Here is a 57,671-nt window from a genome sequence, read left to right as displayed (position 1 = left end):
TGGCCCTTCTTAAATTAATGCTTTCTAAATCAAATTTTCTTTTAATGGATGAGCCTACTAATCATTTGGATATTGATTCTAAAGAAATATTAGAAGAAGCTTTACAAAACTATAATGGTACACTATTTGTCATCTCCCATGATAGGTATTTTTTAAATACAGTAACAAATAAAATTTTTGAACTTTCTAGTAAAGGTATAGAAGAGTTTCTAGGTAATTATGATTATTATATAGAAAAGAAAAATCAAGTTAAAAAAAATGAAGAAGAAAATACTAAAACAAGAACTCAGATAAAACTCGAAAAGAAGAAAATCAAAAAGAAAAAAGAGAAAGAAAGAAATATGAAAAAAAAGATTTTAGATTTGGAAAAACAAATTCTTTTAAGTGAAGAAAAAATAGGAGAAATAGATGAAAAACTAGCTAATCCTAATATATATAATGATATTGAAAAAGTAAAAAAATTAACTTTGGAAAGAGAAAAAAATCAAGACTTCGTAGAAAAACTTTATGATAAACTAATAAATTTAGAGGAGAAAAGCTAAAATATTATCTTACCCAATAAATCCACAAGTTATTCACAATATCCACAGTTCTATCCACAGCTTTCCCCCTCTATTTTTCTTGATTTTTTTGTTTTTTCCACAATGTCCACATATTTCTCTGTTATATTAATCTACAATGTGAATATTTTGTTGATTATTTATAATTTAGCTCTAAATTTGGCTCTACTGTCATCCCTAGATCAGATTCTTGTCCATCAATATAATTAAAATATCCACAGGAGCCAATCATAGCTGCATTGTCTGTACAAAGAATTGGAGAAGGATATCTTATATTAATACCTTCTTCTTTTCCTCTTGATTTGAATAAATTTCTCAATCCACTATTAGCCGCTACTCCACCTGCCAAAACTATGGTTTTACTATTCTTTTCTTTTGCTAACCTTATACTTTTTTCAACAAGTACTTCTATAACTGCCTGTTGAAAACTAGCTGCTACATCTTCCACTACTATTTCTCCTTTTTTTTGTTCCATATGATTTAAATAATTTAATACTGCAGTCTTAAGTCCACTAAAACTAAAATCATAGCTATTATCTCCTAAAAATGGTCTAGGGAAATCTATAGCTTCTTTATTTCCCTCCTTTGAAAGTTTATCTATTACTGGTCCACCAGGATATGAAAGTCCTAAAGATCTAGCCACCTTATCAAAGGCTTCACCTGCTGCATCATCTCTAGTCCTTCCTATTAATTCATAATCTGTATAGGAATGGGCCTGTACTAGATAGGTATGTCCTCCTGACACTACTAAACAAGTAAAAGGAGGCTTTAAATCTTTATGTTCAATATAATTTGCACAAATATGTCCTTTTATATGGTTTACTCCTATAAGAGGAATACCTAATCCATAGGCTATGGATTTAGCACTAGATATACCTACTAATAACGCTCCTACAAGACCTGGTCCTTGTGTAACGGATACTATATCTAAGTCTTTAAAGCTTATATTTGCCTCTTTTATTGCTTTTTCTATAATTATATTTATATTTTCAATATGTTTTCTTGAAGCTACTTCTGGAACTACTCCTCCAAATTTTCTGTGTATTTCTATTTGAGAAGAAATTATATTTGAAAGAACTTCTCTCCCATTTTTTAAAACTGCACAGGAAGTTTCATCACAGGAAGTTTCTATTGCTAAGTTTATAATATTTTTTTCCATTTTCTAACCTCCAATTGCCCTTATATACTTTTCCACATGATTATAGCATCCTCATTGTCATCTGAATAGTATCCTGGGCGAATTCCACATTCTTTAAACCCATATTTTTTATACAATGATTTTGCAACTTCATTAGATTTTCTAACCTCTAAGGTCATTGCCCTAATATCCCTATCTATACATCTATATATAAGGCCTTCTACAATTTTGTTTCCTATTCCAAGTCCTCTATATTTTTCATGTACTGCTATATTTGTAATATGACCTTCATCTATGATAAACCATATACCACCGTAGGCTACTACTCTTTTTTCTACTTCTGCTACTATATATCTAGCAAGATTGTTTTTAGTTATTTCTAATGTAAAAGCTTCTTTGGACCAAGGAGTACTAAAAGAAGTCTTTTCTATTTCTAGCACATCCTCAATATCTTTTTCAATCATATCTCTTATTAATGGAATCATAAAATCACTACCTTTTTTTATTCAATTGCCTTTGAGCTTGAGATTCTCTTAAGTATTCTGGTGCTAATTTAAAATAGTTCTTCACAAAGTTCTCTTTATCTTCTTTCCATTTTAGAAGAGCTAGTTCTCCTACACTTGACGCCTTTGCCATATTTAATGATATTGGAGAATACAAGACTTTATCCTTTAATTTTTCATCTATTATTTCTTTAAAAATAAGAGTACCATCTCCATTAAATAATACTTTATTATAATTAGAATCTACTATATCTAAAAGTTCATTTATTTCTAAAATGGTAGGTTCCATTTCATTTAAAAGTTTTCCATTCTCCCATCTATATATACCTGTATAAACTCTTTCTCGCCTAGCATCCATTATAGGTACGACAATACCATCAAAAGGTACATTAAATGCTAATGCTTCCAATGTAGATATACCTATAGCTGGCTTATCTAACACATGAGCTAGACTTTTAACGGTAGCTAACCCAATTCTAAGTCCTGTGAAAGAACCTGGTCCTACTGAACCTGCAAAAATATCTATATCTTCTGGTTTCAACTTTAAATTATCCATTAATACTTTAATCATAGGTATAAGTCTTTCTGAATGTGTCATATCTTGATTTAGAGTGTACTCTCCTAAAAGTTTTTCATCATCTAATACTGCACAGGTAGCTACTACACTTGATGTATCTATTGCCAAAACTTTCAATTTTTCTTCAACTCCTCTACTATTGATTCACTTCTTTTTCCACTACTATAAATAGAAACTATTCTTTCATCATCTTTTTTGCCTCTATTCAATTCTATAGTTAATATATCTTCTGGAAGAAATTTCTCAATTTTGTTTCCCCACTCTATGATTGTAACTCCCTTAGAATAAAAATATTCCTCAAATCCTAAATCTATTACATCTTCTATTCCTTCTAATCTATAAACATCAAAATGATATATTGGAACTCTTCCCTTATATTCATTAATAAGAGCAAAGGTAGGACTAGTTACATAATCTTTTACATCTAATCCTTTTGCAATGGATTTAGTAAGGGTAGTTTTCCCAGCACCTAAATCTCCTGTAAGACAAACTATATCCCCACCTTCAAGAATACTACCTAATCTATACCCAAACCTTTCAGTATCTTCTAAATTTTTCAATACTATTTCCATGAAATCAACCTTCCCATAAATAATAAACTACCTTATATTATAGCATTTACAAAAGATTTAAGCTATATTATTGAATAAGTGAAATCTAGAACAATATTTTTCATAAGTTTAGTACTTTCTTTTAACATAGTAGAGATGCAGGGTTTTGGTTTATTGGTTCTCCTTCCAAAAAAGCTTTGAGGAAAATAGGACTCAAAATTTGAGAAAAATCTACCGCAAATCATGGTTATTTGCTAAATTGATTTTTAATCAATTTCACGATTTTTCTCAAATTTTTCCTCTCTATTTTCTATTCAAAGACTTTTTAAGTCAGTCGAATCCAATAAACCAAAACCCTAAATCCATAATTTTTTCTAATAGTACAATGTTAAAGCAAATAGAGATACAAGATGAGCGACTTAAAAAAGTTTTGCTATGAAATAATCTGAGTAAAATAGAAAATGCGTTAAGAATTTTTCATTGTTTGAGCAAAGCGAGTTTGAAAATATTTAGCATTTTCTATTTTACGAAGATACTATTTCATCAAAACTTTTTTCGGAGAGAACCTTGTATCTCTATTTGCTAGAATCTCCACCATGTTAAAAGAAAGTACTAAATTTAAAATTATAAAAATAAAATAAGACTGCCCTTTATGGACAGTCCTAATATTTACATTTATCTATGGAGTATTGGTGATACTCTTTTGTATAGAAGGAATGTAATTAATGTAACTATTAATCCCTTTAATAGATTAAAAGGTACTATTGCATAAAGTATAAGTGATTTAAAATCTACTACATGTCTATTTACTGCACTTCCCATAGCCACAATCTTATCCAATGGCATTCCAAAAAGTTTAGCATAGAAAGGTATCATAACATAATAGTTAGCAATTGCCATAGCAACAGTCATTGCTACAGTTCCTACAGCCATTCCTACAATTGCATTTTTAACATTTTTATCTTTGTGATAAATATATCCTGCTGTATAAACGAATATACTTCCTACAACAAAATTTGCAAATTCTCCTACTGCCATTGTAGTTGTTCCATCTATAGCTAAATTTAAAATATTTTTAATAAGCTGAATCAACACTCCTGCTACAGGCCCTAAGGCAAAAGTTCCCATAAGTGCTGGTACTTCACTTAAATCCATTTTTAAAAATGGTGGTGCAAACCATAGTGGAAATTCTAATAGCATCAATACAAATGCAATAGCCGATAAAACTCCTACCTTAGTCAACATATTAGCTGACATTTTACCTCTTTCTTTTTTTAATTCCATAATAAAATCCCTCCAAGTTAAGTATTTCTTCAGGGACTCAGAAAGGATTCAAAAAACCCCGAAGGATAACCTTCGGGGCATATATACTCTCACGAAAAATTAAGTATAAATCTTCTCCCATCCAGACTCTAACTGTCGGCATTGGAATTTCACCAAATCAACCAAGAACTCTTGGCTCGCGGGCTATAACCGCCGGTGAGGACTTTCACCTCGCCCTGAAGATCAATTTATTCTTAATTATATTATATATATAAATAAAGTTTATGTCAACTATTTCGGAGATTTCATTTTCGCAATTAATTTAACAATCTTATACTATTTCCCCTTAAAATTGCCATTTCCTTCGTTATTTCCATAATTTAAATCATCTCTTATCATAATAACTACATCCGGTTTATACTCTTCTATATATTTATAAAGACTCTTATCTTCATAGTATCTTAAATCCAATATTCTAGTTTCGTTAAAATGATAATATAATAAAGGTTCTACTGCATTAGTAAATGAATCTCCAAATATCAAAGCATTTGGTAGATTTGATCTATTTGTTCTTATCACTGTTTCAGCTAAATCTCCTCCCATAAATACACCATAAGATGGTCTTTCTTTAGGATCTTCTTCTATATGATAAAATTCAGGAGATTCTACCCCATTATCTATTTTTTCATAATCTATCTTTTCTTTTTGGTATCCTACTTCTATTTTTTCATTCGTTGGATATAAATAGTATAGCTGTCTATTTCTACTTCCTAAAATAGGGTTTTCTAAAGTTATTATATCCATATCATTTTCACCTAGTGCCTCTTGAATATCTAATCCAAAATCATTTTTTATTTTATTTATTATTTTCTCATATGTTTTAAATGCACCTCTAAAAGAATAATGATGATCTGTTTTTAGATAAAAATCATCCTTATTTTCTTTTTTAAACTCTTCATCCATATTTATAAAATCTATATTCTTTTCTCTTAGCAATGAAAACATTGTTTTTTCGCTATTAAAAAGAAATTCATAATTATTATAAAAATAATTTGGGTATCTTTCTTTATAATAAGATGACTGCTCTGGTATTCCGATAAAACAAAACTTTCCTCCATACGCATCTACATAGCTACTAAGTTCTTCTATATTATTTGCTATTTCTTTTATATTTGCCTTATGGCTTTCAGGATCATAAATTCTATTATGTTCATAAAATGGTAATAACGTCCCATCTTTACTTATTACTATATCGTTAATTTTATTCTTCCTTAATATATTCATATTTAAATAAGTATATAATTTTAACCACCTATTTCTGCCCACTATATGATCAGATAAATACTCTTCCCAATCATTAAAATACTCTCCATTAAATAAAGTCTCCCTATTAAAAATAGGGGCAGTTGCTAAAGTTCTATTTTCAAAAGAAGATATATCCGTATGAGGATGTATTTTTGTTAATATTGGAATAAAAAATATAATTATTATAAACAGAATCGCTAAATTATAATCACTTACTTTTTTCACTTTCTTAGTTTTTTCTTTCATAAACTTCAGCTCCTAAAATCTAAAATATATAAATGGATTAAATGTAGAATTAATTAGATAAGATATAGATAATATGAATATTCCTATTAATATAATTGGTTTTATATAGTTTTTTATCATAACATTAGCAGAACCTATGGATATCTCTTCAATCTTTCCTTTTATTAATGGATATAATGGAAGTGTAGCTATTATAGATAATATTAGTACAAACTTATACTCTTTTAAATAATACATTGCCTGAAAATTTATAAATGTATGCTTTGTGAATCCAAACATAATTTTTAAATACTCTAATGCCTGAGTCAATGTTTCTGCTCTAAAAAATAACCATCCTATGATAATAAAGAATATAGTATAAATATGCTGAATAGGTCTCCATATTTTTTCTAAATACTTTCCCAAAAATAATTTTTCTATAGTTAAAATACACCCATAATACAATCCCCATATTATAAAATTCCATGAAGCTCCATGCCACAACCCTGTTAGAAACCAAACTATGAATATATTTCTAAAGTATTTTCCTTTACTTACTCTATTCCCACCTAGTGGAATATAAACATAATCTCTAAACCATGTTCCTAAAGATATATGCCAACGTCTCCAAAACTCTGTTATAGATTTTGATATATAAGGATAATTAAAGTTTTCTAAAAACTTAAATCCAAACATTCGACCTAATCCTATTGCCATATCAGAATACCCTGAAAAATCAAAGTATATTTGTAGTGTATATGAAAGAATCCCTAACCAAACTAATAAAACTGAAAGATCTGATGTAGAAGCACTAAAAACTTCATCTGCTATTAGTCCAACTGTATTTGCTATAAGTACTTTTTTACTTAATCCTAATATAAATCTTTCCACGCCATATGTAAAATCATCTAAGCTTTCTTCTCTTTCATTAATTTGCTCTGCTACAGTTTCATATCTTACTATTGGCCCTGCTATAAGTTGTGGAAAAAATGATATATATAGTGCTACATTTAGTGGATTCTTTTGAACTTTACCATTTTGCCTATATATATCTATTACATAACTTAAACCTTGAAATGTAAAAAATGAAATTCCTATAGGCATTACTATATCTCTAATGGATATAGATGTTTTAAATACTGTATTTATATTTCTTATTAGAAAGTTAAAATACTTATAATAACCTATAATCAAAATATTTATTATAATTGCCAAGCTTAATATTAATGTTACTTTTCTCCTATCTTCCCTATATTTATCTACAAAAAGTCCTAATATATAATTAACTACAATTGAAAAAAGCATTACTAATAGATATTTAGGTTCTCCATATGCATAGAAAAATAAACTAAATATTAATAGTACTGTGTTCTTTAATTTTTTCCCTGGTATGTAATAACAAAAAATAACTGCTGGTAAGAACAAAAACAAAAATACAACGCTACTAAATAACATAATTTTTTTCCTTTCTCAAATAATATTATATTTATTTTCATAACCTGTCTAATTTATGATAAGATATGCAAAAAATTTAGTTATAAATACAAATATAAATATAATAACAATCAATAAATATATTGTTTTTTTAGATTTTGTTTTCCTATTTACCATTTCCTTACTTCATAATTTTATACTATTATCTATATTGTACCACTTTTCAGATAAAAACAGTTTGTTTTTGAATAATTATTCACAAAATTTAATTTTTTATACATAAACAGGTAGATTATTATAATAATCTACCTGTTTAATATATTTTTCTTCCAAAATTCTCTATATAGTCTATCTTCTATATACCACTTTTCCATCAATAATAGTTGCAAAAGTTTTGCAATCTATATCTTTAAGTGGATTTCCATCAAATATAACTATATCTGCGTCTTTTCCTACTTCTAAACTTCCTACTCTATCTGAAATTCCTACTATCTCTGCTGGATTAATAGTGATGGCTTTTAAAGCTTCCATTTCATCTAATCCAGATTTAGCTGCTAAACCTGCACAAAGGGATAGATATTGTAGTGGAATAACTGGAGAATCTGTTATAATAGCAATTTTAACTCCTGCTTCATTAAGTATTCTTGGAGTGTCAAAAGTTTGATTTCTAAGTTCTATTTTAGATCTATCTGTTAAAGATGGTCCAACTAAAGCAGGTTTTCCTTCTTCTGCTAATATATCTGCAATTAAATGACCTTCTGTACAGTGGTCTAAAGTTATATCTAGAGCAAATTCCTTTGCAATTCTTATAGCTGTTAAAATATCATCAGCTCTATGAGCATGAGCTTTAAGTGGTATCTCCTTTTTAAGTACTTTAATCATAGCTTCCATTTTCATATCATATTCTGGCATTTTAGAAGGATCTTCTACGCCTTCTTCTTTCTTATTGAGATATTCCTTAGCTTCAAATAATGTTTCTCTCAATTTAGCTGCAGTAGCCATCCTAGTTATAGGTGATTGTTTTTGGTCCTCATGAACTCTCTTTGGATTTTCTCCAAAAGCAATTTTCATAGCTACTGGTTCTTTTACAATCATATCATCGACTCTTTTTCCATAGGTCTTAACAGCAACAAATTGACCTCCGACTACATTAGCACTTCCAGGACCTGTAACTGCAGTAGTAACTCCTCCTTCATAAGCTTCCTTGAAAGTAATGTCCATAGGGTTTATTCCATCAATAGCTCTTAAATGGGGAGTTACTGGCTCTACCCATTCATTCCCATCATCACCTTCAAAACCCATTCCATCTTCCCACATGCCTAGATGACAGTGAGCATCTATAAACCCAGGAGTTATCATTCTACCTTCTGCATCTATTACTTTAGCATCTAATGGTGCAACAATATCCTTACCTATTTCTACTATTTTTCCATCATCAACTAATATACTCCCACCTTCAATTGTTTCTCCAGCCATAGTATAGATATAACCATTTTTAATAAGTATCATAAATTTTCCCCCTTAAATCATTTAATTTCTTAATTCATATTATAACTTTTATTTTTATTATCATCAATAATATCCAAAGCTTTTCCAATAGCCTCTGCTAAATCTTCTACTGTACAAGGTTTGTTCAATATACAGTCTATGGTATCATAATCATCTAAAATATCCTCTGACCATCCTGTCAAAAGTATAAAAGGTTTATTTGGATATCTAGATTTTATCCTTTTCGATACTTCAACTCCATTTTTACCTGGCATAGAATAATCACAAATTACAAGATCATATTCTTTTTCTGAAAGTCTTTCCAATACATTATCTGCCCTAGTTTCTACATCTGCATTCATATTTAACAAAGACAAAAGCTCTTTTATAGATTTAGCCACCATATATTTATCATCTACAATTAAAATATTTGCAACTGTATTATAATTTTCTTCCTCTTCTGCTGCATATAACTCTTCTTTTGTATTGCTGGGAAATACTATGGTAAATTTGCTCCCTTTATCTACTTCACTTTCAACTTTTATTTCTGCACGATGTTCATTTAGAACTTTTCTAACAATGTTCAGCCCTAATCCTGTTCCTTTCTCTCCTTTTGTAGTAAAAAAAGGGTCAAATATCTTTTCTAAAATTTCCTCTTCAATTCCAATTCCTGTGTCTTCTACCTCTACAAAAGAATTTCTGCCTTCATCGTAGGTTTTTATAGTAACAACACCTTTAGTTTCTAGAGAATCTACAGCATTTAATAAAATATTCAATATTACCTGCCTTATTTCAAATTCATTACAATATATAGATTTAGTTGAATTCAACTCTTCTACTAACTTGATAGAACTTGCATTTTTTTCATTTAAATTTACAACTCCATGGTCAATCATTTCCATACTTCCTCTAACTAAATCATTTAAATCATGTATATCTCTTTGTGAATCATAACTTCCCTTTATATAATCTTGTATTTTATTCATCATAGCTTTTCCATCAAGAGCTGTTTTATATATAGTATTTAAATGTTTTTTTACTTCTTTATTAGTTTCCTTTATTAAGCACATCTGTGAGAATCCTACAATAGTAGTCAATACATTGTTAAAGTCATGAGCCATACTTTCAGATAGCTCTCCTAAAGTCTTTAATTTCTCAATTCTTTTCAATTCTCTTTCATATTCTTCCTGTTGTCTCTGTTTCATAGATAAATTTATAAGGGATGTTTTAATAAGCTCTAAATAAGTATAAACATTCCCTCCACTAGAATCTTCTAAAATGAATAAATCATGGAGAGTAATAAGACTCAAGAAATCTTTTTCATGAAAATCATCTATTATATATTTTATTACTATCATTATATCTTTCTGCCTACAAATTTTTTTCATTCTCCTATGAAGAGTACATAAATCTTTTCCTTTTATATTTTTAGTATAGAAAACATCTCTTGTGGTATAAACTATTATTTTTTCAAATCCCTTTTTCTTATAAGAATCTATTTCACTTTCATAAAAATCTAATAACTTGTCCAATAAAAGTACTTCATCATTTAAAAATTTTTCTTCTGCACATACAAATGTTAATTGACCATTTTCATATTTTTTCTCTATATCTATTTCAAAGTATTTTTTCATATCTTTCAAATCAGGCTCATTTTTCTTTTCGTTATAAATATATATAAGTGCACCATCATCATTTAACACATTGCCAACAAGTTTCTTTAGAGGTGTTACATATTTTTTACCAAAATTCGAACTAATAATTCCACAAAATAACTTTTCCTTATATTCTAATTCCCTAGTTTCTTCCATAGAATTACCTCCCAATAAGGTCCCAATACAGCCGCCTTTAATAAATTTTATGCATCTTTCATACTTAAAGAAATCTTTTCCTTAGATATATCAAGATCTAAAACTCTCACTTTAACTATATCTCCAACTTTAACAACCTCCATAGGATGTTTTACAAATTTATCACTTAATTTTGAAATGTGTACTAATCCATCCTGTTTTACACCTATATCTACAAAAACTCCAAAGTCTACTACATTTCGTACTGTTCCAGTTAGAATCATATCTGGTTTTAAATCCTCTATATTTAAGACATCTGTTCTAAATATAGGTTTTGGCATCTCTTCTCTTGGATCTCTTCCTGGCTTCTTTATTTCTTCAATAATATCTCTTAGTGTAGGTATACCTACTTCAAGTTCACTAGATAAATCTTCTAAATTTTTGTCATCTAATATTTTTTTATCTAATATTTTTTTTGCTATTTCATAAGATTCTGGATGTACGGCTGTATTGTCCAATGGATTTTCGCCATCTGGAATTCTTAAAAATCCAGCACATTGTATAAAGGTCTTTCCACCTAAGCCTTTAATCTGTAAAAGTTCATTTCTATTTTTAAATCTACCTTTTTCATCTCTATAATTTACTATATTTTCAGCTACTCTATTAGATATTCCTGATACATATTTAAGCAGTGAAACACTAGCTGTATTTAAATCTACTCCTACTGTATTTACAGAAGATTCTACTACTCCACTTAAGGCTTCATTCAACCTAGTTTGATTTAAATCATGCTGATATTGACCCACCCCTATATGTTTAGGCTCTATCTTTACAAGCTCGGCTAATGGATCTTGAAGTCTTCTAGCTATAGATATAGCACCTCTTAATGAAACGTCCATATCTGGAAATTCTTCATTTGCTATTTTAGAAGCTGAATAAACTGAAGCACCTGCCTCACTTACTATTATGTAAGACATATCCTTTTGTTCCAACTCTCTTAACATTTCTGCCACTACTTGTTCTGTTTCTCTAGAGGCAGTACCATTTCCTATAGCTATTATATCTATATCATATTTATTTATAAGCCTTTTAAGTTCCTTCTTTGTCTTTCCTACTTGATTTTGAGGTTCTGTAGGATAAACTACTGTTGTTTCTAAATATCTTCCTGTTTCATTTACTACAGCTACTTTACACCCTGTTCTAAAACCTGGATCTATTCCCATGACTACTCTATCTTTAATAGGAGGTTGCATAAGTAGTGGTTCTAAATTTTTTGAAAAAACTTTTATACCCTCCTCCTCCGCTCTTTCTGTTAAGATAGACCTTATTTCTCGTTCTATTGATGGAAAAATAAGCCTTTTATATCCATCCTCAATACTCATATGCAGATAATTTGTTGTAATTTTTTTATCATTTTTTATTATTTTTCTTTTTAATATATTTAATATTTTTTCATCAGGAACTGATACTTTTACTTTTAAAACTTTCTCTTTTTCTCCCCTATTTATAGCAAGAATCCTATGATTAGGAATAGTTTTTACTTTTTCATTGTATGAATAATACATTTCATATACAGTTGATTCTTTCTCATCTGCTGCTTCTACATTTAGAATTCCCTCTTCTAAAAATATCTTTCTTATTATCTTTCTAAATTCAGCATTATCAGATACACTCTCTGCCACAATATCCATAGCACCATTATAAGCTTCTTCTATATCCTTTACTCCCTTTTCTACATTTATAAAAGGGGCTGCTATTTCTTCCAAACTTCCCTCTTCAATTTCTTCACTAATAAGTATTTGAGCTAAAGGTTCTAAACCCTTTTCCTTTGCTTTTGTAGCCCTTGTCCTTCTTTTTTTCTTGAAAGGTCTGTATAAATCTTCAACTCTTTGAAGAGTATTAGCTGCAAGAATTTCCTCTTTTAAATCTGCTGTAAGTTTTCCCTGTTCGTCAATAAGTCGTATAACTTCATTTTGTCTTTCTTCTAAATTTCTTAAGTAATTTAACCTATCATTTAATTCTCTTAGTATTACATCATTTAATTCTCCTGTTTTTTCTTTCCTATACCTGGCGATAAAAGGAATAGTATTTCCTTCGTCAATAAGTCTGATAGTATTCTTGATTTGGAAATCTTTCAGTTTAAATTCCTCCATCAAAATACTATAGATGTCCATCTAATCACTTCCTATCTAGATTATTATTCATTATAAGTCTACCATTATATATTATTCTATAAATATTACATAATTCCTTTATATACATCTTTTAAAAAACCCTTCTTATTGAAGGGTTTTTTGTTTCAAATATTCATTTATGAACACATCTATATCTCCATCCATTATACTATTTATATCTCCTATTTCTAAATTAGTCCTATGATCCTTAACCATATTATAAGGATGAAATATATAGGATCTAATTTGAGAGCCCCAAGCAATTTGAGTATATTTACCTTGTAAATCTTCAATTTTCTCTTTATGTTCTTCTTCTTTTAACTGTATAAGTTTAGCCATTAGCATCTTCATAGCTGTTAATCTATTACTATGCTGTGATCTTTCATTTTGACATTGGACCACAATGCCTGTAGGAATATGAGTAATTCTTACAGCAGAATCGGTAGTATTTACATATTGTCCTCCTGCACCGCTGGACCTATAGGTATCAACTTTTAAATCACTAGAGTTTATTTCTATATCTGCATCATCACCTAATTCTGGATAAACATCTACGCTAGCAAAGGATGTATGTCTCCTACCAGAAGAATCAAAGGGCGATATTCTTACAAGCCTATGAACTCCCTTTTCAGATTTTAAAAATCCATAAGCATTTAGTCCTTTTATAAGGAGAGTTGCGCTTTTTATACCTCCTGCAGTATCTGGAAGCATATCTAAAGTATCTATTCCAAACCCTTTGCTTTCTGCCCAACGCCTATACATTCTAAGAAGCATTTCTGCCCAATCTTGAGCTTCCAGCCCTCCTGCACCTGAATGGATAGATAAGATAGCATTATTTCCATCATATTCTCCATTTAAAAGAGTGGTAAGTTTTAAATCTTTAGCCTTTTTTGCAACCCTCTTAAAATTCTTTTTAATTTCTTTATTTAATGAAAATTCCTCTTCTTCAAGGGCAAGTTCAATAAGAACTTCTAAATCTTCTAGTTCAGCTTTTAAGCCTTCATATTCACTTATTCTATCTTTTAGAGCTTTTGATTCCTGAAGAATTTTCTGTGCACTTTCTATATCTTGCCAAAATCCTTCTTTAGCTGCCTCTTTATCTAATTTTTTGATTCTTTCTTTCATTTTGTCTATGTCAAAGAGAAACACCAAGTTCTTTTAGCTCAACTTTCATTGATGAGACTTTTTCTTTATATTCATGAATTCCCTCCATAAAACCACTCCTATCTATGCATTTCTGCCACAACATTTTTTATATTTCTTTCCACTACCACAAGGACATGGATCATTTCTGCCAATTTTCTTTCCCTTTACTATAGGTTTTTGTCCTCCTCTATTTTCTTTATTAGTTGAGACTGCTTTTGCCACTCTTTTTCTTTCCATTTTGTCTGGAGTTTCTACATTGTATAAATACTTAACAGTATCTTCTTGGATGCTCCTATTCATCTCTTCAAACATGTCAAACCCTTCTATCTGATATGCCCTTACTGGATCTTCCTGACCATAAGCTCTAAGACCGATACCTTGTTTTAATTGATCCATAGCATCTATATGATCCATCCATTTATTGTCTACTACTTGTAAGAGGACTATTCTTTCTATTTCTCTAAATCTTTCTTCTCCTATTTCTTTCTCTTTTTCTTCATAATATTTTTCAGACAAACTATATAATTTATCTCTGATTTCTTCCTTATCTAGATTCTTAATGTTTTCTTTATTTAAGTATCCACTAGGTAAGAATATACTCTCTAAATAATTTTCAAATCCTTCTAAATTCCATTCCTCTACAAACTCACTACCTTGTGAATACATATCAATACCTCTGTCTATCATACCCTTAGTCATAGACATAATATAGCTTTTTAGATTTTCACCTTCTAATACTCTTCTTCTTTCTTTATATATTACTTCCCTTTGCTTATTCATTACATCATCATATTGAAGAACATGTTTTCTAATAGCAAAATTATTTCCTTCAACTTTACTCTGAGCACTTTCAATAGACTTAGTCAAAAGTTTATGTTCCAATACTTCATCATCTGGCAGACTGCCTACTATCCCTTCAAACCTATTGCTTCCAAACAGCCTCATCAAATCATCTTCAAGGGAAATATAAAATCTAGACGAACCTGGATCTCCTTGACGGCCTGATCTTCCTCTAAGCTGGTTGTCAATCCTTCTCGACTCATGTCTTTCAGTACCAATGATATGAAGTCCTCCCACTGATACAACTTCATTATGTTCTTTATCTGTTTCAACTTTAAACTTTTCATAAAGCTTTTCATATGTTTTTCTTGCTTCCAATATTTCTTCATCATTCGTATCTATAAAACTATCTACAGATGATATAATTTCATCACTATAACCTTTCTTTTTCATTTCTGCTTTTGCAAGATACTCAGGATTTCCTCCCAATACTATATCTGTACCACGTCCAGCCATATTTGTAGCTATAGTTACCGCTCCAATTCTACCAGCTTGTGCAACAATTTCTGCTTCTCTTTCATGATGTTTTGCATTTAATACTTCATGGGAAATTTTTTCTTTTCTAAGCATCTTACTTAATATTTCTGATTTTTCTATGGATATAGTACCTACAAGTATAGGCTGACCTGTGCTATGTCTTTCCTTTATTTCCTCAATTGCTGCATTGAATTTAGCCTCTTCTGTTTTATATATACAATCATGATAGTCTTCCCTTACAACAGGCTTATTAGTTGGAATTTCAACTACATCTATATTATATATTTCTCTAAATTCACTTTCCTCTGTCTTAGCTGTTCCTGTCATACCTGAAAGCTTTTCATACATTCTAAAATAATTTTGAAATGTAATAGTAGCTAAAGTTTTAGACTCACTTCTTACATTTAATCCCTCTTTAGCCTCAATAGCTTGATGTAGTCCATCACTATATCTTCTTCCATGCATAAGTCTCCCTGTAAACTCATCTACAATCAATACTTCTCCATCTTTAACTACATAATCTATATCTTTTTTCATTAAATATTTTGCCTTTAATCCTTGATTTATATGATGGGCTATTTCCATATTGTCAGGATTAGCTAAATTTTCTAACCCAAAAAACTTTTCTGCCTTCTTAGTTCCCTTTTCAGTTAAAGTTACAGTTCTAGCTTTTTCATCTACTACGAAATCTACAACTTCTTCCTTTATTTCTCTATCAAAGGGATCCGTATTTTTTTCATTTGGATCTAATATTCTCCCTTCCAGACTCTTTACAAAATTATCTGCTGTATAATATAGTTTTGTTGATTTATCACCTGAACCTGAAATAATAAGTGGAGTTCTAGCTTCATCTATAAGAATACTGTCAACCTCATCTACTATTGCAAAGTTTAATTTTCTTTGAACCATTTCGTCTTTGTAGATAACCATATTATCTCTTAAATAATCAAATCCAAATTCATTATTAGTTCCATAAGTTATATCACAATTATAAGCTTCTTTTCTTTCTTCACTATCCATATCATGAGTTATACAGCCAACACTAAGATTTAAAAACTCATATATTTTTCCCATCCATTCTTTATCTCTTTTAGCTAGATAATCATTAACTGTAACAATATGAACGCCCTCTCCAGTAAGAGCATTTAAATATGCTGGAAGAGTTGCAACAAGGGTTTTTCCTTCTCCTGTTTTCATCTCTGCTATTCTACCTTGATGGAGTATTATACCACCTTCAAGTTGTACTCTAAAATGTTTCATATCTAATACTCTACTAGATGCTTCTCTAACTACTGCAAAAGCTTCTGGCAAAATATCATCTAATGTTTCTCCTTTTTTTAGTCTTTCTTTAAATTCAAAAGTCTTTTTTTTCAGATCCTCATCCGAAAGTTTTTCTATACTGTCTTCTAAATCTTCTATTTCATCTACTAGAGTATCTATCTTTTTCAATTCTCTCTCACTATAAGAGCCAAATATTTTTTCAAACAAGGCTTTCATTTTCTTAACCACCTTTCAAAAACAAAACATATCTTTCCATCAATTTTATCACTAATTATTTTAGGATACAAGATATGCCATTATCTACCCATGAAGTCAAATTGAACCATACTCCCAGTCTTCTTATCCTCAAGCATCATTATTTCCTGTATCAATGTAAATAATCCCAAACATATTATAAAATCTCCAAAGCTAAATACATGTGGAAAAGGATATGGTTTAGAAACTAACATTATATCTCCTAGTACAGCTAATTTAGTTTTTTCTACTAATGGAGTATATAATGGTAGTTTTCCTTGCTCTAAAAGAAAACCAAAATCTTCTAATCCTAATAATTCTAATCCTTCAAGAATAATAGGTCTTTTCCATCCATTAAGAATCATAACTAAGAAATTCATAATAGAACCTGATAAAACAATCCATAGGGATCTATATCTTAAATTAATTAGTATTCCTACAAATAACAAAATATAGGATATAATAGATAATTCTCTAGTAAATTTAAATACACTTTCAAAGCTACTTAGCTCTTCAACAAAATTCATAGTTATTAAAAAGTATTGTATAATTAAAGCCAATATGAGAATCCACATTCTCCTAAAATTAACCCCTTTAAACCTTGATATTTTACCGCCTCTTATAAAGCCTATTATTAAAGACAATATAATAACTTCAATAAACAATGAAATCCCTCCTATACTAAAAAATTGCAGGATTTTTATCCTGCAATTTTATACTCTATATTTAATATTATACTATTAAAACTCTGGTTCAATCAACCCATAATTTCCGTCTTTTCTTTTATACACTACATTTACCTCGTCAGTTTCCCCATTCATAAACATAAAAAAATTATGTCTAAGTAGTTCCATTTGGAGTATTGCCTCCTCTATACTCATAGGTTTCATAGCAAATCTTTTCATTTTAACTATTTTTGGTCCTTCTTCCCTATTCTCTTGGGGTATTGGTTTAATATTTTCAAATCTTATAGTTTTGTTATCTTGATACCTTTTTTGAAGCTTTGTTTTATGCTTCCTAATCTGTCTCTCTAAAACATCTACTGCTTCATCAATAGAAGTATACATATCATCACTATACTCCTCTGCTCTAAGTATGGTTCCAGGAAGATCCACTGTAACTTCGATTATTTGTCTGTTTTTCTCTACACTTAAAGTTACATTCGTCTCCACATCTTCTTGAAAATACTTATCTAGCTTTCCTAATTTCTTAAAGGTAATATCCTTTAGGGCATCTGTTATATCCATATTCTTACCAGTGATTTTTATTTTCATAAACCCCAACTCCTTTCACAAGTAAAATTTTACTTGTATATCTTATTAATATACTACCCACAAAGTAGTCTCTCATAACAAATTAATATTCAACTTATTAACTTATTCATCTATTTTGTATAATTATTTATAAACTTATTAACAATTATATGTGGAGTAATTGTGGATTATATTAGTGGTTTTCTGTGGATAATGTGTATAATTCTGTGGAAAACTGTTTATGCTAGTTTTAACCTGTGGATAGATTTCTTAATAAATAGTGGACAATCCATACTTCTTAAAAATTCAACCTTTTATGATAATATTGATAATTATTTGATAATTATACTTATTCCTATTCTAGTGTTTTTTAATAAAAAAAGCAATAAAAAATACCATATATGCTATATTATAAAAATATATAAAAAAATAACTGCTATTATGACAGTTATTTTTTTTCATCTATAAATATACTTTCCTCTATAGATTTATTATATCCTTTATAAGCTTTTTTCCCTTTTTTTAGTTTTTTTAAATCTGACTTTATTTTTTCTAAACTATTTTTTAAATATTTATTGTTTTCATCATCTAGAATTGAAATAGACATTAATGTAGAGCTTATGTTCTTTATGATATCTTTTAATATTTTTAAATTTGGATAAACATTTATATCTAATTCATTTATATCATCAACATTATGCTTTTTTTTCAACTCTGAAAATTTAATTAAAAACTCTATATCTAGTTTATCTATTTTCTTTATTAACTCATCTTTCTTCTCTAAAATTTCATCAGTCTTAATCATATTTCCTTCGTCAATATATTCTCTTTGAAATTTTGTAAGTTCTAACATATTATACAAGTATTCAAGCTTTTTTTCACTTATATTTACAATCTCATCTATTAACTCTTTAGTCATATTTACACCTACTTGTTTGCATATCTAACTTTTTTAATCTTCTGCATAGCTTCTTTCCAGGTATCTTTCAATTCAGTCAAAAGTTCTAGGACCTCTTCTAAAGACTTAGTTTCTTTTTGTATATTTGCATCAACTAATCTATCTATCATAAACTCATAAATATTTCTTAATTCTTTTGAAATATCATAATCCATATTTAATGAAGCATTTAATTCTATAATTATATCTTGGGCTCTAATTATAGCTTCATGAGCTTTCTCTGTATCCCCATTTTCAATACCTATTTTACCAATATTTATAAATTTAATTGCTCCTTTATATAGCATAAGAGTTAATTCTTCTGGCGTTGCTGTATTTACAGTGTTTTGTTTATATTGATTTAGGACATTGTGATTCATCTAATTCATCCTTTCCCCTTTAATTAGAAAATTGTTGCATAAGCCACATACTTTGCTGATTCATACGAGAAAGAGCTTTCTCCATTGCTGCAAATTTAGAATAATATTGATTTTCTTTATTAAATAAATAAACATTTAAATCTTCAATTTTATTTTCTAATTTCTTAACATCCTTATCTATAATACTAATACTACCATATTCAGTTACAAAATCTATAAGTATATTAGACTTTACATTTCTATATAAATTAGGATCATCACCTACACCTGATTTGTCAATAATATCCTGCATGCCTAAAATAAAATTGTCATAAAGCCTTGTTACAATTCCACTTTGACTCCTTTTAACTTTTAATTGCTCACTTGTAAGCTCTCTTTCTGCTGTATAAGATGTGACATTTTCTAATTTACCTTCACCATAGTTTGGCTCTTTAAACAATAGCTCTAACACTCCATCTGGATCTTCTTTTATAGCCTTCTTAAACTTAACTTCATCTATAACTAACTTGCCACCTAAACTTCCTTTGGAAAAGCTTTCCGTACCAATGCCGATTTCAAATAAATGTTTGAATTCTCCTTCTACTCCTTCTATTTCCTCATACATCAAAATTCTTGCATTTCCCATAGTTCTTGAAATTAGCTCATCACTTCTCAAAATACCACTCTTGGCCTTTTCTTCCCAAAGCTCAATATCACTCTTATCCATTGCCCTTTTCTGGTCTGCAGTTAATGGCTGATAGCTTCTATATTTTTTTTGGGTTAAAAGCAAATTGGATTTTTCCACTAGTTTATTATATTCTTCTACAAACTTTTCAATTTTTTCATAGAAAGCATCTACATCAGTATCTACAGTTGTTGTAAATTTACCTTCACTTTTTATATTAAAATCAATACCATTTATATTAAATTGATTAGAATCAACAATTATATTATCCGCACCATCAAAACTAATAATAGCATCTTTACCTATTTCTTTAGTACCAATATTGTATTCTTTACCATTATTAGTCATATTTAGCCCATTTATAAATTTTTCGCTTATATCGTCATTGGTTTTGATAGTTAATTGTGATTTTGTACCTGTATCTTCTGTTTGCAGGAAAAACCTATCTATAGTTGGATCATAAGAAGCCTTTACGCCTAACTTCCCAACTACCTTTCCATCTTCATCTAAAATCTTAGCTGAATTTATAGCATTAACAATATCCTTCATACTAGTATTTTCTAAATCTGTAAATTCAAAATCCTTAACTCCATTCTTAGTCTCTATAGAAAACCTTATTGTATCATCTTTATCTAACCCAAATTGGCTAGCTAAATTGTCCTTAGTTCCACCTTCTATAGTTATATTCTTGTTACTTACCATCTTAACTCCCTCTGCTAATTGTTTAACTTCCACATTATAACTTCCATTCATTGCTTTAGCAGTTGTACTAACTGTTGCCACTTGTTCATTAGAAGAAGTAGCTGCCTTTACCCAAGATAAGTTTTTATAAGAACTTGAAACCATAGCTCCTGTAGAAGTAGTTGTAGTAAGACCAAACTCTTTTCTGGTATTCAATATGAAATTTGCAAAATCCTTATTTAAATCATTATAAGCTTCCCTTTTCCATACTAATAATTCCTTGTTTTGCTCCACTTTATTCAATCTAACTTTTTCTGCTTCCATTATCTTTCCTATCATTTCTTCTGTATCAAAAGGAGAAGCTAAACCTGTTACTCTTAAATTATTATACATTACAATCACCACCTATATTTTTTCATCTACGACTATACCTGTTATTTCCCAGATAGCTGCTACTAAATCAAGTATCTTCTCTGGAGGTATTTCCCTTATTATCTCATTAGTATTTACATCTATTACCTTCACCATTATTTGTTTAGTTTGATCATGAATTGAAAATTCAAATCTTCTATCATATATAATAAATTTTTCATTAGCTGATTCTATTGCATCTATAATTTCCTCTTGGGTATATTTCTTTTCATCTGGCAAGAGTGTTTGTCCTTTGTTTATATTTAAATTTGTATTTTGGGAACTTCTTTCTCCGCCTCTAATTCCATAATTATTTACATTAGTAGACAGACTTTCTCCCACTTTCATAGCAATCCCCCCTCTCTTACTCTCATTTTATATATCGACTAAAAGAGGTTATTCTTTAGATTTAAATTTGCTCTTTTTTTGCCAGAAAAGTACTACTCCCACATAGATTATCTTAATAATAGCTGCTAAAATAGCTCCTGCTGGATCATCTTTAATACTCACTGCCTTTGAAAAAAAGAAAGTAGTTATGAATTGACCTGGTCCAAGACCTAGAATTGTACCAAATATATAATCTCTTAGTTTAATAGATGTAACTCCAGAAACAAAATTTGCTATACTAAAAGGTATAAAGGGCATACTCCTTAAGAAAAAAACATATCCCATTCCAAAGCGTTCTATTTTTTCTTTTACTTCATCTAAGCCTATCTTTCTTTCCTTCCTATTATATACTTTATAAACAACTTTCATCACATTGTCCTGAAAAACCCTTGCCATATAAAATGCAGCTATAGAACCTATTATTCCTCCGATAAATATATAAATAAATCCCTTTAGTCCAAAAAAGAAAGCTCCTAGTGCATTTAGCCAAGAAATAGGAACAAAAAATACTACTAATATAGTTGTAGCAATAGTAAAAAACATTGCAAAATTAGTACTCTTTTCTGCATCAGTAAAGAATTCTATTAAACTTTCTTTATCATATATATTTATAGTAGATATAAGATATATAAAAAAGGATATAAATCCTAATATTAAAAGATATTTAATCCATCTTTTGTTTTTTCTCATAAAAAACACCTCCAGTCTTTAATTTTCAATTATACTTTATACCATATTTAATTTTTTTCAACCAATATCTACTAGTATATATTATGACAACAAATCTAATTTTCATGTCCTTGTACTCAAAATAAATGACTGGTATAATTATATTTAAAGTTAAATTGTAAAGCTTCCTGGAAGGATGTTGGTATGATGAAAATTGGCATGAGAACTATTAAAACTGCAATTGCTGTTTCCTTAACCATATTCATAGCACAACTTATAAATCTAAAAAATCCTCTTTTCGCAGGGATTGCTGCAATAATTGCTATGCAATCTTCTGTTGTGGGCTCTTTCAAGGCAGGAAAAAACAGGATGCTAGGAACAGTTTTTGGTGCTGTAATAGGACTTTTTTGTTCTCTTATTTCACCAAATAACCCTATAGTCATAGGTCTAGGGATTATGGTTGTTATATATTTGTTAAATCTTTTAGAGTGGCAAAAATCAGCTTCTATTGCTGCAATAGTATTCTTGTCTATAACCCTCAATCAGCAAACAGGCAATAGACTAAGCTATAGCATATATAGAACATTAGATACTTTTGTAGGAATAATAATTGCAACATTTGTTAATTTTTTCATATTACCCCCTAAATATGAAAATAAAGTTGAATCTTCTTGTAATGATATACTTGCTAGAAGTATGAGTTTAATTAAAGGCTTAATATGGGAAAATAAAAAAATAGAAAATGAAGAACTGGAAAATATAAGAATAAATTTAGAAACATTAGAAAATTATTATGATACATTAAAAGAAGAAGTTGAACTAAAGATTTGTAAAAGTAAAGATTGTAGACATTTGAAGGACACATATATTTCTTTTAGAAATATCTATGAAAACTTAAATATTATATCTAACATTGATTTTGATACTATAATAAATAGAAGAAATAAACAGCTTTTAGAAAGTATATACAATAAAAAAACTCCTTATTCTGATAGAAACGCAATGGTAGAAACAGATATAATATTTAATTATCATCTTAAAATAATACTTGAAGAAATAGAGTCTTTAATGGATATATTAAACTAAAAATGGACATGGGACAATATATATTATCCCTTATAAAGTAGCTAAGATATATGTCCCTTTAGTCCATACAACACTATATCTAATTCTCTAAAATTTAGTATCATCTATTGAATCTAACCACTTCTCTATTGGCTTCATTACTTCCCTTATAGTTCCATCTTCAAAAGGATTTCTAAGTTTAGCTAAACTTACAAGGTTTAAGAATGAATCACTTCCACCAGCTCTACAAAGTCTTAAGTAATCTTCCCAAAATTCATCATTGCCATCCATTGACTTTATCCAAAATTGGAAAGCACATACTTGGGCTAATGTATAGTCAATATAGTAGAAAGGAACTTGGAATATATGTCCCTGTCTAAACCAATATCCACCTCTATTTAAGAAATCATTATCTTCATAATCCCTAAACGGAAGATATTTCTTTTCAATTTCTCTCCACTTTGTTTTTCTCTCTTCTTTAGTAGCTTCTGGATTCTCATATACAAAATGTTGAAACTCATCTACTGTCACACCATAAGGTATAAAATTCACTGCTCCGCTTAAATGACTAAATTTATATTTTTCTACATCTTCTTTAAAGAAAAGTTCCATCCAAGGCCAAGTAATAAATTCCATACTCATAGAGTGAATTTCACAAGCCTCTAATGTAGGAGAGTGATATTCTGGAATTTCAAAGGAACTACTTAAATAAAATTGGAAAGCATGGCCCGCCTCATGAGTTAAGACATCTACATCTCCGCTAGTACCATTGAAATTAGAAAATATAAAAGGAGATTTATACTTAGATATAATAGTGCAATATCCACCACTCATCTTACCTTTCTTACTTACTAAGTCCATAAGCTCCCTCTCAACCATAAAATTAAAAAATTCAGCTGTTTCTTTTGAAAGCTCATTGTACATCTTCTTTCCGTTTTCAAGTATCCATTCTGGACTTCCCTTTGGAATGGCATTACCAGATAAAAATTCTAGTGGCTCATCATAATATTTAAATTCATCAAGACCTAATCTTTTTCTCTGTCTATCTTTTAATTCTTCTACAACTGGCACCAAATCTTCAAATACTTGCTTTCTATAATTTGCTACCATTTCTGCATCATAGTCTGTTCTACCCATTCTAGCATATCCTAGCTCCACAAAATTTTTGAATCCTAATTTTTTAGCTATACTATCTCTTAGTTTTACTAATTCATCATAGATAGTATCAAATTTATCTTCATTTTCTTCAAAAAATTCTATATAAGCTTCATAAGCTCTTTTTCTCATATCTCTATTTCTTGACTGCATAAAAGGTTGCATTTGAGCTAAGTTTCTTTCTTCACCTTCAAAATTTATTTTAGCAGAGGCTACTAATCTATCATATTCTGATACAAGCTTATTTTCATTTACTAAATCTTCAATTATTTCATCAGAAAAAGTTTTTAATTTAACCTCTGATAGATTGAATAAATGAGAGCCCCATTTTTTCTCCAAATCATCTCTAAATTTTGAATTAACTAATGCCTTCATATATTTTGATACTAAACTTTCATATATAGGCATATTTTCATCTAAAAATTCTTGTTCCTTCTTATAATATTCGTCTAAAGTATTTATTGAATGTCTTATATAAACTAGATTTTCCATGGATTCTACTTCTTCTCTTATACTATTTATTTTCCCTATTATCTCATTTTGCTCATTTGAAGAATTTGCCCTTTCAAATTCATCTATTAGAGATGTAATTTCTTCCTTGATTTCCCCCATATCTGGTCTTTTATATTTATAATCCTTAAATTTTAACAAATTAAATACCTCCTTTATAAATTCTACTTAAGAACATAATACCAAATTTAAAGAATATTTTACACCTTTATATTTATGCAAATTAATTTTATTTAGGATATAATAGTAATATGAAAACAAAATAACTTTTAAATATTTTGGGGGATATATATGAAGAAACTTGATTATGAACAGATTATGGATATTCAAGAAAATGCTACAAGAAAACTTCTTAATTATATAGATAGTTTTTTTCAAAAAGAAATGAATATTAAAACCATTGAATTTTATTATCCTGATTTTGATGAAACTAGGACAAATACAGCCTTTAATGTTTGGATTAGTCTAGACTATATGACTAAATACGGGAAAAATTTTATTGAACTTTTCTTAGAAGATAATTCAAATAATTTAAGTAATTTAGAAAAAGAGATACTTTCAGAAAGAAATAAATCCCACATAAGCTTATTTGAAATAAAAAATATAAAAGGTGATTTAATGTATGTTAAAGATCTCTTATGTAATAAACATCATATTGTTTGGGAGCCCGAGCTCTCAAAAATCGTTGATAAATCAGAGCTTATTTTCGGAAGAATATCAAAGGTAATTATATATGAAAAATTTATTGGAGATCTTAGCTTTCTCCCTGATTTTTCTAAAAGTATATTCTTAGAAAAAGTGTTTTCTAACTATGATTCAATAAAAGATAAAGAAGATAATATTTCAATGAAATATTATCTTAGAAAATATAGTTTAAATATGTATAAAATATATACTGATTGCGTATATGATGTTTTAGGATTTGATGATGAGGATGAGCTCCAATTAGCTGAAGAACTAGGAGAATTTGAATCTTTTCTTAAAAAAAGTCTATCTGAAAGTACTGTTGAAAAACATATTAAAAATTTAATAAATATATATGAATACTTTTTATATGATATAGACTATACTCTTTATGATTTAAATAAAATAAACCTTAATGAATTAATTGAAAAGGGTATTTTTGATAATTTCATATCTAGCAAGAGTAAATTAAACTCCTATATTGCAACATTGAAAAAATATATTAAATTTTTAAATAATGAAAAAGATGAAGAAAAGTATAGGGAAACTTATGAGGAGATACTTAAAATAAGTAAAAAAAGAGAAATGTATTTTAAGCCAAAAAAGCCAATAGATATGCCTCTCTATTGGAATAAGTCTTTAGACAAGCCTATTAAAGATAATTTAAATAAAAAATCTATACTTTTTTTAAATTCTTATGAAAAATATTTATTTTACATAAGAAATAATAATGTAGGTATTTCTAAACCTGAAGGTTTTATTAAAAGTAAATATTTATTGGAGCTAAATAATATAATAACTCAAAATATGATAGCTAAAATGTCCAAAAACATAGTCCAATCAGATCTCCCACTCATCCATCTTTTTTATAAATTTTCATTATCTCATTATATATTAACTATAAATAATAATAAAATTATACCTTATGAAAAGGAAAATCAATATATAAGTTTAAAAGAATATGAAAAACTGGCTTTATTTATAGACTACGTATGGAATGCATTACTTTGGAATGAATTTGCAAATTGTTCATATGAAAATACTGAACAAAAATATAAATATAAAATAATAGAATCTTTAAATCTGCTTACTCCAGATACAATATATGACTATACTGAAATAAAATATAATGAAATAGACACTCCAATATTTGACAAAAATATAATCCATATTTTTGACTATATGGGACTTCTAATCTTTAAAGAAGCTTCCTATTTTGAAAAAGATTCTATATCAACTATATCTATTACAAATTTAGGAAAAGCAGTATTCAACATACTTAAAGAAAGCAAGAGTAGGGGTATTGAAAATAAAGGGAAAATAGTAGATTTAAATAAATGGAAAGAAACAAATAGCTAATGCCAGCTATTTGCTTCTTTCTTTATAATCTTTTAATGCTATTGAAAATTGATCTGGACAAGAAGTCTTTCTGAGACCACATCTAATCCCTGAAAGCCTGTCTATTACATTATCTATATCCATTCCTTCAACAAGACTAGATATACCTTTTAAATTTCCACTACATCCACCTATAAATTTTACATCTTTTAACTTTCCATTTTCTACATCAAATAATATTTGCCTACTACAAACTCCCTTTGGGAAATATTCTTGCATATTTAATCTCCTCTTTTCTATGAATTATTTTTTAATTAGTTATAGGTAAGAACATATTATACTATATTTCTTATTATTCATAATGACAAGTATAAAATTATTTCTACAATATATTTAACTTTTCACAACCATAATGTTATCTTTTTAAAATATGGGGCATAAATTATTTATAATGATAAATTATTTTTTATGAAAATAACTTGACAAATAGATTATAGTTATTTATAATATAAATTGTAATCGTTACAAAATTAAAATCATTTTAATTTGAGAGGAGTAATTCAGATGCCATTTACTGTAGAAGTGGCAAAACAAAGCTTAAAGGAACATAATATTAAACCTTCTACCATTAGAATAAAAATATTACAATACTTAATGGATAATAAACTTCACCCTACGGCAGATCATATATATAAATATTTAATAAACGATATACCTACACTTTCTAAAACTAGTGTATATAATACTTTAGAATTGTTCTTAGAAAATAATTTAGTAAATATTGTAACTATTGATGATAAAGAATCAAGATATGATATAAATACATCAACTCATGGACATTTTAAATGTGAAAAATGTAATAAAATATATGATTTTCATATTAGCTCAAATAATTTAAATGGGAAAGAAATTGATGGCTTTATTATAAACAATAAAAAAATTTATTATGAAGGTATATGCAAAGAATGCTTACGTAATCTTGAGAAGATTTAAATAATGGAATAAAAAGAATACCACTATTTGATTCAATAAAAACTAGCAATTTAGATTCTAAATCATAGAGCCAATTGCCAGATTAACTGGTTCTATGATTGGATATATAAATTTAATAAACTAATTAAAATATCAAGGGGGAATTTTTTATGAATCCAATGACAGCAGATAATTTACGTTCAGCTTTTGGTGGTGAAAGCCAAGCTCACATGAGATATTTAGTATGGGCAGATAAGGCGGAAAAAGATGGTTTTCCAAATGTAGGAAGATTATTTAAAGCTATTTCCTATGCAGAACAAATTCACGCTACAGGTCATTTCACTGCAATGAAAGATGAGAGTGGAGATTTTTCAGTTACAGCAGGTGCAGGTTTTGGACTTGGCAGTACTTCCGAAAATTTACAAGGTGCTATAAATGGTGAATTATTTGAAGTTGAACAAATGTATCCTGCTTACATAGCAGTTGCAGAACTTCAAGGTGAAAAACAAGCTATAAGATCTATGAATTTTGCATTAGAGGCAGAAAAACTTCATGCTGAACTTTATCAAGAAGCAAAAGATGCAGTAGATAGTGGAAAGGATGTAGATTTTAATGAAGTTTATGTATGTCCAATCTGTGGATATACAGCAGCCAATGGTGCTGAAGACAAGTGTCCAATCTGTGGTGCTAAGAAGGAATTATTTAAAAAATTCTAAATTGAAATCAAAAAAAATGGAGACAGTCTGTCTCCATTTTTTTAATTTCATGTACCACAAAGAGCATATAAATTAAGAAACTCTATAGCAAATTTTTTCTCTTCTTTTGTAAGTTTATTTGAATCTAAAATCATATTTAAATCCTCTGTCATGTCTATATTTATTTTTTCATAAAGCTCTAAACTTCTAAAAGCATAAGCTATTTCATCCATAGCTTCTGGCACCTTGAACAAAGCTTTTATGAAAGTAACTTTATCTTTTAAATAAATATCCTTCATTAAATTTGAAATAATATCATATTCTTTATCATAAAAGTTTAAAGAAATTCTAATAATTGATTCAATATCTTCTATATCCTTTACATCTTGTTTGGAAATCCACTCTAAAACTTTTGTATCACTGTCATCTCCATATATTTTTGCTAGCTTATCTAAATCTAATTTAGGTAGAGATAAAAATATTTTTTTAAGTTCTTTATTATTTATTTCTTTCTCTGCTGTAACTATTGACATTATTTTTTCTTCTAATGATAGTTCATATTTAATTTCAAGACTTTCTTTACTTTTATCAGATATTTTAATATATCCAATAGTATCTTTTTTCCAATAATCAGGGTAATAGTTAAATTCTTTATTTGCTTTAAGTAAAGGCTCTGCTCTTTCACTCCAAAGATAATATAATGCTAAATCTATATTGCCATTGCTTTTTTCATTATTTTTAACACCTATTAAAAGCTTTTTAGAATCTGGGGACCATATTACTTTTCCAGTAGTAAATATTTTACCTAACAATTCTAAGTTTTCTGTTGAAACTATATAAGTTTCTTTAACTTCATCTAATCCCTTATCTACTGTTAAATATTTTCCATCTGGAGACCAACTAATACTATTTAAATCTCCTTCCACTAAATCTATTTCATTTTTCTTTTTATTCCCTTCATTGTATATTCCTAAAATATATTTTCCATCTGTCTCTCTTAAATAAGCCGCTATTTTTTCATTAAACCAAATTATTTCATCTATATCTTTTCTTTCCTTAAAATTTTCTCTTTTACTACTTTTTATAATAAAACCACATATAATTATTAATATTCCAGCCATTAAAACTATAATTCTTTTTTTCACCCATAGTCCCCCTTAGAACTCGATACCTTTTCTCGCCATTATACCTTTTGTATAATAATGTTTTATTTCTTTCATTTCCGTAACTAAATCTGCTAATTCTGTTAATTCCTTTGGAGCATATCTTCCAGTTATCACTACTTCTACTGAAGACTTTCTATTTTTGATAATTTCAATAGCTTCATCTACAGTAAATAATTTATAATATAAAGCAATATTCAATTCATCTAATACTACTAAGTCATATTTTCCACTTTTTAATACTTCCTTACAAATATTCAACCCCTTCCTTGCCTCTTTTATATCTTCATCTGTTGGATCATTATATATGAAACAATCTCTTCCAAACTGGTGTATTTCAATATTGGGAATATAGTTTGGAATCCTTAATTCACTATAATCCATACCTTTTATGAATTGGCCAAAAAACACTTTCTTTCCTGCAAGGGCTGCCCTTACAGAAAGTCCTAAACTAGCAGTAGTTTTTCCTTTTCCATTTCCTGTATATATATGTACATAAGAATTTTCCACCTATTTCACTCCTTTCTTCCAGCTTATTATTATTATATACAATATTTAAATCCTAGGATAATACTAGGTTTAAATGAAAAACTTAGATTTTACTATATAATAATAAGTATAAGGTATAAAATATAAGTATATGATAAAAAGGTGGTGCAGAAATGAAACTTGTCAAAATAAGAGGAAATACCTATTATATTCCCCATAATACTAATATAGGAGTCTATACCTATAAGAATAAAAACTGCATTCTTATAGATACTGGAATTAATAACACAGCAGCTAGAAAAATTGAAAATGTATTAATTTCCAACAATCTTCATCCTAAATATATTATAAATACCCATAATCATTTAGACCATTCTGGAGGAAATAATTATTTTACAGAAAATTATCCAGGGTGTATCACCTATGCCTCTGAAAGAGAAAGGCTTTTTTTAGAATACAATGAACTATTCCCTTATACTTTCTATGGAGCTTCATCTACAAAAGAAATAGCTAAAAGTAATAAGCCCATAAAAGTAGATTATACTCTTGAATATGGTGTAGAAAAAATAGATGGTGAAAAATTTGAAACTATTCCCCTTAAGGGACATTCTATAGAGCAAATAGGTATCATCACACCAGATAAGGTATGCTTTCTCGGAGATGGTATATTTAGCCCAGAGATACTTGAAAAATATAGTATACCTTTTTTATATGATATAGAAGCAACACTGAATACTTTTAAATATGTTGAGGAAATAGATGGAGATATTTTTGTAATAAGTCATTCAGATAAATTATATGAAAAGGATGAAATAAAGAGCTTAGTAGATATAAATATAAAATGGGTAAATAATATATCAGAGGAGATTTTAACTATATTAGAACAACCTCATACTAGAGAAGATCTTTTACAAAGTATTATAATTTTAAATGAAATAGATGATTCAGTTTTAAATTTTAATCAATACCATATATATTTTTCATCTATATCAGCATTTTTAACCTATTTAACTAATAAAAATCTAATAGAAAATCATATTGAAAATGGAAAAATCTATTATTATCAAAAATGAGAAATTAGGTATGGTTCTTTTTGTGTTATTTTTATTTTGCTTTAAAATACAGTGCAAGTTTCCGGATTTTAAGTTGTTAGGTCTGTTGACTTAAAAAGCCATTGGGTAGAAAATAAAGATGAAGTTTTTCACAAAACCTATGAAATTGATTTTCAATCAATTAAGCAAATAACCATCATTTGTGGTAGGATTTTATGAAATTTAAGTCCTATTTTCTCCAAAGCTTTTTCGGAAGAAAACCTATCAATCTAAAATTCGTGGACTGGCACTATTTTTAAAAAATCAAGATTTAAGAATTAATATATGGAGGGATATTATGAAAAAGTTACAACTTGATGATTTTACTAAATATAAGTTTATTTCAGGACTTAAATATTCTCCTAGTGGAGATTATGCAGCTTTTATAGTTCATAGAATGGATGTGGAAGAAAACAAATACTTGTCCAACATATGGATTTATAATACTAAGACAAATAAATACTTTCAACTTACTTCATTAGATGAAGAAAAATCTTTTATATGGCTAGACAATTCAAATATTCTATTTCCAGCTATGAGAAATCCAAAAGATAAAAAGAAATTAGAAATTGGAGAAGAATTTACAGTTTATTATAAAATAAATATTCATGGTGGTGAAGCCCTAGAAGCTTTTAAAGTACCATTAATTGTTACTGAACTAAAGAAAATAGATGATAAAAACTTTCTAATTACAGCATTATATGACCATTATAAACCAGACTTAAATAATTTAGAAGGTGATGAAAAAGAAGAAGCTATAAAGAAAATTAAAGAAGAAAAAGATTATGAAGTATTGGATGAAATACCTTTCTGGTCAAATGGTGAAGGATTTACAAATAAAAAAAGAAATAGACTATATTTATATAGTCGAGAAAAAAATAAGGTAGAACCAATTACCGATGAATATACAAATGTAGACTTGATTAAATTAAATAAAGAAAAATCTATGGCTTTAATAATTGCTAATTCTTTTAAAGACAAAGCTCCTATTAAAAGTAATTTATATCTATATGATATAGCTAAAAAAAATTTAGAGAATATAACCCATGAAGATCCTTTTAGCTATGCTTATGGAGACTTTTTAAATGATAAAATAATATTTGCTGGTAATAATATGAAAACCTATGGAGTAAATGAAAATAGTCATTTCTATACCATAGATATTGATTCAAAAAAGGTGGAAAAAATAACTAATGACTTTGACTATAGTATATGGAACTCTGTAGGTTCTGATTGTAGATATGGAGAAATTCAATCTTTTAAAGTAGATAAAAATTATCTCTACTTTGTCACTACAGAAATAAACTCTTCTTATATTAATAGAATAGATAAAAATGGTCATATCGAAAAAATAACTACTAAAGATGGTTCTATTGATGGATTTGATGTGTATGACGAAAATATACTATTCATTGGTTTAAAAAATATGAAATTGCAAGAACTATACACCTTGGAAAATAATAAAGAAAAACAAATCACTAACTTTAATGAATGGGTAATAGAAACTAGAAAATTATCTAAACTAGAAAGAATTACTTTTGAAACTGAACCTGGAATAACTTTAGAGGGTTGGATAATGAAACCTGTAGATTTTGATCCAAATAAGAAATATCCAGGAATACTTAATATCCATGGTGGTCCAAAAACTGTTTATGGAGAAATATTTTATCATGAAATGCAATACTGGACTAATAAAGACTATGTAGTATTCTTCACTAATCCTAGAGGTGGTGACGGACGAGGAAATGAATTTGCAGATATAAGAGGAAAATATGGAACTATTGACTATAATGACCTTATAAAATTTACAGATATAGTCCTTGAAAAATATCCATTTATAGATAGTAATAGACTAGGAGTAACTGGGGGCTCCTATGGTGGATTTATGACTAATTGGATCATAGGCCATACAGATAGATTTAAAGCTGCTGTTAGTCAAAGAAGTATTTCTAACTGGATTTCTAAATTTAGTACTACAGATATTGGATACTTCTTTGTAGATAATGAACAAATTGGGACTCCCTGGGACAAAGTAGAAAATCTTTGGTTCCACTCTCCTCTTAAATATGCAGATAAAGCTAAAACTCCTACACTATTTATTCACTCAGAAGAAGACTACCGCTGCTGGCTAGCAGAAGGTCTACAAATGTTTACTGCATTAAAATATCATGGAGTGGATGCAAGACTTTGCATGTTCCGTGGAGAAAATCATGAGTTAAGCAGAAGTGGAAAACCTAAACATAGAATTAGAAGACTTAGTGAAATGACAAATTGGTTTGATAAATATTTGAAATAAAAATATGAAAAAAGGTTGTATATTTTATAAATTATTTAAAATTATAATATTATATAGTATAATACATCTATTAAATGATTTAGGGAGTTGTAAAAATATATGGAATATATGATTATCAAAATTTTATTATTTATTGGAGTACCATTAATTATCACTATTATCAATAATAATATTAATTCATTGAAAGGTGATCTGGAACGCATGAATTCAACTTTATATAAGATCGCTGAACAAATTGGTATACCTAAACCACCTATAGATGATGAATTAAAAGTCCTTATTGAAGAAGGTAAAAAAATTGAAGCTATTAAAAAAGTGAGAATGGATTTGGGACTTTCATTAAAAGATGCCAAAGAATATGTTGATTCTTTGTAAAAAAAGCAGCCTCTTCTGTGGCTGCTTTTTTATAACTTTTCTATACATTTTTAAGTATTACTTTTAATTCATAAGTGTTTGTATTTAAAACAGTTAATAATGCTATTTGTTCTTCTTGAAGTGAAACTATTCTTTCAAAGGATTTCATAGCACTCATATACCTTTTATTTACTACAAAATTTACATAAGCTTTTGATTCAGCTCCTATGCTACCTATTACATAGTCTATTTCTTCAATTTCATCTTTAAGTTCTTTTGTCAATTTAGCTATTTTTATATAATCTGATTTACTCATATTTCTATCAACAGATTTGATTATACTTCTTAATTCTCTATTGATTTCTAAAATATTATTTTTTATATCCTTAGTAAGTTTAGCTGCTTGTACTGAATTATCAACAAATTCTTTTTTAAGCATTATTTGTTTCTTTACTAATCCTTCAGGCTTTAAAGTATTAGTACTATAACTTTGAGTACTAAAGTTTTGAACATTTGAATCTAATACTTCCTCAATCGCATCCTCTAGTCCATCATTATTTAAATTTTCTTGTTCTTCAATTACTTCATCAACTTCTTCTAGTACTTCCTCCATGTCCTTTAACATATTTTCTAGTTCAACTTTTAGTTCTTTTCTATCTAGTTCATCTACTTTTTCTGTTTCTGCAAATACTGCAAAGGAACTAAAAATTAATACTAAAGATAATGTTAATGCAAATAATCTTTTTGTCATAAAAGACACCCCCACATGGTTAATATATTTTATATACTTCTTATTACTAATATCGGAAAAAACTGGACAAACTTTAGCCCTTTTCATGGGCAATGTGTATAATATACTAATATGTGAGGAATGTCCTAGTAGCATCTAGTTCTCTGGTATTGTGAGCTCTAAATCTGATATAGGATAACTAACACATGGATGAATATATCCATATTTTTTATCTACTATCCTTCTACTATCATTATCCTTTCTTATATATACATCTCCAGATATAAGTTTAGAACGACAATATCCACATTCTCCACTTTTACAATGGGACGGGGCTTCTATTCCTGCTCTTTCTAAAGTTACCAATACAGTTTCATTAGCTTTTGCTGGAATAATCGTATGTCCCTTTCCAACATTAACTATTAAATCAAAGTTTCATCCTTTAATTCACAATATCCAAATAGAATATTTAAATTTTACTTGTAAACCTTTCTTAAATATAAAAAAGTCTGAAAACTTCAGACTTAAAATATAATATATTAAATATAAAAAATTCTATCTCTATACTTTTCTAATATTTTTTTATTAAATTCATCTCCTCCATCTACATTAGCACTATGAAATATAGGAGGAGATATCCCTTTATTTAAAAGTATTTGGGAAACTTCTACTACTATAGCATTACCTATAGCTGCTCCTGCTATAGTAGATGTAGGCCCAATTTTTTGATTAAATCCTTCTAATTTCATAGAAGCATCTTCAAAGTCCCCACAATTATCTATAACTAAATTTGCAACTTCAAATAATTTTTTATTGCTAGAATGTCTAGACAAAACCTTCTTAGAATACTCCATATTGGTAATAGCTATAACATAGGCCTTCTTATATCTAGATTCTAAAGCTATATCTACTATAACAGAATTTCTCCCTGATACAGAATGAATAATTATTATGTCTCCTTCTCTTAACGGACTTTCTCTAATTATTTCCCTACCAAACCCTTCTAATCTTTCTGCCTTAGAAGTCATAGTGACAGGTCTTGTATTTAACATAAGAGTTGGATTAAATATAGGGTTTATTAAAGCAAATCCTCCAGTCCTATAGAAAAGTTCTTCCACAACTATTCCTGCATGAGAAGCACCAAAGGCAAATATTCTATTACCATTTTCTACTCCATTAGCTATCTTTTCTGCAGCTAAATGTATATTATCCTGTTGGTTTTTTTGTATTTTTCCCAATACTTCTTTAGCATATTCTATATATTCATATCCATAGTTCTTCAACATTTTCACCCCTATCTACTTAAAAAATCTAGCAATACTTCCTGAAATAATGGACCATAACGAAAAATCATTTCCTCCAAATATTATTATCCAATCAGCTACAGTATTTTTTAAAAATGGTATGGAAAATCCAACTAAAAATATCATCAGTACTCCAGCTACTGCTGATCCAACAATAGCTCCTCTAAGTCCACCTGTTCCATTTCCAATAACTGCTGCTGTTCCTATTTCAAAAAAACATGTAATTGTAAGTGGTACTATAGCATATGGAAATAAAGTTGTTCTTCCTAAAAGAATAATAGTTATAACTGATGTAATCATAGATACTACAAAGCCTATTAATACAGCATTAGGTGCATAAGGGAATATGATTGGACAGTCTAGAGCTGGAATGGCATCTGGAATGATTTTATCAGAAATTCCTTTAAAAGCTGGTATTATCTCCCCTAACATCATTCTTACACCAGTCAATAATACAGTTAATCCTGCTCCAAAAAGTACTCCCTGAAGCAATGCATATACTACAAAGTTTTTATCTGTATTAAATACCCTAGGTGCTCTTCCACCTAGTATAATTCCTATAACTATATAAACTAAAAACATTACTAAAGAAGAAGTAATGGTTATTTCTCTTATGAAATCCCATTTCTCACTTATTTTTAAATCCTCTGTTGAACGTTCCCTATTTCCAAAAGCTTTTCCTAAAATACCTGAAACTATTGAAAGTATTCCAGTAGGATGACCTAATGTAAAAGAATCATCGCCTGTAACATTTTTGACAAAAGGTCTTAAAATTGCTGGAACAAGTATTATATATATTGAAACAAATATAGTGCTAAATAATAGTAGGTTTCCTCCTGTAAGCCCTGTTTCAACACCCACTGCTACAAATATAAAAGCAAACCAAAATAAATGGTGACCAGTTAAAAATATATTCTTAATCCTAGTATATCTAGCTACTATAACATTTAATAAAAAAGCAATTAACATGGAAATCCCTATTTGTGAACCATAATCAGATATAATTTTATCTGCTCCTATTGGTCTTAAGGCTGCTTCTCCAGTTATTCCATATAATATATTAAAACCATTGCTAAGAGGCAACATGGAACTAACTAATATATTTACACCTTGAGTCAATATAACTACACCTATAATAGTTTTTAATGTTCCCTCAATTATTTCTGAAGCTGATTTTCTTTGAAGTAATAGACCTATTAATGCAATTATGCCTAAAAATAGGGAAGCTTCTCTAAATATTTCATTTATCAAAAACATTACAAATCTCAAAACATCACTCCTTAAAACTATTTAGTACATCCCTAACAACTGGCAATCCATTTTCTACAATTTCTACCTTGTCAATAAAATTTTTAATTGCTACTACTGGAACATTTACCTTACTCCTAATATTTTTTTCAAGCTCTTTTGAAGTGAATATTATATCGCAGGGAGTTGAAGATGCACTTCCTACATCTGCAGTAAATACATCTGCCTTTATATTATTCTGCTTCAGTACCTCTTCTATTTTCATCTTTAAAATCATAGATGAACCGACTCCAAATCCACATACTGCTAAAATTTTTAATTTTTTAGACAAAAATATCCCTCCTATTTTCTATTTAAAATATAATATGCCTCTTCTATATCTTCAATATTTCTTAATCTTTCAATCTTTTTTTCATTATCTAAAATACCAACTAATTCTTGTAATGCTTCAAGATGATTTTCTTTTGATCTTGCACAGAAAGCGAATACCATGTCTACAGGGTCATTATCTTCACTTCCAAATTCTACAGGCTTTTCTAATGTAATTAAACTCATTCCATTCTTTAAAACTTCATTAGTAGGTCTTGCATGAGCAATAGCTATATGAGGAACTATGACAATATAAGGGCCTAAATCTTCTACGGCTTTTACCATATCTTCTATATATTCTTCATTTATATGTTCACTACTTAAAAGAAGATTTCCAGCTTCTCTTACAGCCCCTTTCCAGTCCTTTGCATAAACATTTAATTTAATATTTTCTTTTTCAATAATATCCCTATTGGACAAATTAATCACCTCATTAATTAAATAGAGCATTAAATATTTTTCCCTCTATTTACAATTTAATACCTTTAAAATAAATGATGATTAAATGAAAATATTCAGGGTATCTTACTCATACGAAGAATTGAGAGGTGATTTTCATGATTTCAAAAGAATTATTAAGAGAAAAGACTATTACATTCTTAGAATATATGGGAGTATATATTGATGATTTAGAAGATAATCAAAAACTAGAAGAATTTGCAAATATATTAGAAAATACAGAAGACTCTGCCGAAAAAACAAATGGATTAGTTTACAAATACAATGATGAGTACTTTTTGGTGATAAATTTTCTAGATGGAGATTACTTAGTAGCACCAGTAGAATACAATTCTTAATATAATTAAGCACAAATTAAGGGATGTATATATCATAGTTGCTGATATACTCATCCCTATTAAGTATAGTTTTATGAAAAAAAATTGTATAATATAGGTAATATAACAGGTACAATAAAAGTGAGAATAGTTCCAGTAATTAATGCTATCAATCCTAATTCTGGTCCAACAAACTTTGTTACTGGAACCAACATAGTATCCATATTACCAGCAGCCCCTCCTGCAATTGGACTTCCCTTACTTATTTTAATTAAAATTGGTAAAAATAAAACTGTAAAAAATTCTCTCATAACATTAACTATAAATCCATATGTTCCTATTTCAGCTCCATACATCTGTGTCATATATGCTCCTGTAACGCTATAATAGCTCATCCCACTAGAAGCTATCACTGAAATATGTAATGGTATTTTAAGTATAATTCCAGATAAAATACCTGCCATAATGCTCCCTGTAAAAATTGCAATAGAAAGAAAAATAATCTTCCATCCTAGCACTTTAATATAATTAAATATCCTGCGATTTGAACCTAGGCTAATACCTACACTAGTATAAAGAATCATCAAGAAAATAGTTAAAGCATAATCTAAAACAAATATAAGATTATTAGGTAGCATAGTACTACCAAAAATAACACCAACAATAATAGATATAGGCATAATCCAAATAAGTGGAGATATCTTCTTTTTCTCTTCCTGCAAAATATTGACCTCATCATTTACATTAATTTTTTCCGAGGATAATTTTCTACTAATTTCTTCTAGAGGTAATATTGTTTTTTCAATAAGAACAGTAAAAAAGGCACTGCAAGCTATAGCAAATAAAGAAATTATTACGCAATTTAATCCAATTGTTCCTAAGTTAGACATTATAGAATTATTAGTACCAACATTTGCACCTATAGTTATCATTAGCCCTATCAAAGCAATATTCACTACTAAATCTACAACTTTCAAAGTAGAATCTGACAAATTTTGAATTCCAACTATTAAACCTATTGTCAAACATAAAAATGGAAACCAAATCATATATTTTCTCACCTCCCTATTCATTAGCTGATAAATATATAGAATATTCTTAAATAAATTTATTACAGCCATTATAGCATACTAAAAATGAAAAAGTATATAGTCTAATTTAAATACTAAAGTAAAATTAGTTATAGTTTTATATATACTAAATGTAAATTATTTTATATAATGAAAAAATTAACAATATATATAGATAAATGATACAATAAATGAAAAAGGCAGAAAAATTTTTCTGCCTTTTTATTATTAAAAATATTAATTTAATTTACTCTTATCTATTTCTCTATCTACTAATGTATCTAGTTTGTCCTTCATATCCTTAAACAAAGGGAGTATTTCATCCGACAATATTTCTGGAAGAAAAGCTATATCATCAGTTTTGAATACTTCTCCAAAACCTTCCATTATGTCTTTTAGATAATATATATCCTTCGCATATAAATTCCACTTTTCATAACTTGTAACTATATATCTTAACTCATCACTCATATCTATTACATAAAAAGTATCTACAAGCCACCTGACACTTTCGAGCAACTTAACTAATTCGCTCCAAGACTCTTTATTAGGCTCTTTATAAAATTCATTTGCTAATAGTTCCACTTCTAAAACAGCCTCTCCTAAATACTCAATATTAGATATAAGTATATCTCTTGTCATATCCTTTATATTCTTAGTTATGACTTTTACTTCCTCTATGTTTTTGATATTTTGGGAAAAATAATCATAAAAGTCATCATGAACTTCATCTCCATCTACCTCAAAATGGCTCAATATATAGTTTGAAGTAGAAATAATATCTTTTACCTTTTCAAATATATCATCTATAGATTCTAAATTATTATCAAATTCTAGCACCTTATTCAATATATAAATTTTCATTAAATTACCTCCAAAATCATAAATTTCCCAATATAAAATGAACTTATCCTATGTAATCTTAAATACAGTAGCTAAATCCTTTAAATATTATCAAGTCTAGTATAATATATGTATTAGTTTTAAACAAGATATAAACTTGCATACTTAAGAGATAAACAATAAAAAGACAAGGAGAAGATTTATTCCTTGCCTTTTTATTATCTTAAAACTTTTTTCTTCCTAATATTATACCATATATCATTAATAATGAACCACTAATATAAAAACCTATACAATTATTATATCCTGTCCTTGGTAACTTATCTTGAGGCATTTCTAGCTTTATTGATTCTTTAGGATTCTTAGGTTCTTCTTTAATATTTGAACCTGTCAAATCTGTTATATTCTTTGTATCCTGTGGGTCCTTTGGGTTTATTGGAGTTTCTGATTCTTCAAGTTCAACTATTCTTTTTTCTACTTTAATAAGTTTATCAATATTCGATACTAAGATTTTTTGTTCTTCTGATAATTTTTCAAAAGCTAATCTTGCTCTTTCTACCTCTTCTTTGTGTTCTAATCTCAAATCTTTAATTTCAGGTAATTTATTAATTAAGTCTACTACATTTTGAATATCTTCAAACCCTATATTCAGCCATTCTCTTAATTCTTCAATCTTATCTTTAACATTCGTACTTATGAAGAATATAAAGAAGGAGAAGAAATAAAATTAGATGTCTCTAATGTAAAATATAATCCTGAAACTAGAAAATTTGAATTCCATTTTTCAGATACTATCTGTTCTATAATTTCATATATATACAAAAAAACACCTCCAAAGTTTCTAATTCCCACAATTTTAAACCCTATTTTTATATTTATCACTTACTCCAGTATATTAATTTTAATAAGTATATTTTTAAAAAAGTATAACTATAGTATCTTTTAGGGTAATAATATATTAAGTATAATAAGGAAGTTGGTGCTATGATAGATATAAGAGAATTCATTAAGACTAATATAGAAAATAATATGTTTAAAGGAGTTGTTATTGGTATTAGTGGAGGAATAGATTCCGCAGTAGTAGGAAAACTACTTGTAGATTCCATAGGTAGGGATAAAGTCTTTGGTCTAATAATGCCAGAAAGAGATTCCTCTCCAAATACAGTTTCTGATGCTATTTTAGTATGTGATTATCTAGGAATTAAATATGAGATTATTAACATTAGCGGAGTTCTCAGAAAAATAGGAGTTTATTCTCTTAAGCCTCCTGCTTTTCCCTTTCCAAGAATCATTCAAAAAAAATATTCTAGAAATATATGGACTAATGAGAAAAAACCATTTATCCAAGACCTAACTACCCAAGGAGACAAAAGCTTTTCAGAAAACTTAGCCTATTATAGAACAAAACCTAGGATTCGAGCTATAATATTATATTTTGAGGCAGAAAAAAGAAATTTTGCAGTAGCTGGCTGTACAAATAAAACTGAATATCTTACAGGCTTTTACACTAAATGGGGTGATGAAATCTGTGATATTGAACCAATAAGACATTTATATAAAACTGAAGTATTCGAACTAGCAGAAAAACTAAATATCCCACAAAAGATAATAAATAAAAAACCTAGCCCTGATATTGCCCCTGGAATTACAGATGAATTTGCATTGGAAATTGATTATAGTGAATTAGATAGGATATTAATAAAAATTGAAAATAAAGAAGATCTTTCCGATGAAAATGAAGACAGTGTAAGTAAAATAAAAGAAATGCTAGAAAACAGAAAATATAGAGAAACTAAACAATTACATCTGTAGTTAATCTTTTATAAGGTTAAATATGCTAATGTTAACCTTTAACTTTAAGGCTATTTTTATATACTTATTTACTTGAATCCCATTGAAAATACTTCTCTAGATAGATTTCTTACATCTTAAAGTTAAAGGTTAACTTGATAATTTCTTTAACCAAAAATATAGTTAATTACCATTCGACTGAAATATTTGAACTGTCTATAGAAGCTAAATCTTTACAACCTGTTAATATCATAGTTTGATATAATTCATTTTTCATATTGTCAAGAATTAAAGAAACTCCTTCTTCATATCCTCCAAAAGCTCCGATGATTATAGGTCTACCTATTAATACACCATCTGCTCCTAAAGACAACATCTTAAATACATCAACCCCAGAACGTACTCCACCATCTACTAGAATCATTATTTTTCCTTTTACAGCTTTGCTTATTTCAGGTAAAACCTTTGCAGTAGATTCAGCATGGTCTAATACCCTGCCTCCATGATTTGAAACTACTATAGCTTTTGCCCCTATTTCTACAGCTAATTCAGCCTCTTCAACTGTCATTATACCCTTAAGTATAAAAGGTAGATTAGTTGAGGAAACTAATTCCTTCAATTCTTCAACAGTTTTTGGTCCAACAGGTTGTCCTTTAAGTGCCATAGTTACTAACCCTGCTCCATCTATATCTACTCCTACGGCTATTGAATTTATACTTTCTGCTTTTTTTATATTTTCAATAATAGCTTGGTTTTCCCTTGGTTTAATAATAGGTACTCCCTTTCCCTCAACTTTTTTCAAAGCATTAAGTCCATCTTCATACATAGTTAAATCTGCTGAATCACCAATCATAGCAATAGTTCCTGATGATAAACTACCATTTACTACACTATCTATATATTCTCTTTCAGTTAAAGCACCTCCCATATTGAAAGCACTTCCTGTTATAGGTGCAGTTATTATAGGAAAATCTAGTTTTGAATCAAAGAATTCAAATTCTAGATTTGGATCTTTTGCATTATGAATAGTTTTTAATCTCAATTTAACTTTATTTAAATCATCTACATTATTTTTAAAGGTAGAGCCTGTCAATGAACCTCCCATACCTGGAACCTCTCCAGCACAAGCTACTCCATTACATACTGGACAAACTCTACAATAACCTTTCATTTTTTCTCTTGCTACAGATCTAATTTCCCTTAAATTCATAATAAACACTCCTTTCTCTTCCCAAATATTATATCAAATAGATTCCCTTATTTGTATATTTCTTCTGAAACTTCAATACATAAGAAATAGATTTGTGTTATTTTTTGAATACTAAAAATACCACTGGGTAAGTATAAAATAATTACTTCAATAATTGAGGAGGATAAAAATTTATGAAAAACTTTATTAAACAAACTAAAATAAGCTTTATTTTAATGGCAATACTATATATTATATTTGGTCTATTATTTATAGTTCGTCCAGACTTTACTAACAAGGCTATTATCATAGTTTTAGGTGCAATATTAAGTATATATGGAATTTCTAAGATACTTACATATGTTAAATCTGATGATGTTGAAAAAGTACAAAGTTTCCATCTTAGCACTGGTGTTATTATCTTATTAATAGGAATTTATCTTCTTATAAAGCCAAGAGTAATAGTTTCCATATTAGGTGCAATTCTAGGATTTTTCTTGTTTTTACATGGAGCACTGAACTTCCAGCATGCCTTTAATTTAAAGAATATGGATTATGAAAAATGGTGGATATCTGGAATTTTTGGAGTTATAGCTATTTGCTTTGGGTTTTATGGAATTATAAATCCTACCAGTATCTCTCCTGCATTTTCAATAATTATTGGTTTAGGTATGATAATAAGTGGATTAAGTGATATATTCATGATATATAAACTTTCATCTTATATAAAATAAATCCTTTCTTCCCCATGACTCTAATAAATATAGAATATGGGGAATTTAATTTTAAAATATTAATAAGAGTATTTTAAATATAGATATTTTCTATTAGATTTATTCTCATTTATATGGTAATCTATGGTAGAATAACATTACTTAGCAATATTTATTTGCAATAACTAAAATATAATAGTGAATGGAGAGATATAGATGAGAAATATTGTTAAACAAATGCCAATACCAATTGTTGGGCTTATGTTAGCTTTAGCAGCTACTGGAAATCTAGTAATGTCCTATGGTATTGTATATAGAAATATCTTTGGCATACTATCAGCAATTATTTTAGTTTTGATGCTAATGAAAATTATTAAATATCCAAAAGAAGTATTAAAAAGTTTAGATAATATTGTAGTTGCCAGCGTTTTCCCTGCCTTTACTATGGGAATAATGCTTTTATCTACGTATATAAGCGGATTTTCAACATCATTAGCATATAGCCTATGGATTATTGGACTAATATTTCATATTATATTAATTATTTATTTTACAAAAAAACATGTATTTAATTTTAATATCAAAAAAGTTTTTCCTAGCTGGTTCATAGTTTATGTTGGAATTGTAGCAGGAACTGTAACTGCTCCAGTATTCCATATGGAGAATATTGGACAAATCTTATTTTGGCTTGGCTTTATACTTTATTTAATATTACTGCCAATCACACTTAAGAGGGTTTTAAATATAAAAGAAATTCCAGAGCCAGCATTACCTACAATTGTAATTTTATCTGCACCTGCTAGTCTTTGTTTAACAGGATACATGAATTCATTTCCAAACAAAAACATATTTTTTGTTTACTTCTTATTAGCTTTATCACAATTTACCTTGCTATGTGTATTGCTTCAATTGCCTAAACTATTAAAACTACAATTCTATCCTAGCTACTCAGCTTTCACTTTTCCATTAGTTATTAGTGCAACTTCTATTAAATTAACAAATGCATTTTTAATTGACATAGAAAAACCCTTATCAATACTTAAGTATATTATAAAATTTGAAGAAATAGTAGCAGTTGGAATGACAATTTACGTATTGTATAAATATATAAAATTCCTATTTACTGAAGCTGAAACAGTCAAATAGTAGAATGCCACCAATTTAGTTGGTGGCATTTTATTATTTAATTTTAACTTGTCCATCTTCTATTAATTTTTCAGCAACCCATTCTGCAACTTTTCCAGTGATCTCTATACAATGCCTTTTTCTCTCAGGGCTTTGAAAATTATCTCCTGCCCACTGTCTAGTCATAACTCTACAACAAGTTGAACCATATTCTTCTTTAATAAAATCATGTAGTTCTGCCGCTATTGGAAACATTTTTTCATTCATATCTTCACCATGAATTCTACCATATACCATACCAAGGGCCATTTGTCCACCACTTACTGCTCCACATAAACATCCAGATTTCCCCATACCTATTGGAAATCCTGATGCCATTTTTACAATATCATCATTATAAGGTTTGCCAAGTAGACCATTTATAGTATGTGCTACTGCTTCTGAACAGAAAAACTCTCCTCTTTCAAAATATCCTTCAGCCTCTTCTTTAACTGATTTTAACAATTCTTCTTTTGTCATAAATATATCCCCCTAATATTTATTCATACTAATCTTACAATAATATATTAGTTAAGACAAATTGATATTATCTATAATAATATTATTAGTATAGATAAATATAATTAATCGTTAATATAAAAATATTAGAGATATCTTAAATAATTTATAAGCTTTTATTTATTCAACTAGCATATTAGGTATTGAAAAATATCCTTCTCTTCCAAATATTATATTCTCTCTGCTTATTCTAGTGTAAACTCCTGAAAATTTTTCATTATACATATATACTCCTATATTGAGTTTAAAATCTCGAACTTTTAGCTCGCCATTCTCAAATTGTACAAAGGGTCTGGTGAAAGGGTCAATGAATTCTTGAAATAAATAGTTTTCATTCCAACACTCAACTAATATATCCTTCCATTCCTCTTTAGAAAAATCTCTACCTGCATTAACTCCTTGAGATGCAAAAGAATCTATAGGTTTTATTATATATTTATCTTTATTACTTAAAACTTCTTTAAATATCTTTTCATCTCCACCAAATTCTTTTGTAATAGGAATATGCTCCTTTATAAGCTTCCTTTCTTCTTCTGACAGAAATTTTAAAGTATCTTCATCATGGAGTATTTTGAATATAATTTTATTGTGCATTATTTGAGATCTAAGAGAGCCTATGACACAAACAGCTCCATTTTTATAAGCCTTTATTAAATCGGGTATTTCATTAGATTTTTCTATAAATTCCACAGTAACTATCCTTCTATATATAAGATCTATTCTCATATCTTCATAATATAATTCCCCATCTTTATATCTTAAATCCCTTGGATCTACAATCACTGCATTATATCCCTTTTCAATATAGGCTTTTTTAAAAGTTTCAAATTCAGCTGTTATTCCAGTTTCCTTAAAATCTACAATAGCTATATTAGGCTTATCAACTTTTTTATAATATCTACTATAGGTCTTTAAACTTTCCTCTACCCAAGTATTAATCAATTCAAAATAAGAAATATTATACCTTTTTCTCATTATGTCCATAGATTCAGTTTCCAATAATATTCTTGAAAATATGTTGTCCTCATTCATACCTGAGGTACCATCTGTATTTACCTCTATGAATTTAAATTTATCTTCCCCACCATAAAAAAGATCAAATCTCCCTATAGGAATATTCACATCATATCCTGGATCTACCAATATAAGTTCTTCTAATAGTTTAGGATATTTGAATTTTTTCCTATATTCAGGGGATTTTATATATTTTTCTGTAACTTTATTGGTAATAGACATTAGAGTTTTTCCTATATTACTAAAAGTTTCAATATCATTCTTGGTAAAAAACATAGGTTGATATAAAAAAGGGATAGGTTTGCCCTTATATCTTGCATTGGAATTTGCCACCTCTTCTACTTTTTTCTTATAATCTTCATAATACCTTTCAGGATTTTCTTTAATTATATCAATATATTCTCTTGTTAAACTTAGTCCATCCACATTAATTCACCTCAAATAAATAGTTTAATATATATTTACCCAATAATATATATATAAAGTATTTTTTATAATTTTAATAAATTAGCTTTGTAATCTTTAAATCCACAGAAATCTTCTCTGTAAAATTCTCCAACAACTTTAAATCCTAATTTCAGATGAAAAGATAAGGAGGCCCTATTTTCTTCTGGAGCTGTATTTACAAACACTAATATACCTTTTTCTTTATAACTATTCTTTAGAAATTTATAAAGTTCCTTTCCAATATATTGTCCTTGGAATTCTTCCTTAACAGCTATCTGTTCAGAATATATGCAATTTTCAATACTACCTATTAACTCAGTATACTTTAGCATGTCTTTAGGATATTCAGTACTAAACCATAAAAAACCTACAATATTTTTATCAATTCTAGCAACTATAAATTTTTCAATATTATTTTTTATAAATTCTTTAGGAATAATCCTTAATAGGACTCCCTTTTCTTTATTTTTAGCATATTCAATATTAAGTTCTTTTGAAATATTATGAATAGATATATAATCTTCTTTTTTAGCCAATTCTATAATCACTATTTCTCACCTCCCATACTATTTTTAAGAAATAGAAATATATTTACGCTTACAACATTGTTTGAGTTGTAAAAATCTTTCCTTATTTTATCTTCTATATTGAAACTTTTAATCACTTCAAATCCTGAAAATATATCCTTAATCTTTGTAGTAAAGGCACTTAAACTATTAGAGTATTCTCTTTTTCTTCTTCCCATTTCTTTTTGAAATACTATAGGAATAAAAATAGGGATAAACCCTATTATAAATGCTGCAATAGCTATGTATATATTTAGTCTAAAAATTGAATAAGTTCCTAAAACAAATAATGATATATATTGAAAACTATCTAAAATATTCAAAAAATAATCTTACTCAATTAAATTTGTATCATTATTTATAGTTGAAATATAATCAGCACTATTTTGAGCATTAAAAGAAGCCATATCTTTAGACATAATATTATCAAATATATCTCCCTTTAAACAATACATAGATTCTTTTATAAATATACCTCTAAAAATCCTAACTAAATATGACAATATAGCTTCAGCTGTCATGACCCCTATCCCAATATATATAATTCTTTTAAATCCAAATCCATTTCCACTAACGCTAACATCTACAATTTTTCCAAGAATAAAGGCAAAAAATATTTGTATAATAGAAAAAAGTATTGCAAATAACAAATTAAGAAATAAAAGCCCCTTTAATCTAAAAAGATATTTTTTCATTCTCATCCCCCTATAAAATTAATTTTATATTTAATTCTTTAAATAAAAAATATCATAATATATTAAAATAATCAATTAACTTATTAATAATTGTAATAAATTCATTAATATTTTTATGTACCACTACATAAGAAAGTTTCCCTTAATTATAGTTTATATTATTATCAAAGGATATATAAGTATTGTATAGATATTTTCTATACAATTGATAACCATTATAGGTTTTATCTATACAGGAGGTGTTTTTATGCCAGAGGAATTTAAAGCAGGATGTCAGAGACCAAAAATTGAAAAAGAAGAAGTAAAAGAAAGTAAGGTAGAAGAAAATCAAATTATAAAGGAGGATAATTTTAATATGATTAAAGTAGGAAAACCTGCACCAGATTTTACTATACCAGCCTTTCATCAAGGAAAATTTGTTGACTTAAGTCTTTCAGAATTTAAAGGGAAATGGGTTTTATTATGTTTCTATCCAGGGGATTTCACTTTTGTCTGAGCTACTGAAGTTTAAGCAGTTGCTGACAAATATGAAGAATTGCAAAAATTAGGAATAGAAGTTATATCTATTAGTGTAGATAGTGTATTTGTTCACAAAATGTGGAATGAACATGAATTATCTAAGATAGTAAATGGAAATATTCCATTCCCTATGGGTTCTGACCAAGATGGAACAGTAGGAAAGAAATATGGAATTTATGATGAAGATAGTGGAGTGGAAACAAGAGGTAGGTTTATAATAGATCCTGATGGAATAGTTCAAGGATTTGAAGTACTTACTCCCCCAGTTGGTAGAAATATAAATGAAACAATAAGACAAATCAAAGCTTTTCAATTAGTAAGAGAATCTAAGGGCAGTGAAGTTACTCCAGCTGGTTGGAAGCCAGGCAAAACAACATTGAAACCTAATCCAGAATTAGTAGGTAATGTATGGAAAGAATGGACTGTAGATGAAGTAGATAAATAATAGAAAGTATTACCAAGCAGCCTTAGCCATAAAATATTGACTGAGGCTGCTTTAATTATACTATTTTTTCTTATCACCTTTAAAAAATAGATATTATACAGCCAATAGGGTTAAAAAATTTAATATAGTTAATACAGCAGCTCTCCAATCATTAATAGCAATTACTGCTTTAATTGAAAAATTAAGTATCTATAGTGGGTAACTGAAACCTCTTTACTAAATCTAATTTCATAACTAAATCTAATTTCATAGCAATATATGTTAACATGCATCTTATATTAAATATCTTAAAAATTCAATGATATATTATTAAATTACTAAAATAAAATATTATAAAAAAATAATGTGCCAAACAAAACCTCCCAATGGCACATTATTTTTTAATTATCATTTAACTAACTTTTTTTTGCAAATGAGGAACTAAGGATTATACTAGTAAATATGGTATTTTTCTTTTGTTTTTTTAAATTGTAAAGACTCCTCTTTCCACTTTTTTATTAATTCGTCTACTAGATCATCTTTACCTAAACTTTTTCTTATATCATTGGATCCAGATAAATAATCAATAAAATAATGCATATCTCTTTTAAATGGTTTTATATATTCAAAATTTCCTTTATCCATCTTTTTTATTTCATTAAGCAAGTATAAACTAATTTCTACACTTTTTACTTTTGTTTTATCTAAAATATGAATCTGAACTCCCTCACATACTTCATCTTTATATTTTGAAAAAGTTGGTGTAAAATATATTGGCCTAAATTTAACACCAGGTATATCTTTTTCTTCTAATCTATTTGCCAATTCATAACCATTTATCCAAGGTGCACCAACTATTTCAAAGGGATTAGTAGTTCCCCTTCCTTCTGAAATATTAGTCCCTTCAAACAAACAAGTACCAGTATATAATAAAGCATTTTCTAAGCTTGGGATATTAGGTGAAGGGTTAAACCAATATAAATCAGTATCATCATGATACATATCCCTTTTCCAACCAGTGATTTTTATTACTTCTAGATTGCATCCTATTTCAAACTCCTCATTAATAAGACATGCTAATTCACCAATAGTTAATCCATATCTTATAGGTATAGGATATAGACCTACAAAAGATTTATATTTAGTATCTAGTATATTACCTTCTACATTTTCTCCACCTAGTATGTTAACTCTATCAAGAACTATAAAATCTTTATTGTTTTCTTTACATGCTTCCATACAGTATGCCATTGTATATAAATAAGTATAATATCTTGAACCAACATCCCCTACATCAAATACTAATACATCTATCTCATTAAGCATTTCACTTGAGGGTTTTCTATATTTTCCGTATAAACTATATACCATTATATTGGTTTTTTCATCTCTATAATGGTCAAGTTTTTCGCCTGCTTGTAAATTACCTCTTATTCCATGTTCTGGGGAGTACAATACTTTTAAATCAAAGTTTTGATTGAATATATCAATTGTATAGTTGAAATTCTTATCTATACCACTTTGATTAGTTACAAGCCCAACTCTTCTTCCTTTTACAACCTTTTTTATATTGTCTACCCTATCTATACCATTTCTTATAACTATAGACATTATTCCCTCCTAATTTAGCTTAAAACTCTTTAATAAAACATTATATTATGCCACTTCTTTTTGCTGTTCTTCTTCCAATAATTTCTTTTCATAAGCTTTAAAGAATGGATAATATACAGCCAATAGTATTAAAAAATTTAATATAGCCAATACAGCAGCTCGCCAATCATTGGTAGCAATTACTGCTTTAATTGGAGAAGGAAGTGTCCATGGCGCCATAACCGAAACTTTACTTACTAAATTTAATTTCATAGCAATATATGTTGTAGTAGCAGTAATTGCAGGTCCTACAATAAATGGTATGGCTAGTATAGGATTAAGAATTATTGGAGCACCAAATATTATTGGCTCATTAATATTAAATAGTCCTGGAACAAGTGAAAACTTTCCAACTTGTTTTAAGTATGCTGACTTTGACAATAAAAATAGTACACAAAGTGCTAAAGTACCACCAGAACCACCTATCCACATAAATAAATCATAGAAACCTTCAGTACCAATATTTGGTGCAACTCCACCATTAGCAACAATTTGCATATTTTCTTCTAAAAGTACTAGCCAAATCGGTCTTAATAAAGAACCAATAACAGAAACTCCGTGTACCCCTGCTGCCCAAAGCAAAGTAATTAATAAAGTTGGTATGAGAATACCAATGTAAGTATTTCCTGCAATTTTTACTAATGGACTAAATAATTTCATAAGTGCATTATTAATATCAAAACCTAACATAACTCTGATTGCCCAAATTATTATAATAATAACACTAGCAGGTATTAAAGCTTCAAAAGATCTTGCAACAGAAGCCGGTACCTGCTCAGGCATCCTTATTGTTATATTCTTAGTTTTACAAAATCTTAGAATTTCTACTGCTAATATCATTGTTAATATAGCTGTAAACATTCCTGCACCACCAAGATACTCCATAGGAATTATCCAACCTAACTCAGTATTTGTGGCTTTATCAACTACGTTTAATGGGATATTTGTCATTAAGAAGGCAGCCATTGAAAGAACTCCTCCACTTATACCATCTAAATCATAAGATTTAGCCAAGCTATATCCCATACCATAGGATGCATAGAGAGCCATTAATCCAACAGTAATTCTAAAAGGCAAAACTATATCTCCTAAACGTGGCTCAATAAATGCTTCCCAACTCTTAATTGGAAGATTTACAATTACTAAGAAAAAAGAGCCTACAATAATTAAGGAAAGTGTTGAAATAATACCATCTCTAATAGCTCTTAAATGTCTTTGTTCAGCAAGTGTTGCCATTGGTGGCATTAACTTTTCTTCTATCCACTTCATAAACTTTTCCATATTTTCATCTCCTTTTTACTCAATTAAATATATAAACTATCATCCATCTATATTTTTAAAACTACTTTTCGTGTTTTTTAATTAATTCATTTAACACCTTTGGAGCACCAATTGGTGTATATCCCATTGGTGGAATCAATTCTACTGGTACATCATGTTTTGCAGCAACTTCTTTAAAATAATCTAATCTGTGTTTAACCTGTGGTGCTACTATTAATAAATCATAATTTACATTTTCCATTTCCTCCATAATCTGAGTTGTCCCTATTGCTTCTATTTCTAAAGGGAAATCTTGCTTTTTTGCCTCTTCTGATATCGCCTTAACTACTATAGTTGAAGACATTCCTCCAGAACAAACCATTAATACCTTCATATTAACACCTTCCTTTTTTATTTTTTATAATATAACCTACTAAACTTTCCTCCTTCATAACTATATTGAGCACATTAATACAAAATCTTAGTTTTAATTATTATCTTACCTATTTAATTGCAAAAATTTTTTCACCTTCAACTACTTGAGTATTTTCTTCTTCAATTGAAGATACTTTATAAAATCCATTACCTTTCCTTATATTCTTAATAAATTTATTAATACTCTCTTCTTCTCCTTGAACCTCTATTATGACAGTATTGTCACTCCCTTTCTTTGCAAAGCCTGTTAAATTAAATAAAGAAGATTGCATCTGTGCATGATATCGTATTCCTCCTTCAGACACTTCTCCATTAATAGTTAATATTTTCCTTATCATATTCAAAACCTCCTATTCAATCTTTATTTCCTTTTAATTTCACTATGATTTTCAATATATGTAGAATAATTTATTACCCCTTTAATCTCTTTCTTCTCTACAAACAGCCTCGTAGTTTCAAAAAATAAAACAGTACAAAAAATAAATAATAAAATTAAAATAATAAAGACTATTTTTGGCATATTTGAAAAAATTAATTTCGGAATAATGATTATAAAAGGAGAGGCAAAGGCTAAAATCCATCTATTGAGCTTTATTTTCTTATCATGATACAAATAATTTGCTAATTTTACTGGTATTAGTATAACTAAGCTAGCTATAATTATATAAAAGAACCATAATAATATATTTAGTGGCATTGTACTCCTCCTTATTTTTAATATAATCTAATACTAAAAACATATAAAATATTTTTGTGTACCAATTATTTTATATTCTTTACTTTAAATTCAAGATTTAAATTCATAATACATTTTTTAATTGTAACTATTTCACTACATTAATTATAGTTTCATTATCATAATTATAATATATATGTAACATTTTTTCAAATTTTTATATGATTTATGAAAAAAATATTCATAACAAAAATACCACTGGGACTTTTTGTATTCTAAATATAGAAAATTCAAAATCTCAGTGGCATATAAAAAGCTCTACTTAAAAGTAGAGCCTAATGCATAAACCTTATAGCTTTTAATCTTTTTTACCTTTACTCATTATTTCTTTTAATTCATCTAAACTTATATGTATCTCTGATGCTTTTTTATTTTCTTTCTCTATATTTTCATATAATTCCTTTCTTATAATATCTATATTTTTAGGAGCTTCTATTCCTAGTTTTACTTTCCCATCACTTATTTCTAATACTTTTATTTCTACATTGTCCCCTATAATAATACTTTCATCTTTTTTTCTAGTAAGGATTAGCATATTAAGCCCCCTGACTATTTAATTCTTTTTTAAATATATAATGTTTCGTAGAGTATCTACTGTCATCCAATGCTATTTGCTTTCCTAATCTTTCTTTTACATTTATAACTATAGGCCCTGAAAGATTTGTAGTCATTTCTTCTATATTTTCTGGCACTACTACTATAGTATATAGGGCTATGTCTTTTTCATCTTCTATCTTAAGTATTTCTATGGCTGATTCTGGTAATACTATATCATAATCAAATTTCACTAAAAAAGGATTTATAACTACAAAGGCTAAATCTGAATTATCCACTGATTGAAGCCATTGGAAAGGATTTTCTTCATCCGGATTGTTTATAAGTACATATTTTTTTCCATCTTCAAAGCCTGGAATACCATTAGGAAATTCAATAATACTTTCCTCATCTATTTCAATTTTTCCAAAGTTCCTAGTGTTTAACTTCACCATTTTCCCTCCTTAAAGATAATTTTAATTTTATTTTAAGTTATCAAAACTTAACAAGGGACATCCCCATGTCCCCTGTCAATTAAAGTCCCATATTTATATAACTACCAAGTTCATTTCCCTTTTTATAATTCAATACCGACTCTTTATAAAAATTTAATTTTCCCATTTCCCATTCCAAATTTAAATGTCCTTTTACATCTATCTTTGGTCTACTCTTTGGAATTATATCTATATTCCAATCTTTATTTTCCATAGCATTGTCAAAAGCAATTTCTGGTATGGCATCTGGCATCCTATTTTCTATTCTTGCCATTCTATTGCCTTCAGATACTATTTTATCTACTCCTGCTAAAAATTGAGATCTAGCATATTCAACAAACTCCCTAGATAAATCAGTATTATTTTTAAGCCCAGCCTCAGCAAAACATTCATATTGATCTACTATCACTTTTGGAAGTTCCCTATCTATATAAACTTTTGGATAAGTAGTTTGCATATTTAAAGGTGTGATTCCATTCAATGTAAAATCACCTCACTTTTATCTTAAAAAGTCTACCAGACTAGGTTGAATAATATTCATTCCTACTGCTAAACTTGCTCTATAAACATTCTCTTCAGATTTAAGTCTTATAGAAGCTTCTGCCATATCTATGTCTTCATTATTAGATAAAAGTTCTTTAGTATTTAAAACTTGAGAGTCTAATTTATCTTTAGTAAGTTCTAGTCTTTTCATCTTAGCACCTATTTCAGCTCTTACAGATAAAGTTTGATCCATAGATTGTTTAATTCTTCCTATTGTTTTATCTATTTCGCCTTTATTATTTTCTGGATCTTCTAATGCTGCTTCAAACTGATCAAAAACAGCTATGAGATAACTTTTATCTGAAATAGATACATCACTTTCATAATCTGGATCTATTAAATTTCCATCATTATCATATTTACCTATACCAAAAACTTTACCACCTAATGTATTTACCTGTACTCTTTCAGAAACTCCTATATTATATTCAAATATTTCTTTTTTACTATCTTCACTTAAATCATTCATTCTTAAATCTACAATATAGTTTCCATCTTCATCAAATAATTTTTTATCTGTTTTATACCCAGTAAATATATGTCTACCTGCATAGGTACTATTCCCAATTTCTATTAAATGTTTTTTAAGCTGTCTTACTTCTTCCCTTGTCTTATCTAAATCTTCTTTTGAATAGGTTTCATTAGACATTTGTACTGCTAAGTCATTTGCTCTATCTAGTACACTTCCTATTCCCACAAGTGCCGATTCTGTTTCATTTAGCCAAGCTTCTGCATCTTCTACATTTCTTTTATATTGATTTATTTTAGAGAGATCAGTATTTAATTTAAGACTCTTACTTGCTCCTATTGGGTCATCTGAAGGAACTAAAAATTTTCTTTTACTAGCTATTTGTTGATTTATCTTATCCATTCTTCCTAAATTTTGATTCAAATTATATAATAAATTGCCAACTATCATATTATTAGTAACACGCATAGATTTTCCCCTTTCAATTAAAAAATTTTATCTTCCTACTAGCCCTAACCTATTTATAGTTACATCAAGTATTGTATCAAAAGTAGTTATCATTTTAGCTGCTGATACATATGCATGTTGGAATTTAACTAAATTACTTATTTCTTCATCTATAGATACTCCTGATTCTGATTGCCTTCTTCTAACTATATTTTTCATAACTATTGTCTGAGTACCTTCCATCCTATTCGCTTGCATGCTATCTACCGCCATGCTAGATAAAATAGAGCTAACAAAGTCATCTGGAGTACCTTTAGACATGCCTTCTGGGAAAAAATCTTTATCTTCCCTTAAATCTATTATCTTATGTAGATTTTTATTGTCTTCTACTCCACCATCTTCTCCTGCAGCAGCTATTTTCCTTACATCTTCAATAATATCCTTATGTATATTAATAGTTGAGGCTGGATTTTTTTCATCATAGTCGAAAAAATTAATATTAGTACTCCCATCTAGCCCATAGCCAAGTCTATGTTGCTCATTTATTTTTTCCGCAAATCCCTTAGCAAACTCATCTAGTTTCTTTTGATAATAAGGAATTCCTCTATAGCTTCCATTTTCTCCATCACCATCAACTAAATCTATAAGGCCCTTTAATTCACCTGATTTTAAATTCACTTTATTACCATTAGCCCATTTTAATACCTTAGGGCTATTAATATTATTTTCATCTTCAGGTACATATTTCATAGTAGTCATATAATCATGATCTACAAAAGTTATACCATTTATAGTTACTTTATATTTTCCACTGTCAGATTCATTTACCTTTACATTTACAATTTTTGATAATTCATCTATTAATAATTCTCTTTCATCTCTTAAATCATTAGCAGCCCTTCCATGAATTTCCAAAGAATGTATTTGTTTATTTAATGAAACTAATTGCTCTCCTATATCATTTACTTGTTTTATCTTTGTTTCTATTATAAATTCAGTTTCTTTTTTTAAATTACTAAGTCTTTTTGCTGTTTCATTAATATGCTTAGTAAGGGCTATACCACTTTCCTTTACAGGTTGTCTATAAGAATCCTCTGATGGATTATTAGAAAGATTATCTAACGATTCAAAAAAATCATCTATATACTTTCCAAAACCACTATCTGAAGGTTCGCTAAAGAGCTTTTCTATTTCCATTAATGTATCCTTTTTAATTCCCCATTCTCCCATTGGGGCAGATTCATTCCAGTATTTAAGATTTATATAAGAATTTCTTACCCGTTCTATATCATAAATTTCTGTACCTGTTCCTAGAAAACCTACTCCTGAAATATTGAAAGGATCAGTAGCTCTTTGTTTAACAATTTGTCTTGAATATCCTTCTGTATTTATATTATTTAAATTATGATTTGTTACATATAAGCCTCTTTGACTAGCAATAAGGCCTTTAACTGCTGAATTAAAACCATACATATTTTGCTCAGTCCCTTCATAAAAAATTTATAATTAGCATAAACCTTTATCTTCCCATTCTATTTATAA

60 protein-coding genes, 2 pseudogenes and 1 riboswitch (2 of these 63 cut by a window edge) are annotated in these 57,671 nt (G+C 28.3%); of the genes and pseudogenes, 13 read left to right on the top strand and 49 right to left on the bottom strand.

Features of this window, described 5'->3' with window-relative positions; translation table 11 throughout:
- Positions 1–542: the 3' end of an ABC-F family ATP-binding cassette domain-containing protein gene (locus NSA23_RS11790; RefSeq protein WP_042678662.1), read on the top strand. 1,372 nt of this gene lie to the left of the window's left edge; only the last 542 of its 1,914 coding nucleotides appear in the window; the start codon falls outside the window, past its left edge; the stop codon is at positions 540–542.
- Positions 543–696: 154 nt separating this feature from the next.
- Here the strand turns inward: NSA23_RS11790 and tsaD are convergent, their stop codons facing one another.
- The 19 genes from tsaD to NSA23_RS11695 all read right to left on the bottom strand — a co-directional run bounded on the left by tsaD (position 697) and on the right by NSA23_RS11695 (position 22,389).
- Positions 697–1,719 (bottom strand): tRNA (adenosine(37)-N6)-threonylcarbamoyltransferase complex transferase subunit TsaD, encoded by a 1,023-nt coding sequence (tsaD, locus tag NSA23_RS11785; protein WP_042678663.1) that lies wholly within the window; start codon positions 1,717–1,719, stop codon positions 697–699.
- A gap of 20 nt (positions 1,720–1,739) precedes the next feature.
- Positions 1,740–2,183 carry a ribosomal protein S18-alanine N-acetyltransferase gene (gene rimI / locus NSA23_RS11780; RefSeq protein ID WP_042678664.1) on the bottom strand — a complete coding sequence of 148 codons (444 nt, stop codon included), beginning with the start codon at positions 2,181–2,183 and terminating at the stop codon, positions 1,740–1,742.
- Between the two features lie 7 nt (positions 2,184–2,190).
- Positions 2,191–2,895, bottom strand: coding sequence for a tRNA (adenosine(37)-N6)-threonylcarbamoyltransferase complex dimerization subunit type 1 TsaB (gene tsaB, locus NSA23_RS11775; protein WP_042678665.1), 705 nt, complete (start codon positions 2,893–2,895; stop codon positions 2,191–2,193).
- Complete coding sequence (gene tsaE / locus NSA23_RS11770) at positions 2,892–3,350, bottom strand: tRNA (adenosine(37)-N6)-threonylcarbamoyltransferase complex ATPase subunit type 1 TsaE (RefSeq protein ID WP_042678666.1); 459 nt, start codon at positions 3,348–3,350, stop codon at positions 2,892–2,894. Before tsaE ends, tsaB begins: the two co-directional genes overlap by 4 nt.
- A 654-nt stretch (positions 3,351–4,004) precedes the next feature.
- Positions 4,005–4,613, bottom strand: a complete 609-nt coding sequence (locus NSA23_RS11765) for an ECF transporter S component (protein WP_042678667.1) — start codon at positions 4,611–4,613, stop codon at positions 4,005–4,007.
- Positions 4,614–4,718: 105 nt separating this feature from the next.
- Positions 4,719–4,840, bottom strand: a riboswitch (FMN riboswitch).
- An 88-nt stretch (positions 4,841–4,928) separates the two neighbouring features.
- Positions 4,929–6,143: an alginate O-acetyltransferase AlgX-related protein gene (locus tag NSA23_RS11760; RefSeq protein ID WP_042678668.1), complete on the bottom strand. Its 1,215-nt coding sequence runs from the start codon at positions 6,141–6,143 to the stop codon at positions 4,929–4,931.
- A gap of 12 nt (positions 6,144–6,155) precedes the next feature.
- Complete coding sequence (locus tag NSA23_RS11755) at positions 6,156–7,577, bottom strand: MBOAT family O-acyltransferase (RefSeq protein ID WP_042678669.1); 1,422 nt, start codon at positions 7,575–7,577, stop codon at positions 6,156–6,158.
- A gap of 327 nt (positions 7,578–7,904) precedes the next feature.
- On the bottom strand, positions 7,905–9,065 hold the full coding sequence (locus NSA23_RS11750; RefSeq protein WP_042678670.1) for an amidohydrolase: 1,161 nt from the start codon (positions 9,063–9,065) through the stop codon (positions 7,905–7,907).
- Positions 9,066–9,094: 29 nt separating this feature from the next.
- Positions 9,095–10,855, bottom strand: a complete 1,761-nt coding sequence (locus NSA23_RS11745) for a hybrid sensor histidine kinase/response regulator (protein ID WP_042678671.1) — start codon at positions 10,853–10,855, stop codon at positions 9,095–9,097.
- 47 nt (positions 10,856–10,902) lie between these two features.
- On the bottom strand, positions 10,903–13,008 hold the full coding sequence (locus NSA23_RS11740; protein WP_042678672.1) for a Tex family protein: 2,106 nt from the start codon (positions 13,006–13,008) through the stop codon (positions 10,903–10,905).
- A gap of 105 nt (positions 13,009–13,113) precedes the next feature.
- Positions 13,114–14,221 (bottom strand): peptide chain release factor 2 gene (prfB, locus tag NSA23_RS11735; protein ID WP_097668008.1). Its coding sequence is split into 2 segments (ribosomal slippage): positions 13,114–14,145 and positions 14,147–14,221, totalling 1,107 coding nucleotides; the frame shifts between segments, so codons are not numbered across the junction.
- Positions 14,222–14,235: 14 nt separating this feature from the next.
- Positions 14,236–16,968 (bottom strand): preprotein translocase subunit SecA, encoded by a 2,733-nt coding sequence (secA, locus tag NSA23_RS11730; protein ID WP_042678673.1) that lies wholly within the window; start codon positions 16,966–16,968, stop codon positions 14,236–14,238.
- An 80-nt stretch (positions 16,969–17,048) separates the two neighbouring features.
- The gene (locus tag NSA23_RS11725) at positions 17,049–17,651 is read right to left on the bottom strand and encodes a DUF5317 domain-containing protein (protein WP_257490571.1); all 603 of its coding nucleotides are present in this window, start codon (positions 17,649–17,651) and stop codon (positions 17,049–17,051) included.
- Between the two features lie 75 nt (positions 17,652–17,726).
- Positions 17,727–18,260 (bottom strand): ribosome hibernation-promoting factor, HPF/YfiA family, encoded by a 534-nt coding sequence (gene hpf / locus NSA23_RS11720; RefSeq protein WP_042678675.1) that lies wholly within the window; start codon positions 18,258–18,260, stop codon positions 17,727–17,729.
- Positions 18,261–18,687: 427 nt separating this feature from the next.
- Complete coding sequence (gene flgN / locus NSA23_RS11715; protein ID WP_042678677.1) at positions 18,688–19,158, bottom strand: flagellar export chaperone FlgN; 471 nt, start codon at positions 19,156–19,158, stop codon at positions 18,688–18,690.
- An 8-nt stretch (positions 19,159–19,166) separates the two neighbouring features.
- Positions 19,167–19,556, bottom strand: coding sequence for a flagellar export chaperone FliS (gene fliS / locus NSA23_RS11710; RefSeq protein WP_042678678.1), 390 nt, complete (start codon positions 19,554–19,556; stop codon positions 19,167–19,169).
- A 19-nt stretch (positions 19,557–19,575) separates the two neighbouring features.
- Positions 19,576–21,294: a flagellar filament capping protein FliD gene (fliD, locus tag NSA23_RS11705; RefSeq protein WP_042678679.1), complete on the bottom strand. Its 1,719-nt coding sequence runs from the start codon at positions 21,292–21,294 to the stop codon at positions 19,576–19,578.
- Positions 21,295–21,306: 12 nt separating this feature from the next.
- A complete protein-coding gene (locus tag NSA23_RS11700) occupies positions 21,307–21,660 on the bottom strand; it encodes a flagellar protein FlaG (RefSeq protein WP_050069675.1) in 354 nt (117 codons plus the stop codon).
- A 48-nt stretch (positions 21,661–21,708) separates the two neighbouring features.
- Positions 21,709–22,389 carry a TVP38/TMEM64 family protein gene (locus NSA23_RS11695; RefSeq protein WP_042678680.1) on the bottom strand — a complete coding sequence of 227 codons (681 nt, stop codon included), beginning with the start codon at positions 22,387–22,389 and terminating at the stop codon, positions 21,709–21,711.
- Positions 22,390–22,572: 183 nt separating this feature from the next.
- Here NSA23_RS11695 and NSA23_RS11690 point away from each other — a divergent pair, with 183 nt between their 5' ends.
- Positions 22,573–23,454, top strand: a complete 882-nt coding sequence (locus NSA23_RS11690; protein ID WP_042678681.1) for an FUSC family protein — start codon at positions 22,573–22,575, stop codon at positions 23,452–23,454.
- An 87-nt stretch (positions 23,455–23,541) separates the two neighbouring features.
- On the opposite strand, the gene NSA23_RS11685 is transcribed toward NSA23_RS11690, so the two are convergent.
- Complete coding sequence (locus tag NSA23_RS11685; protein ID WP_081915135.1) at positions 23,542–25,239, bottom strand: M3 family oligoendopeptidase; 1,698 nt, start codon at positions 25,237–25,239, stop codon at positions 23,542–23,544.
- Positions 25,240–25,389: 150 nt separating this feature from the next.
- Here NSA23_RS11685 and NSA23_RS11680 point away from each other — a divergent pair, with 150 nt between their 5' ends.
- Positions 25,390–27,141, top strand: coding sequence for a hypothetical protein (locus NSA23_RS11680; protein WP_042678682.1), 1,752 nt, complete (start codon positions 25,390–25,392; stop codon positions 27,139–27,141).
- 6 nt (positions 27,142–27,147) lie between these two features.
- Here the strand turns inward: NSA23_RS11680 and NSA23_RS11675 are convergent, their stop codons facing one another.
- Positions 27,148–27,399: a TIGR03905 family TSCPD domain-containing protein gene (locus NSA23_RS11675; protein ID WP_042678683.1), complete on the bottom strand. Its 252-nt coding sequence runs from the start codon at positions 27,397–27,399 to the stop codon at positions 27,148–27,150.
- Positions 27,400–27,684: 285 nt separating this feature from the next.
- Here NSA23_RS11675 and NSA23_RS11670 point away from each other — a divergent pair, with 285 nt between their 5' ends.
- Both NSA23_RS11670 and NSA23_RS11665 read left to right on the top strand, forming a co-directional pair.
- Entirely contained in the window at positions 27,685–28,113 is a 429-nt protein-coding gene (locus NSA23_RS11670; RefSeq protein WP_222704692.1) for a Fur family transcriptional regulator, read from the top strand.
- 149 nt (positions 28,114–28,262) lie between these two features.
- Entirely contained in the window at positions 28,263–28,808 is a 546-nt protein-coding gene (locus NSA23_RS11665; RefSeq protein WP_042678685.1) for a rubrerythrin family protein, read from the top strand.
- A gap of 47 nt (positions 28,809–28,855) precedes the next feature.
- On the opposite strand, the gene NSA23_RS11660 is transcribed toward NSA23_RS11665, so the two are convergent.
- Together NSA23_RS11660 and NSA23_RS11655 are read right to left on the bottom strand one after the other, a co-directional pair.
- Positions 28,856–29,932, bottom strand: a complete 1,077-nt coding sequence (locus tag NSA23_RS11660; protein WP_042678686.1) for a hypothetical protein — start codon at positions 29,930–29,932, stop codon at positions 28,856–28,858.
- A gap of 12 nt (positions 29,933–29,944) precedes the next feature.
- Positions 29,945–30,460 (bottom strand): cob(I)yrinic acid a,c-diamide adenosyltransferase, encoded by a 516-nt coding sequence (locus tag NSA23_RS11655; RefSeq protein WP_257490570.1) that lies wholly within the window; start codon positions 30,458–30,460, stop codon positions 29,945–29,947.
- Positions 30,461–30,612: 152 nt separating this feature from the next.
- Here NSA23_RS11655 and NSA23_RS11650 point away from each other — a divergent pair, with 152 nt between their 5' ends.
- The 3 genes from NSA23_RS11650 to NSA23_RS11640 all read left to right on the top strand — a co-directional run bounded on the left by NSA23_RS11650 (position 30,613) and on the right by NSA23_RS11640 (position 34,201).
- Entirely contained in the window at positions 30,613–31,512 is a 900-nt protein-coding gene (locus NSA23_RS11650) for an MBL fold metallo-hydrolase (RefSeq protein WP_042678688.1), read from the top strand.
- A gap of 316 nt (positions 31,513–31,828) precedes the next feature.
- Positions 31,829–33,826 (top strand): S9 family peptidase, encoded by a 1,998-nt coding sequence (locus tag NSA23_RS11645; RefSeq protein WP_257490569.1) that lies wholly within the window; start codon positions 31,829–31,831, stop codon positions 33,824–33,826.
- Between the two features lie 99 nt (positions 33,827–33,925).
- Complete coding sequence (locus NSA23_RS11640) at positions 33,926–34,201, top strand: hypothetical protein (RefSeq protein ID WP_042678690.1); 276 nt, start codon at positions 33,926–33,928, stop codon at positions 34,199–34,201.
- Between the two features lie 40 nt (positions 34,202–34,241).
- Here the strand turns inward: NSA23_RS11640 and NSA23_RS11635 are convergent, their stop codons facing one another.
- The 6 genes from NSA23_RS11635 to NSA23_RS11610 all read right to left on the bottom strand — a co-directional run bounded on the left by NSA23_RS11635 (position 34,242) and on the right by NSA23_RS11610 (position 38,251).
- A complete protein-coding gene (locus NSA23_RS11635; protein ID WP_042678691.1) occupies positions 34,242–34,931 on the bottom strand; it encodes a hypothetical protein in 690 nt (229 codons plus the stop codon).
- A 135-nt stretch (positions 34,932–35,066) separates the two neighbouring features.
- Positions 35,067–35,303 carry a 2Fe-2S iron-sulfur cluster-binding protein gene (locus tag NSA23_RS11630; RefSeq protein WP_257490574.1) on the bottom strand — a complete coding sequence of 79 codons (237 nt, stop codon included), beginning with the start codon at positions 35,301–35,303 and terminating at the stop codon, positions 35,067–35,069.
- A 146-nt stretch (positions 35,304–35,449) separates the two neighbouring features.
- The gene (locus tag NSA23_RS11625; RefSeq protein ID WP_042678692.1) at positions 35,450–36,193 is read right to left on the bottom strand and encodes an SIS domain-containing protein; all 744 of its coding nucleotides are present in this window, start codon (positions 36,191–36,193) and stop codon (positions 35,450–35,452) included.
- A 15-nt stretch (positions 36,194–36,208) separates the two neighbouring features.
- Entirely contained in the window at positions 36,209–37,483 is a 1,275-nt protein-coding gene (locus tag NSA23_RS11620) for a PTS ascorbate transporter subunit IIC (protein ID WP_097668010.1), read from the bottom strand.
- A 4-nt stretch (positions 37,484–37,487) separates the two neighbouring features.
- Positions 37,488–37,793 (bottom strand): PTS sugar transporter subunit IIB, encoded by a 306-nt coding sequence (locus tag NSA23_RS11615; RefSeq protein ID WP_246119156.1) that lies wholly within the window; start codon positions 37,791–37,793, stop codon positions 37,488–37,490.
- Between the two features lie 11 nt (positions 37,794–37,804).
- Positions 37,805–38,251 carry a PTS sugar transporter subunit IIA gene (locus NSA23_RS11610; protein ID WP_187116613.1) on the bottom strand — a complete coding sequence of 149 codons (447 nt, stop codon included), beginning with the start codon at positions 38,249–38,251 and terminating at the stop codon, positions 37,805–37,807.
- Between the two features lie 137 nt (positions 38,252–38,388).
- Here NSA23_RS11610 and NSA23_RS11605 point away from each other — a divergent pair, with 137 nt between their 5' ends.
- A complete protein-coding gene (locus NSA23_RS11605; RefSeq protein WP_042678694.1) occupies positions 38,389–38,628 on the top strand; it encodes a hypothetical protein in 240 nt (79 codons plus the stop codon).
- A gap of 71 nt (positions 38,629–38,699) precedes the next feature.
- On the opposite strand, the gene NSA23_RS11600 is transcribed toward NSA23_RS11605, so the two are convergent.
- The 4 genes from NSA23_RS11600 to NSA23_RS11585 all read right to left on the bottom strand — a co-directional run bounded on the left by NSA23_RS11600 (position 38,700) and on the right by NSA23_RS11585 (position 41,342).
- Complete coding sequence (locus NSA23_RS11600) at positions 38,700–39,656, bottom strand: LysO family transporter (RefSeq protein WP_042678695.1); 957 nt, start codon at positions 39,654–39,656, stop codon at positions 38,700–38,702.
- Between the two features lie 258 nt (positions 39,657–39,914).
- Complete coding sequence (locus tag NSA23_RS11595) at positions 39,915–40,541, bottom strand: hypothetical protein (RefSeq protein ID WP_042678696.1); 627 nt, start codon at positions 40,539–40,541, stop codon at positions 39,915–39,917.
- Between the two features lie 202 nt (positions 40,542–40,743).
- Entirely contained in the window at positions 40,744–41,103 is a 360-nt protein-coding gene (locus NSA23_RS11590; protein ID WP_042678697.1) for a hypothetical protein, read from the bottom strand.
- Between the two features lie 110 nt (positions 41,104–41,213).
- Complete coding sequence (locus NSA23_RS11585) at positions 41,214–41,342, bottom strand: hypothetical protein (protein ID WP_257490568.1); 129 nt, start codon at positions 41,340–41,342, stop codon at positions 41,214–41,216.
- A gap of 162 nt (positions 41,343–41,504) precedes the next feature.
- Here NSA23_RS11585 and nadE point away from each other — a divergent pair, with 162 nt between their 5' ends.
- Positions 41,505–42,332 (top strand): NAD(+) synthase, encoded by an 828-nt coding sequence (gene nadE, locus NSA23_RS11580; RefSeq protein WP_257490567.1) that lies wholly within the window; start codon positions 41,505–41,507, stop codon positions 42,330–42,332.
- A gap of 166 nt (positions 42,333–42,498) precedes the next feature.
- Here nadE and NSA23_RS11575 read toward each other — a convergent pair whose 3' ends face one another.
- Positions 42,499–43,521, bottom strand: a complete 1,023-nt coding sequence (locus NSA23_RS11575) for an alpha-hydroxy-acid oxidizing protein (RefSeq protein WP_042678699.1) — start codon at positions 43,519–43,521, stop codon at positions 42,499–42,501.
- A gap of 173 nt (positions 43,522–43,694) precedes the next feature.
- Between NSA23_RS11575 and NSA23_RS11570 the strand changes: the two genes are divergently transcribed.
- Positions 43,695–44,234 carry an HdeD family acid-resistance protein gene (locus tag NSA23_RS11570; protein WP_257490566.1) on the top strand — a complete coding sequence of 180 codons (540 nt, stop codon included), beginning with the start codon at positions 43,695–43,697 and terminating at the stop codon, positions 44,232–44,234.
- Between the two features lie 195 nt (positions 44,235–44,429).
- The gene (locus tag NSA23_RS11565) at positions 44,430–45,359 is read left to right on the top strand and encodes a TDT family transporter (RefSeq protein ID WP_257490565.1); all 930 of its coding nucleotides are present in this window, start codon (positions 44,430–44,432) and stop codon (positions 45,357–45,359) included.
- 33 nt (positions 45,360–45,392) lie between these two features.
- Here NSA23_RS11565 and NSA23_RS11560 read toward each other — a convergent pair whose 3' ends face one another.
- The 4 genes and pseudogenes from NSA23_RS11560 to NSA23_RS11545 form a co-directional block, all read right to left on the bottom strand.
- The gene (locus NSA23_RS11560) at positions 45,393–45,857 is read right to left on the bottom strand and encodes a C-GCAxxG-C-C family protein (RefSeq protein ID WP_042678702.1); all 465 of its coding nucleotides are present in this window, start codon (positions 45,855–45,857) and stop codon (positions 45,393–45,395) included.
- 159 nt (positions 45,858–46,016) lie between these two features.
- Positions 46,017–47,336: a circularly permuted type 2 ATP-grasp protein gene (locus NSA23_RS11555; protein ID WP_257490564.1), complete on the bottom strand. Its 1,320-nt coding sequence runs from the start codon at positions 47,334–47,336 to the stop codon at positions 46,017–46,019.
- A 65-nt stretch (positions 47,337–47,401) separates the two neighbouring features.
- Positions 47,402–47,905: a GNAT family N-acetyltransferase gene (locus NSA23_RS11550; RefSeq protein ID WP_042678704.1), complete on the bottom strand. Its 504-nt coding sequence runs from the start codon at positions 47,903–47,905 to the stop codon at positions 47,402–47,404.
- A pseudogene (locus NSA23_RS11545) lies at positions 47,905–48,618 on the bottom strand (ABC transporter transmembrane domain-containing protein). The gene NSA23_RS11550 and the pseudogene NSA23_RS11545 overlap by 1 nt, the downstream one beginning before the upstream one ends.
- A 247-nt stretch (positions 48,619–48,865) precedes the next feature.
- On the opposite strand from NSA23_RS11545, the pseudogene prxU reads away from it, so the two are divergent.
- A pseudogene (prxU, locus tag NSA23_RS11540) lies at positions 48,866–49,582 on the top strand (thioredoxin-dependent peroxiredoxin).
- A 432-nt stretch (positions 49,583–50,014) separates the two neighbouring features.
- Here the strand turns inward: prxU and NSA23_RS11535 are convergent.
- From NSA23_RS11535 to flgK (NSA23_RS11485), 11 genes are all read right to left on the bottom strand, one after another.
- Positions 50,015–51,172 (bottom strand): exo-beta-N-acetylmuramidase NamZ family protein, encoded by a 1,158-nt coding sequence (locus tag NSA23_RS11535; protein WP_042678708.1) that lies wholly within the window; start codon positions 51,170–51,172, stop codon positions 50,015–50,017.
- Positions 51,173–51,217: 45 nt separating this feature from the next.
- A complete protein-coding gene (locus NSA23_RS11530) occupies positions 51,218–52,492 on the bottom strand; it encodes a PTS sugar transporter subunit IIC (protein ID WP_042678709.1) in 1,275 nt (424 codons plus the stop codon).
- A 61-nt stretch (positions 52,493–52,553) separates the two neighbouring features.
- Positions 52,554–52,865 (bottom strand): PTS sugar transporter subunit IIB, encoded by a 312-nt coding sequence (locus NSA23_RS11525; RefSeq protein ID WP_042678710.1) that lies wholly within the window; start codon positions 52,863–52,865, stop codon positions 52,554–52,556.
- A gap of 109 nt (positions 52,866–52,974) precedes the next feature.
- The gene (locus NSA23_RS11520; protein WP_042678711.1) at positions 52,975–53,244 is read right to left on the bottom strand and encodes an acylphosphatase; all 270 of its coding nucleotides are present in this window, start codon (positions 53,242–53,244) and stop codon (positions 52,975–52,977) included.
- 23 nt (positions 53,245–53,267) lie between these two features.
- A complete protein-coding gene (locus NSA23_RS11515; RefSeq protein WP_042678712.1) occupies positions 53,268–53,603 on the bottom strand; it encodes a hypothetical protein in 336 nt (111 codons plus the stop codon).
- 337 nt (positions 53,604–53,940) lie between these two features.
- Positions 53,941–54,177, bottom strand: coding sequence for a carbon storage regulator CsrA (gene csrA / locus NSA23_RS11510; protein WP_042678713.1), 237 nt, complete (start codon positions 54,175–54,177; stop codon positions 53,941–53,943).
- Position 54,178: 1 nt separating this feature from the next.
- The gene (gene fliW, locus NSA23_RS11505) at positions 54,179–54,631 is read right to left on the bottom strand and encodes a flagellar assembly protein FliW (protein ID WP_042678714.1); all 453 of its coding nucleotides are present in this window, start codon (positions 54,629–54,631) and stop codon (positions 54,179–54,181) included.
- Positions 54,632–54,710: 79 nt separating this feature from the next.
- Positions 54,711–55,151, bottom strand: coding sequence for a DUF6470 family protein (locus NSA23_RS11500; protein ID WP_050069680.1), 441 nt, complete (start codon positions 55,149–55,151; stop codon positions 54,711–54,713).
- A gap of 18 nt (positions 55,152–55,169) precedes the next feature.
- Positions 55,170–56,150 carry a flagellar hook-associated protein FlgL gene (gene flgL / locus NSA23_RS11495; RefSeq protein ID WP_257490563.1) on the bottom strand — a complete coding sequence of 327 codons (981 nt, stop codon included), beginning with the start codon at positions 56,148–56,150 and terminating at the stop codon, positions 55,170–55,172.
- A 27-nt stretch (positions 56,151–56,177) separates the two neighbouring features.
- The gene (flgK, locus tag NSA23_RS11490; RefSeq protein ID WP_257490562.1) at positions 56,178–57,602 is read right to left on the bottom strand and encodes a flagellar hook-associated protein FlgK; all 1,425 of its coding nucleotides are present in this window, start codon (positions 57,600–57,602) and stop codon (positions 56,178–56,180) included.
- Between the two features lie 46 nt (positions 57,603–57,648).
- Positions 57,649–57,671: the end of a flagellar hook-associated protein FlgK gene (gene flgK, locus NSA23_RS11485; protein ID WP_257490561.1), read on the bottom strand. It continues 1,396 nt past the right edge of the window; 23 of the gene's 1,419 nt are visible here — the last part of the coding sequence; the start codon falls outside the window, past its right edge; the stop codon is at positions 57,649–57,651.

It is taken from the genome of Anaerosalibacter massiliensis (genome assembly GCF_024623155.1).
GTDB classification, from domain to species: Bacteria; Bacillota; Clostridia; order Tissierellales; family Sporanaerobacteraceae; genus Anaerosalibacter; species Anaerosalibacter massiliensis.
The sequence above is the reverse complement of the archived record's forward strand: the minus strand, read 5'-3'. Positions and strand labels throughout refer to the sequence as shown.

Excerpts from the sequence above, each read along its gene's own strand:
- tsaD (WP_042678663.1), bottom strand. The coding sequence starts at position 1,719 with ATGGAAAAAAATATTATAAACTTAGCAATAGAAACTTCCTGTGATGAA.
- rimI (WP_042678664.1), bottom strand. The coding sequence starts at position 2,183 with ATGATTCCATTAATAAGAGATATGATTGAAAAAGATATTGAGGATGTG.
- tsaE (WP_042678666.1), bottom strand. The coding sequence starts at position 3,350 with ATGGAAATAGTATTGAAAAATTTAGAAGATACTGAAAGGTTTGGGTAT.
- NSA23_RS11765 (WP_042678667.1), bottom strand. The coding sequence starts at position 4,613 with ATGGAATTAAAAAAAGAAAGAGGTAAAATGTCAGCTAATATGTTGACT.
- NSA23_RS11760 (WP_042678668.1), bottom strand. The coding sequence starts at position 6,143 with ATGAAAGAAAAAACTAAGAAAGTGAAAAAAGTAAGTGATTATAATTTA.
- NSA23_RS11755 (WP_042678669.1), bottom strand. The coding sequence starts at position 7,577 with ATGTTATTTAGTAGCGTTGTATTTTTGTTTTTGTTCTTACCAGCAGTT.
- NSA23_RS11750 (WP_042678670.1), bottom strand. The coding sequence starts at position 9,065 with ATGATACTTATTAAAAATGGTTATATCTATACTATGGCTGGAGAAACA.
- NSA23_RS11745 (WP_042678671.1), bottom strand. The coding sequence starts at position 10,855 with ATGGAAGAAACTAGGGAATTAGAATATAAGGAAAAGTTATTTTGTGGA.
- NSA23_RS11740 (WP_042678672.1), bottom strand. The coding sequence starts at position 13,008 with ATGGACATCTATAGTATTTTGATGGAGGAATTTAAACTGAAAGATTTC.
- secA (WP_042678673.1), bottom strand. The coding sequence starts at position 16,968 with ATGAAAGCCTTGTTTGAAAAAATATTTGGCTCTTATAGTGAGAGAGAA.
- hpf (WP_042678675.1), bottom strand. The coding sequence starts at position 18,260 with ATGAAAATAAAAATCACTGGTAAGAATATGGATATAACAGATGCCCTA.
- flgN (WP_042678677.1), bottom strand. The coding sequence starts at position 19,158 with ATGACTAAAGAGTTAATAGATGAGATTGTAAATATAAGTGAAAAAAAG.
- fliS (WP_042678678.1), bottom strand. The coding sequence starts at position 19,556 with ATGAATCACAATGTCCTAAATCAATATAAACAAAACACTGTAAATACA.
- fliD (WP_042678679.1), bottom strand. The coding sequence starts at position 21,294 with ATGTATAATAATTTAAGAGTAACAGGTTTAGCTTCTCCTTTTGATACA.
- NSA23_RS11700 (WP_050069675.1), bottom strand. The coding sequence starts at position 21,660 with ATGAAAGTGGGAGAAAGTCTGTCTACTAATGTAAATAATTATGGAATT.
- NSA23_RS11695 (WP_042678680.1), bottom strand. The coding sequence starts at position 22,389 with ATGAGAAAAAACAAAAGATGGATTAAATATCTTTTAATATTAGGATTT.
- NSA23_RS11690 (WP_042678681.1), top strand. The coding sequence starts at position 22,573 with ATGATGAAAATTGGCATGAGAACTATTAAAACTGCAATTGCTGTTTCC.
- NSA23_RS11680 (WP_042678682.1), top strand. The coding sequence starts at position 25,390 with ATGAAGAAACTTGATTATGAACAGATTATGGATATTCAAGAAAATGCT.
- NSA23_RS11675 (WP_042678683.1), bottom strand. The coding sequence starts at position 27,399 with ATGCAAGAATATTTCCCAAAGGGAGTTTGTAGTAGGCAAATATTATTT.
- NSA23_RS11670 (WP_222704692.1), top strand. The coding sequence starts at position 27,685 with ATGCCATTTACTGTAGAAGTGGCAAAACAAAGCTTAAAGGAACATAAT.
- NSA23_RS11665 (WP_042678685.1), top strand. The coding sequence starts at position 28,263 with ATGAATCCAATGACAGCAGATAATTTACGTTCAGCTTTTGGTGGTGAA.
- NSA23_RS11650 (WP_042678688.1), top strand. The coding sequence starts at position 30,613 with ATGAAACTTGTCAAAATAAGAGGAAATACCTATTATATTCCCCATAAT.
- NSA23_RS11645 (WP_257490569.1), top strand. The coding sequence starts at position 31,829 with ATGAAAAAGTTACAACTTGATGATTTTACTAAATATAAGTTTATTTCA.
- NSA23_RS11640 (WP_042678690.1), top strand. The coding sequence starts at position 33,926 with ATGGAATATATGATTATCAAAATTTTATTATTTATTGGAGTACCATTA.
- NSA23_RS11635 (WP_042678691.1), bottom strand. The coding sequence starts at position 34,931 with ATGACAAAAAGATTATTTGCATTAACATTATCTTTAGTATTAATTTTT.
- NSA23_RS11605 (WP_042678694.1), top strand. The coding sequence starts at position 38,389 with ATGATTTCAAAAGAATTATTAAGAGAAAAGACTATTACATTCTTAGAA.
- NSA23_RS11600 (WP_042678695.1), bottom strand. The coding sequence starts at position 39,656 with ATGATTTGGTTTCCATTTTTATGTTTGACAATAGGTTTAATAGTTGGA.
- NSA23_RS11595 (WP_042678696.1), bottom strand. The coding sequence starts at position 40,541 with ATGAAAATTTATATATTGAATAAGGTGCTAGAATTTGATAATAATTTA.
- nadE (WP_257490567.1), top strand. The coding sequence starts at position 41,505 with ATGATAGATATAAGAGAATTCATTAAGACTAATATAGAAAATAATATG.
- NSA23_RS11575 (WP_042678699.1), bottom strand. The coding sequence starts at position 43,521 with ATGAATTTAAGGGAAATTAGATCTGTAGCAAGAGAAAAAATGAAAGGT.
- NSA23_RS11570 (WP_257490566.1), top strand. The coding sequence starts at position 43,695 with ATGAAAAACTTTATTAAACAAACTAAAATAAGCTTTATTTTAATGGCA.
- NSA23_RS11565 (WP_257490565.1), top strand. The coding sequence starts at position 44,430 with ATGAGAAATATTGTTAAACAAATGCCAATACCAATTGTTGGGCTTATG.
- NSA23_RS11560 (WP_042678702.1), bottom strand. The coding sequence starts at position 45,857 with ATGACAAAAGAAGAATTGTTAAAATCAGTTAAAGAAGAGGCTGAAGGA.
- NSA23_RS11535 (WP_042678708.1), bottom strand. The coding sequence starts at position 51,172 with ATGTCTATAGTTATAAGAAATGGTATAGATAGGGTAGACAATATAAAA.
- NSA23_RS11530 (WP_042678709.1), bottom strand. The coding sequence starts at position 52,492 with ATGGAAAAGTTTATGAAGTGGATAGAAGAAAAGTTAATGCCACCAATG.
- NSA23_RS11525 (WP_042678710.1), bottom strand. The coding sequence starts at position 52,865 with ATGAAGGTATTAATGGTTTGTTCTGGAGGAATGTCTTCAACTATAGTA.
- NSA23_RS11520 (WP_042678711.1), bottom strand. The coding sequence starts at position 53,244 with ATGATAAGGAAAATATTAACTATTAATGGAGAAGTGTCTGAAGGAGGA.
- NSA23_RS11515 (WP_042678712.1), bottom strand. The coding sequence starts at position 53,603 with ATGCCACTAAATATATTATTATGGTTCTTTTATATAATTATAGCTAGC.
- csrA (WP_042678713.1), bottom strand. The coding sequence starts at position 54,177 with ATGCTAATCCTTACTAGAAAAAAAGATGAAAGTATTATTATAGGGGAC.
- fliW (WP_042678714.1), bottom strand. The coding sequence starts at position 54,631 with ATGGTGAAGTTAAACACTAGGAACTTTGGAAAAATTGAAATAGATGAG.
- flgL (WP_257490563.1), bottom strand. The coding sequence starts at position 56,150 with ATGCGTGTTACTAATAATATGATAGTTGGCAATTTATTATATAATTTG.
- flgK (WP_257490562.1), bottom strand. The coding sequence starts at position 57,602 with ATGTATGGTTTTAATTCAGCAGTTAAAGGCCTTATTGCTAGTCAAAGA.